Origin of the sequence: Arthrobacter sp. lap29 (genome assembly GCF_032458965.1) — a bacterium.
GTDB lineage: Bacteria > Actinomycetota > Actinomycetes > Actinomycetales > Micrococcaceae > Specibacter > Specibacter psychrochitiniphilus.
In genome coordinates this window covers 170843-216970 of sequence record NZ_JAUCEK010000009.1, presented here as the reverse complement: position 1 = coordinate 216970, position 46128 = coordinate 170843, and the positions used below count along the sequence as shown (strand labels likewise).

Annotated in this window: 46 protein-coding genes, 1 tRNA gene and 2 pseudogenes (1 of these 49 running past the window's edge); 7 read left to right on the top strand and 42 right to left on the bottom strand. The window is 58.3% G+C overall.

Going from position 1 to position 46128, the window contains the following annotated elements:
- Nucleotides 1-17 precede the first annotated feature (17 nt).
- The 23 genes and pseudogenes from map to rpsJ form a co-directional block, all read right to left on the bottom strand.
- A complete protein-coding gene (gene map, locus RY113_RS15685) occupies nucleotides 18-854 on the bottom strand; it encodes a type I methionyl aminopeptidase (RefSeq protein WP_110105573.1) in 837 nt (278 codons plus the stop codon).
- Between the two features lie 113 nt (nucleotides 855-967).
- A complete protein-coding gene (locus RY113_RS15680) occupies nucleotides 968-1552 on the bottom strand; it encodes an adenylate kinase (RefSeq protein WP_110105572.1) in 585 nt (194 codons plus the stop codon).
- The gene (secY, locus tag RY113_RS15675) at nucleotides 1549-2874 is read right to left on the bottom strand and encodes a preprotein translocase subunit SecY (protein WP_110105571.1); all 1326 of its coding nucleotides are present in this window, start codon (nucleotides 2872-2874) and stop codon (nucleotides 1549-1551) included. The genes RY113_RS15680 and secY overlap by 4 nt, the downstream gene beginning before the upstream one ends.
- A gap of 220 nt (nucleotides 2875-3094) precedes the next feature.
- The gene (gene rplO / locus RY113_RS15670; protein ID WP_110105570.1) at nucleotides 3095-3574 is read right to left on the bottom strand and encodes a 50S ribosomal protein L15; all 480 of its coding nucleotides are present in this window, start codon (nucleotides 3572-3574) and stop codon (nucleotides 3095-3097) included.
- Between the two features lie 2 nt (nucleotides 3575-3576).
- On the bottom strand, nucleotides 3577-3789 hold the full coding sequence (gene rpmD, locus RY113_RS15665) for a 50S ribosomal protein L30 (RefSeq protein ID WP_110105569.1): 213 nt from the start codon (nucleotides 3787-3789) through the stop codon (nucleotides 3577-3579).
- Entirely contained in the window at nucleotides 3789-4496 is a 708-nt protein-coding gene (gene rpsE / locus RY113_RS15660) for a 30S ribosomal protein S5 (protein ID WP_110105568.1), read from the bottom strand. The genes rpmD and rpsE overlap by 1 nt, the downstream gene beginning before the upstream one ends.
- Nucleotides 4493-4864, bottom strand: a complete 372-nt coding sequence (gene rplR, locus RY113_RS15655) for a 50S ribosomal protein L18 (protein ID WP_110105567.1) — start codon at nucleotides 4862-4864, stop codon at nucleotides 4493-4495. The genes rpsE and rplR overlap by 4 nt, the downstream gene beginning before the upstream one ends.
- Nucleotides 4865-4866: 2 nt before the next feature.
- Nucleotides 4867-5403: a 50S ribosomal protein L6 gene (gene rplF / locus RY113_RS15650; protein WP_110105566.1), complete on the bottom strand. Its 537-nt coding sequence runs from the start codon at nucleotides 5401-5403 to the stop codon at nucleotides 4867-4869.
- 23 nt (nucleotides 5404-5426) lie between these two features.
- On the bottom strand, nucleotides 5427-5825 hold the full coding sequence (gene rpsH, locus RY113_RS15645; RefSeq protein ID WP_110105565.1) for a 30S ribosomal protein S8: 399 nt from the start codon (nucleotides 5823-5825) through the stop codon (nucleotides 5427-5429).
- Between the two features lie 103 nt (nucleotides 5826-5928).
- Entirely contained in the window at nucleotides 5929-6513 is a 585-nt protein-coding gene (gene rplE, locus RY113_RS15640; protein WP_110105564.1) for a 50S ribosomal protein L5, read from the bottom strand.
- On the bottom strand, nucleotides 6510-6872 hold the full coding sequence (gene rplX / locus RY113_RS15635) for a 50S ribosomal protein L24 (RefSeq protein ID WP_110105563.1): 363 nt from the start codon (nucleotides 6870-6872) through the stop codon (nucleotides 6510-6512). The genes rplE and rplX overlap by 4 nt, the downstream gene beginning before the upstream one ends.
- Nucleotides 6873-6875: 3 nt before the next feature.
- Entirely contained in the window at nucleotides 6876-7244 is a 369-nt protein-coding gene (gene rplN / locus RY113_RS15630; protein WP_062286641.1) for a 50S ribosomal protein L14, read from the bottom strand.
- A 461-nt stretch (nucleotides 7245-7705) separates the two neighbouring features.
- Nucleotides 7706-7936, bottom strand: coding sequence for a 30S ribosomal protein S17 (gene rpsQ, locus RY113_RS15625; protein ID WP_082369419.1), 231 nt, complete (start codon nucleotides 7934-7936; stop codon nucleotides 7706-7708).
- Between the two features lie 62 nt (nucleotides 7937-7998).
- A complete protein-coding gene (gene rpmC, locus RY113_RS15620) occupies nucleotides 7999-8322 on the bottom strand; it encodes a 50S ribosomal protein L29 (RefSeq protein WP_110105562.1) in 324 nt (107 codons plus the stop codon).
- 2 nt (nucleotides 8323-8324) lie between these two features.
- The gene (rplP, locus tag RY113_RS15615) at nucleotides 8325-8741 is read right to left on the bottom strand and encodes a 50S ribosomal protein L16 (RefSeq protein WP_038464683.1); all 417 of its coding nucleotides are present in this window, start codon (nucleotides 8739-8741) and stop codon (nucleotides 8325-8327) included.
- Entirely contained in the window at nucleotides 8742-9590 is an 849-nt protein-coding gene (gene rpsC / locus RY113_RS15610) for a 30S ribosomal protein S3 (RefSeq protein ID WP_110105561.1), read from the bottom strand.
- On the bottom strand, nucleotides 9591-9956 hold the full coding sequence (gene rplV / locus RY113_RS15605; protein ID WP_110105560.1) for a 50S ribosomal protein L22: 366 nt from the start codon (nucleotides 9954-9956) through the stop codon (nucleotides 9591-9593).
- Between the two features lie 38 nt (nucleotides 9957-9994).
- On the bottom strand, nucleotides 9995-10276 hold the full coding sequence (rpsS, locus tag RY113_RS15600; RefSeq protein ID WP_110105559.1) for a 30S ribosomal protein S19: 282 nt from the start codon (nucleotides 10274-10276) through the stop codon (nucleotides 9995-9997).
- A gap of 12 nt (nucleotides 10277-10288) precedes the next feature.
- On the bottom strand, nucleotides 10289-11128 hold the full coding sequence (gene rplB, locus RY113_RS15595) for a 50S ribosomal protein L2 (RefSeq protein ID WP_110105558.1): 840 nt from the start codon (nucleotides 11126-11128) through the stop codon (nucleotides 10289-10291).
- Nucleotides 11129-11158: 30 nt separating this feature from the next.
- Entirely contained in the window at nucleotides 11159-11464 is a 306-nt protein-coding gene (gene rplW, locus RY113_RS15590) for a 50S ribosomal protein L23 (RefSeq protein ID WP_038464693.1), read from the bottom strand.
- A 239-nt stretch (nucleotides 11465-11703) separates the two neighbouring features.
- Nucleotides 11704-12297, bottom strand: a pseudogene (gene rplD / locus RY113_RS15585) (50S ribosomal protein L4); the annotation flags it as partial.
- A 4-nt stretch (nucleotides 12298-12301) separates the two neighbouring features.
- Nucleotides 12302-12952: a 50S ribosomal protein L3 gene (gene rplC / locus RY113_RS15580; RefSeq protein WP_110105556.1), complete on the bottom strand. Its 651-nt coding sequence runs from the start codon at nucleotides 12950-12952 to the stop codon at nucleotides 12302-12304.
- Between the two features lie 17 nt (nucleotides 12953-12969).
- The gene (rpsJ, locus tag RY113_RS15575; RefSeq protein WP_038464699.1) at nucleotides 12970-13278 is read right to left on the bottom strand and encodes a 30S ribosomal protein S10; all 309 of its coding nucleotides are present in this window, start codon (nucleotides 13276-13278) and stop codon (nucleotides 12970-12972) included.
- A 417-nt stretch (nucleotides 13279-13695) separates the two neighbouring features.
- Here rpsJ and RY113_RS15570 point away from each other — a divergent pair, with 417 nt between their 5' ends.
- On the top strand, nucleotides 13696-14985 hold the full coding sequence (locus tag RY113_RS15570; RefSeq protein WP_315915301.1) for an MFS transporter: 1290 nt from the start codon (nucleotides 13696-13698) through the stop codon (nucleotides 14983-14985).
- A gap of 37 nt (nucleotides 14986-15022) precedes the next feature.
- Here the strand turns inward: RY113_RS15570 and RY113_RS15565 are convergent, their stop codons facing one another.
- From RY113_RS15565 to RY113_RS15555, 3 genes are all read right to left on the bottom strand, one after another.
- Entirely contained in the window at nucleotides 15023-19357 is a 4335-nt protein-coding gene (locus tag RY113_RS15565; protein WP_315915300.1) for a hypothetical protein, read from the bottom strand.
- Between the two features lie 92 nt (nucleotides 19358-19449).
- On the bottom strand, nucleotides 19450-19923 hold the full coding sequence (locus RY113_RS15560; protein WP_315915299.1) for an SRPBCC family protein: 474 nt from the start codon (nucleotides 19921-19923) through the stop codon (nucleotides 19450-19452).
- An 80-nt stretch (nucleotides 19924-20003) separates the two neighbouring features.
- Nucleotides 20004-20204, bottom strand: coding sequence for a hypothetical protein (locus tag RY113_RS15555; protein WP_315915298.1), 201 nt, complete (start codon nucleotides 20202-20204; stop codon nucleotides 20004-20006).
- Nucleotides 20205-20344: 140 nt separating this feature from the next.
- On the opposite strand from RY113_RS15555, the gene RY113_RS15550 reads away from it, so the two are divergent.
- Nucleotides 20345-21967, top strand: a complete 1623-nt coding sequence (locus RY113_RS15550) for a WXG100 family type VII secretion target (protein WP_315915296.1) — start codon at nucleotides 20345-20347, stop codon at nucleotides 21965-21967.
- 46 nt (nucleotides 21968-22013) lie between these two features.
- Nucleotides 22014-22463: a hypothetical protein gene (locus RY113_RS15545; protein ID WP_315915295.1), complete on the top strand. Its 450-nt coding sequence runs from the start codon at nucleotides 22014-22016 to the stop codon at nucleotides 22461-22463.
- 174 nt (nucleotides 22464-22637) lie between these two features.
- Here the strand turns inward: RY113_RS15545 and tuf are convergent, their stop codons facing one another.
- From tuf to rpsL, 4 genes are all read right to left on the bottom strand, one after another.
- Complete coding sequence (tuf, locus tag RY113_RS15540) at nucleotides 22638-23828, bottom strand: elongation factor Tu (protein WP_110105550.1); 1191 nt, start codon at nucleotides 23826-23828, stop codon at nucleotides 22638-22640.
- Nucleotides 23829-23988: 160 nt separating this feature from the next.
- Nucleotides 23989-26103 carry an elongation factor G gene (gene fusA / locus RY113_RS15535; RefSeq protein WP_110105549.1) on the bottom strand — a complete coding sequence of 705 codons (2115 nt, stop codon included), beginning with the start codon at nucleotides 26101-26103 and terminating at the stop codon, nucleotides 23989-23991.
- A gap of 72 nt (nucleotides 26104-26175) precedes the next feature.
- Nucleotides 26176-26646: a 30S ribosomal protein S7 gene (gene rpsG / locus RY113_RS15530; protein ID WP_038464713.1), complete on the bottom strand. Its 471-nt coding sequence runs from the start codon at nucleotides 26644-26646 to the stop codon at nucleotides 26176-26178.
- Between the two features lies 1 nt (nucleotide 26647).
- The gene (gene rpsL / locus RY113_RS15525) at nucleotides 26648-27022 is read right to left on the bottom strand and encodes a 30S ribosomal protein S12 (protein WP_038464715.1); all 375 of its coding nucleotides are present in this window, start codon (nucleotides 27020-27022) and stop codon (nucleotides 26648-26650) included.
- Between the two features lie 401 nt (nucleotides 27023-27423).
- Between rpsL and RY113_RS15520 the strand changes: the two genes are divergently transcribed.
- A complete protein-coding gene (locus tag RY113_RS15520) occupies nucleotides 27424-28419 on the top strand; it encodes a patatin-like phospholipase family protein (protein ID WP_315915292.1) in 996 nt (331 codons plus the stop codon).
- Nucleotides 28420-28584: 165 nt separating this feature from the next.
- Here the strand turns inward: RY113_RS15520 and RY113_RS15515 are convergent, their stop codons facing one another.
- The gene (locus tag RY113_RS15515) at nucleotides 28585-32487 is read right to left on the bottom strand and encodes a DNA-directed RNA polymerase subunit beta' (protein ID WP_110105547.1); all 3903 of its coding nucleotides are present in this window, start codon (nucleotides 32485-32487) and stop codon (nucleotides 28585-28587) included.
- A 106-nt stretch (nucleotides 32488-32593) separates the two neighbouring features.
- A complete protein-coding gene (gene rpoB / locus RY113_RS15510; RefSeq protein ID WP_110105669.1) occupies nucleotides 32594-36112 on the bottom strand; it encodes a DNA-directed RNA polymerase subunit beta in 3519 nt (1172 codons plus the stop codon).
- 446 nt (nucleotides 36113-36558) lie between these two features.
- Between rpoB and RY113_RS15505 the strand changes: the two genes are divergently transcribed.
- Both RY113_RS15505 and RY113_RS18540 read left to right on the top strand, forming a co-directional pair.
- Nucleotides 36559-37755, top strand: coding sequence for an acetyl-CoA C-acetyltransferase (locus RY113_RS15505; RefSeq protein ID WP_315915291.1), 1197 nt, complete (start codon nucleotides 36559-36561; stop codon nucleotides 37753-37755).
- Nucleotides 37756-37760: 5 nt separating this feature from the next.
- Nucleotides 37761-38234: pseudogene (locus RY113_RS18540) on the top strand (aminoacyl-tRNA deacylase).
- A 63-nt stretch (nucleotides 38235-38297) separates the two neighbouring features.
- Here RY113_RS18540 and rplL read toward each other — a convergent pair.
- The 9 genes from rplL to RY113_RS15455 all read right to left on the bottom strand — a co-directional run bounded on the left by rplL (nucleotide 38298) and on the right by RY113_RS15455 (nucleotide 44317).
- Entirely contained in the window at nucleotides 38298-38672 is a 375-nt protein-coding gene (gene rplL, locus RY113_RS15495; RefSeq protein ID WP_110105545.1) for a 50S ribosomal protein L7/L12, read from the bottom strand.
- Between the two features lie 128 nt (nucleotides 38673-38800).
- The gene (gene rplJ, locus RY113_RS15490; protein WP_315915287.1) at nucleotides 38801-39388 is read right to left on the bottom strand and encodes a 50S ribosomal protein L10; all 588 of its coding nucleotides are present in this window, start codon (nucleotides 39386-39388) and stop codon (nucleotides 38801-38803) included.
- Nucleotides 39389-39725: 337 nt separating this feature from the next.
- Nucleotides 39726-40808, bottom strand: coding sequence for a GNAT family N-acetyltransferase (locus RY113_RS15485; protein WP_315915286.1), 1083 nt, complete (start codon nucleotides 40806-40808; stop codon nucleotides 39726-39728).
- A gap of 24 nt (nucleotides 40809-40832) precedes the next feature.
- A complete protein-coding gene (locus RY113_RS15480) occupies nucleotides 40833-41408 on the bottom strand; it encodes a GNAT family N-acetyltransferase (RefSeq protein ID WP_315915285.1) in 576 nt (191 codons plus the stop codon).
- 126 nt (nucleotides 41409-41534) lie between these two features.
- Nucleotides 41535-42242: a 50S ribosomal protein L1 gene (rplA, locus tag RY113_RS15475; protein WP_315915284.1), complete on the bottom strand. Its 708-nt coding sequence runs from the start codon at nucleotides 42240-42242 to the stop codon at nucleotides 41535-41537.
- Between the two features lie 158 nt (nucleotides 42243-42400).
- Nucleotides 42401-42832 carry a 50S ribosomal protein L11 gene (gene rplK, locus RY113_RS15470; RefSeq protein WP_110105541.1) on the bottom strand — a complete coding sequence of 144 codons (432 nt, stop codon included), beginning with the start codon at nucleotides 42830-42832 and terminating at the stop codon, nucleotides 42401-42403.
- A 130-nt stretch (nucleotides 42833-42962) separates the two neighbouring features.
- Complete coding sequence (nusG, locus tag RY113_RS15465; RefSeq protein ID WP_315915282.1) at nucleotides 42963-43745, bottom strand: transcription termination/antitermination protein NusG; 783 nt, start codon at nucleotides 43743-43745, stop codon at nucleotides 42963-42965.
- A gap of 88 nt (nucleotides 43746-43833) precedes the next feature.
- Entirely contained in the window at nucleotides 43834-44124 is a 291-nt protein-coding gene (gene secE, locus RY113_RS15460; protein WP_110105539.1) for a preprotein translocase subunit SecE, read from the bottom strand.
- Nucleotides 44125-44244: 120 nt separating this feature from the next.
- Nucleotides 44245-44317, bottom strand: a tRNA-Trp gene (locus RY113_RS15455).
- A gap of 255 nt (nucleotides 44318-44572) precedes the next feature.
- Here RY113_RS15455 and RY113_RS15450 point away from each other — a divergent pair.
- Nucleotides 44573-45808 carry a pyridoxal phosphate-dependent aminotransferase gene (locus RY113_RS15450; RefSeq protein ID WP_315915281.1) on the top strand — a complete coding sequence of 412 codons (1236 nt, stop codon included), beginning with the start codon at nucleotides 44573-44575 and terminating at the stop codon, nucleotides 45806-45808.
- Between the two features lie 100 nt (nucleotides 45809-45908).
- Here RY113_RS15450 and RY113_RS15445 read toward each other — a convergent pair whose 3' ends face one another.
- Nucleotides 45909-46128, bottom strand: partial view of a response regulator transcription factor gene (locus RY113_RS15445; RefSeq protein WP_110105537.1) — the end only. The gene runs 437 nt beyond the window's last position; only the last 220 of its 657 coding nucleotides appear in the window; the start codon falls outside the window, past its right edge; its stop codon occupies nucleotides 45909-45911.

Sequence of the window (46128 nt, the reverse complement as noted above, 5' to 3'; positions counted from 1 at the left end):
GTTGGGAGGAGTCGGGGTCAGTCCAGCGCTACCGGGGTGACTCCCCAGCGCGCAAGTCGCTGTGCACCGCCGTCGGCCGCGGTGAGAACCCAAATGCCCTTGGCATGAATGGCTACTGAGTGCTCCCAGTGCGCGGCACGGGCCTTGTCAGTTGTTACAACAGTCCAGTCATCTTCCAAAGTAACGGTTTCTAATCCGCCACGGACCAGCATCGGCTCGAGTGCCAGGCACATGCCCGCCTTGAGCTTGGGACCGCGGTGCTTTGAGGAGTAGTTCAGGACATCCGGGGCCATGTGCATGGCAGAACCAATACCGTGGCCCACATAGTCCTCTAGAATCCCCAGTTCCACGCCGGGCTGGGACACCACGAACTCGTCAATTGCGTCACCGATATCACCCACATACTTCCCTGTTGCCATGGCGGCAATACCGCACCACATGCTCTCCTCGGTGATGTCACTGAGCCGGCGATCGGCAGGATCTTCGGCAGTGGGGCCGCCAACAATGGTGGTCCTGGCCGAATCTGAATGCCAGCCCTCCACAATGGCGCCACCATCGATGGAGATCAGGTCACCGGCTTCCAGGACGCGGTTACCGGGGATGCCGTGTACCACCTCGTCGTTGACTGAGGTGCAGATGCTAGCCGGGAAGTCATGGTAGCCCAGGAAATTGGAGGTGGCCCCGGCCTTCTTCAATTCAGCGGCGAAGATGGCGTCCAGTTCACCCGTGGTCACACCCGGTGCCACGGCACCAATGGTGGTGTTCAGAGCTGCGTCCAGGATCAGCCCGCTGCGGTGCATGATGCGCATCTGGTCAATGGTCTTGTATTCAATTCTTTGCTGGCCAAACGCCATGAAAGAAGCCTTTCGATAAGAAAATAAATGAGGGCTCCTCCCCATAGTGCGGGAAGGAGCCCTCCGTCACAACCCCCGGCCTTGCGGCAAAGGCTGTCAATACTTAGGTGTTACTAGGCGGCTTCGCCCTTGACCTTGTTGATAGCGTCCATGATACGAGCCGTCACATCATCCATCTCGCCTAAACCGTCAACCTTGGCCAGAATGCCTCGCTCCGCATAGCGGGACACTACAACCTCTGTCTGCTCACGGTAAAGATCCAAGCGGTGACGGATAACAGCTTCAGTGTCATCGCTGCGCCCTGTTTCCACGGCGCGGCCTAACAGGCGCTTGACGAGTTCCTCGTCGTCGGCCGTCAATTGCACAACAACATCCAAGCTAGCCTCGGCAGCGCCCAGAATGTCATCCAGCTCGTCTACCTGGGGAGAGGTCCTCGGGTAGCCGTCCAAGAGGAAGCCTTCCGCAACGTCACTCTGCGCAAGCCGGTCACGAACCATCCGGTTGGTGACGCTGTCCGGGACAAAGTCACCATTGTCCATGTACTTCTTGGCCTCAATACCAAGGGGTGTTTCACCCTTGACGTTGGCGCGGAAAATATCACCAGTGGAAATCGCAACAATGCCGAGTACCCCGCAAATGCGATCAGCTTGTGTGCCTTTGCCAGAACCGGGAGGTCCAATAATCAGCATTCTTGTCATCGCAATAGCCCTTCGTAGTGGCGTTGTTGGAGTTGCGCATCAATCTGCTTCACAGTCTCCAAGCCAACACCAACCACAATGAGAATCGAGGTGCCGCCGAATGGGAAGTTCTGGTTTGCCCCCACCATGACCAAAGCGATCAGCGGGATCAGGGCCACAATACCCAGGTACATGGAGCCCGGGAGTGTGATGCGCGAAATAACGTACTGCAAGTAATCCTGTGTGGGGCGCCCCGCACGGATACCGGGAATGAATCCGCCATACTTCTTCATGTTGTCAGAGACTTCTTCAGGATCGAAGGTAATAGCCACGTAGAAGTAAGTGAACCCAATTGTCAGAAGGAAGTACATCAACATGTAGACCGGGTGGTCTCCTCTGGTGAGGTAATTGTTGATCCACTCAATCCAAGCCGGCGTATCAGTGCTGTTGGCCGGTGTGGCAAACTGCGCAATCAGGGACGGCAGGTACAGCATCGACGAGGCGAAGATAACCGGGATAACACCGGCCATGTTGACCTTGATCGGGATGTAGGTGCTAGTGCCACCCATGGTACGGCGGCCAACCATACGCTTGGCGTACTGCACGGGGATACGGCGCTGGGACTGCTCAACAAACACAACCAGTGCAACAACGAGAAGACCCACAACCATGACGGTCAAGAAGGTGCCCCAGCCCTGAGTCTTCAAGATGGCACCCAATGAGGTGGGGAACATGGCAGCAATGGCAACGAAGATCAACAGGGACATGCCGTTGCCGACACCCTTTTCGGTGACGAGCTCGCCCATCCACATGATCAAGCCTGAACCGGCCGTCAAGGTGATGATGAGCAGCAGAATCGTGATCAGGCTGTCATTGGGGATCAACGCACCGGGCGTGCCTGCAGCGCCGCAACCAGCGAAGAGCTGGCCAGAGCGGGCAAGAGTGACCAAGGTGGTGGCGTTGAGCAAACCAAGGGCAATGGTCAGATAGCGCGTGTACTGCGTGAGCTGACCCTGTCCCTGAGCACCTTCTTGGTGCAGTTCCTGGAAACGGGGGATCACTACGCGAAGAAGTTGAACGATGATGCTGGCCGTAATGTACGGCATGATTCCCAAAGCAAAAATGGAAACCTGAAGCAAGGCGCCGCCGCTGAACAAGTTCACAAGCTGGTAGATGCCCTGGCTCGTGTCAGCAGCATTCACGCACTGTTGGACGTTTCGGTAATCAATTCCGGGCGAGGGGATAAAAGCGCCCAAGCGGAAGATGGCAAGAATTCCCAGCGTGAACAACAACTTGCGTCGCAGATCAGGCGTGCGAAAGGCGCGGCCAAATGCGGTAAGCAAGCGTCCTCCTGACGTGTAGTGATGAATGTGGCCTCGTAGCTGAAGCCCAAGGAAAGAGTCTAGTGGGTGATCTGGCACGCACTGTAACTGTGACGGCAAATCTACCCATGTCGCGGACAGAACTAACCCGCACGCACTTAAACGAAAGACCCTTGGTGAGCGGAACATGAGCCCCGCCCACCAAGAGTCTAATCGCTAGATGTGCGCATTTGTGAACTTTTTACAGTTCGGTGGTGGTTCCACCTGCAGCAGTGATCTTCTCGATTGCGCTTGTGGAGAATGCGTGAGCGGAGATATCAACCTTGACGGTGATGTCACCGGTGCCCAGCACCTTCACGGGCTGGTTCTTGCGAACGGCACCCTTCTCAACGAGTGTCTCGACGGTGACAACGCCACCTTCGGGGAAGAGCTCGTTCAGCTTCTCCAGGTTTACAACCTGGAACTCGACGCGGAACGGGTTCTTGAAGCCACGCAGCTTGGGCAGACGCATGTGCAGCGGCAGCTGGCCGCCAGCAAAGCCGGCCTTGATCTGGTAGCGGGCCTTTGTACCCTTGGTACCACGGCCTGCGGTCTTACCCTTGGATCCTTCACCACGGCCAACACGGGTTTTAACCGTCTTGGCGCCGGGTGCGGGACGCAGGTGGTGGACCTTCAGTGCGTTCTGCTTTTCAACAGTCTCAGCAGTGTTCTTCTCAGCCACTTTTACTTCGCCTCCTCAACCTTGACAAGGTGCGGAACCGTGTTGATCATGCCAGCGGTCACTGCGTCAGCCGTACGAACGACAGAGTCGCCGATGTGCTTGAGGCCCAGTGAACGAAGGCAATCCTTCTGGTTCTGCTTGACGCCGATGACGCCCCTGATCTGAGTGATTTCCAGCTTCTTCTCAGAAGGCTGAATGTTCTTAGGTGTAGTCATTACAGACCCGCCTTTTGCATATTGCGCAACAGCACAGCCGGAGCAACTTCATCCAAAGGCAAGCCACGGCGAGCCGCAACTGCCTTGGGGTCTTCCAGGGACTTCAAAGCAGCAACAGTTGCGTGAACAATGTTGATGGCATTGGAGGAACCCAGTGACTTGGACAGAACATCGTGGATGCCTACGCATTCCAGGATGGCGCGAACCGGACCACCGGCAATAACACCGGTACCAGCTGCAGCCGGACGCAACATGACGACGCCGGCAGCGGCTTCACCCTGTACGCGGTGGGGAATGGTCTTGCCAACCATGGGTACGCGGAAGAAGGACTTCTTGGCTTCTTCAACACCCTTGGCAATAGCGGCAGGAACTTCCTTAGCCTTACCGTAGCCAACACCGATCATGCCGTTACCGTCACCGACGATCACGAGAGCGGTGAAGCTGAAGCGACGGCCACCCTTGACAACCTTGGCAACACGGTTGATGTTGACAACGCGCTCGATGAACTGGCTCTTTTCAGCCTCACGTCCACCATCGCGACCACGGCCACGGCCACCGTCGCGACCGCCTTCGCGGCCTCCACGAGCACCGTCGCGACCGCCACGGCCACGGGCGCTGTCTGCGCCTGCGGCTGTCTCAGTCTTCGCGGCACCGTCAGCTGCAGTAGCTTCTGACACAGTGTTCTCCTTGTTAATGTTTTCGGTCACAGTGCCAGCCCGCCTTCACGTGCGCCGTCAGCAATAGCTGCGACACGGCCGTGGTAGCGGTTACCGCCGCGGTCGAAGACAACAGCTTCGATGCCAGCAGCCTTGGCGCGCTCTGCAATAAGCTCGCCAATGCGCTTAGCCTTGGCGGTCTTGTCACCGTCAAATGCGCGCAGGTCTGCTTCCAGTGTCGAAGCCGACACCAGGGTCAGGCCCTGGGTGTCGTCGATGACCTGAACGAATACGTGGCGTGCTGAACGGTTAACTACCAGACGCGGACGTACGGTGGTGCCGCTGACGCGCTTACGTACACGCAGGTGGCGACGGCCGCGTGCTGCGGCCTTGGACTTTCCTCTTACGGATAGTGCCATGGTTACTTACCAGCCTTTCCGACCTTGCGGCGGATGATTTCGCCGGCGTAGCGTACGCCCTTACCCTTGTACGGGTCGGGCTTGCGCAGCTTGCGGATGTTGGCAGCAACTTCGCCCACCTGCTGCTTGTCAATGCCTGACACGGAGAGCTTAGTGGGGCTCTCAACTGCCAGTGTGATGCCAACGGGTGCCTCAATGACAACCGGGTGGCTAAAGCCCAGAGCGAACTCAAGGTTATTGCCCTTGGCAACTACGCGGTAACCGGTACCAACAATTTCCAGCTTCTTCTCGTAGCCTGCAGTGACACCAATGATCAGGTTGTCAATGAGGGTCCGAGAGAGGCCGTGGAGTGCACGTGAATCGCGCTCATCGTTGGGGCGGCTAACGGTGATGGTGTTCTCTTCGAGAGCAACCGTGATGGGGCTTGCAACAGTTAGCTGCAGTGCTCCCTTCGGGCCTTTAACGGAGACCAGGTTATCTTCAACCTTGACCTCTACGCCGGCAGGCACGGAGATGGGGAGACGTCCAATACGTGACATAAGTTCTTTCCCTTCTCTCTCTACTACCAGACGTAGGCGAGGACTTCCCCACCCACGCCCTTCTTGGCAGCCTGACGGTCGGTCAGCAGACCTGACGATGTCGACAAAATGGCGACACCCAGCCCACCCAAAACGTTGGGGAGGTTGGTGGACTTTGCGTAAACGCGCAGTCCGGGCTTGGAGATGCGGCGCAGGCCAGCGATTGAACGCTCGCGGCTGGGACCGTACTTCAAGTCGATGGTCAGCTTCTTGCCAACTTCGGCGTCTTCAACCTTCCACGCAGTAATGTAACCCTGCGCCTTGAGGATGTCGGCGATGTGGCCTTTAAGCTTGCTAAACGGCATGGACACGGTATCGTGGTGTGCCGAGTTTGCGTTGCGCAGACGCGTAAGCATGTCTGCGACAGGATCTGTCATTGTCATTTGGGCGCTTGCCCTTCCTCGTAACGGTTTCCTTCGCGATTCACTGGCGTTATGAAATCAGATTCCATGGCACCGGCGCCGCCGAACGGACCTTTTACGTAGATTATTTATCTTCGGATTTGAACGGGAAGCCGAGTGCTTTAAGCAGTGCACGGCCTTCGTCATCTGTCTTGGCTGTGGTGACGACTGTGATGTCCATACCGCGGGGGCGGTCAATGGAATCCTGGTCGATCTCGTGGAACATAACCTGCTCGGTCAAACCGAAGGTGTAGTTGCCGTTGCCGTCAAACTGCTTGCCACTGAGGCCGCGGAAGTCGCGGATACGGGGCAGTGCAAGAGTGACCAAACGGTCCAGGAATTCCCACATACGGTCTCCACGCAGAGTTGCGTGGCAACCAATCGGCATGCCTTCGCGCAGCTTGAACTGAGCGATTGACTTGCGCGCCTTGGAAACCTGGGGCTTCTGGCCGGTGATGGCGGTGAGGTCACGAACGGCGTGGTCAATGAGCTTGGAGTCCTTAGCGGCATCTCCAACACCCATGTTGACAACAACCTTGACCAGGCGCGGAACCTGGTTAACGTTCGAGTAGGTGAATTCCTCGATCAGGGCCGGCTTGATTTCCGCTGCGTAGCGGCTCTTCAAGCGAGGTGTGATCTTAGGTGTGTTCTCTGCTACTGCGGCGCTCATGGCAGATCCTTCCCTGAGGCCTTGGCAACGCGGATGCGTACTTCACGCTTGCGGCCATCGCGCTCAACGATTTCGGTGCGGTAGCCAACGCGAGTCGGCTTCTTCGTGGACGGGTCCACGAGTGCAACGTTGGAGATATGAATAGGTGCCTCGACGATTTCGATGCCACCAGTGTTGGTGCCACGTTCCGTCTGACCGGCTTTGGTGTGCTTCGTAACGCGGTTTACGCCCTCAACCAACACGCGGTTGGTTTCGGTGTATACCTTCAGGACCTTGCCCTGCTTGTTACGATCGCCGCCACGCTCAGCCTTGGCGCCTGTGATGACCTGAACCAGGTCACCCTTCTTGATCTTTGCCATAAGTTACAGCACCTCCGGAGCCAACGAGATGATCTTCATGAATTTCTTGTCACGAAGTTCACGGCCAACCGGGCCGAAGATACGGGTACCGCGGGGGTCCCCGTCAGCCTTGAGAATGACAGCTGCATTCTCATCGAACTTGATGTAGGAACCATCCGCACGGCGGCGTTCCTTCTTGGTACGAACGATGACAGCCTTGACGACGTCACCCTTCTTTACGTTTCCGCCGGGAATTGCATCCTTGACGGTGGCGACAATGGTGTCACCGATGCCTGCGTAGCGGCGCCCAGATCCACCGAGAACGCGGATGGTCAAGATTTCCTTGGCCCCCGTGTTGTCGGCGACCTTAAGCCGCGACTCCTGCTGAATCACTAGTATCTCCTGTTCGTCGCGCTGGTTCTTGGCCATAAACCATCTATGGATAAGCCTTGCGGAACGTATTGGTCGGGATGTCTCTGAACGTGCCTGGATTTTGCCAAAACACGCCTAAACACTTCATGCCAACTCCACTTTCCGTCCCGGTGAATTGCATGAAAATTCACGCACCGGATGGCAGTTTGTAGTGGCACGAGGCATTTACGAGGTAAATGCGCACCTATCTGTCTCAACCGAAAACGGCGGCACAGAAAAGGCGCAGCAATAAATAATCCTAGCACGACGGCGGAACCTCACGGTACGCTGGCAGCTCGCCAAAAGCGTTACCTCCCCCACATCTGCCGTACAGGTCCGCAGGCGTACGGGAGGAGCTTGTACTTTAAACAATGTTGGGCCCGTTGCCACAAGTGGCAACGGGCCCAACATTTAGTAATCAATCAACACAAGTGTTGAAAGGTTTACTTAGCCTTCTCGACGATCTCAACTAGGCGGAAACGCTTGGTTGCAGACAGCGGTCGGGTTTCGCTGATAATAACGAGGTCGCCGATGCCGGCGCTGTTCTCTTCATCATGAGCCTTGATCTTCTTGTTGCGGCGCAGAACCTTGCCGTAAAGCGCATGCTTTACACGGTCTTCGACCTCAACAACGATGGTCTTATCCATCTTGTCGGAGACAACGTAACCGCGCATCTTCTTGCGCTCGTTACGAACTGGCGTCTCAACGCCATTGTCAGTGTTGTTTACAGAATCGCTCACTTGGCGTCCTCCTCAGTCTTTTCAGCCTTCTTGGAGGCCTTCTTGGCGTCCTTGTCAGCCTTCTTGGAGGCCTTCTCCACGGGTGCAGCGGCAACCACGTCCGGGCGTATGCCCAGCTCGCGCTCACGCAGCACTGTGTAGATGCGGGCGATGTCACGCTTTACAACGCGCAAACGACCGTGGCTTTCCAGCTGACCGGTGGCCGACTGGAAGCGCAGGTTGAACAGTTCTTCCTTAGCCTTACGGAGTTCTTCGACAAGACGTGCATTGTCAAACCCGTCAAGCTGTGCAGGGGCAAGTTCCTTGGAACCAATTGACATCTCTACTCACCACCTTCGCGACGCACAATGCGTGCTTTCAACGGCAGCTTGTGGATTGCCAGGCGCAATGCCTCGCGTGCTACCTCTTCTGATACACCGGACAGTTCAAAAAGAACACGGCCGGGCTTGACGTTTGCGATCCACCACTCGGGTGAACCCTTACCGGAACCCATGCGGGTTTCAGCAGGCTTCTTCGTCAACGGACGGTCAGGGTAGATGTTGATCCACACTTTACCGCCACGCTTGATGTGACGAGTCATGGCGATACGAGCGGACTCGATCTGACGGTTGGTTACATATGCCGGGGAGAGAGCCTGAATGCCCCACTCACCGAATGAAACCGTGGTGCCGCCAGTAGCCTGACCCGAACGACCGGGGTGGTGCTGCTTACGATGCTTTACGCGACGTGGGATAAGCATTTACGCCTCTCCTCCTTCTACTACCGGAGCTGCAACCTCTGCAGCTACAGGAGCCTCAACCGCGGCAGCTGCCTCGGTGCGCTCAGGACGGTCGTTACGACGACGGTCGCCACCGGCGCGGGGACCGCGGGCTCCGCGGTCATCGCCGTCACGACGCGGGCCACGGCCACGAGCAGGAGCAGCAGCTGCCTGAGCAGCCAGTTCCTTGGACGTGACATCGCCCTTGTAGATCCAGACCTTGACACCAATACGGCCGAACACGGTCTTGGCTTCGAAGAAGCCGTAATCGATGTTGGCACGCAGGGTGTGCAGGGGCACACGACCTTCGCGGTAGAACTCGGTGCGTGACATTTCAGCGCCACCCAAGCGACCAGCACAAGCGACACGGATGCCCTTGACACTGCCGGTGCGCTGAGCGGACTGCATGGCCTTCTTCATCGCGCGGCGGAACGCCACACGGCTAGTCAGCTGCTCTGCGATGCCCTGGGCAACGAGCTGAGCATCAGCTTCCGGGTTCTTGACTTCCAAGATGTTCAGCTGAACCTGCTTGCCGGTGAGCTTTTCGAGCTCGCCGCGGATGCGGTCTGCTTCTGCTCCACGACGACCGATGACGATACCGGGGCGTGCGGTGTGGATATCCACACGTACACGGTCACGGGTTCGCTCAATCTCAACCTTGGAAATACCGGCGCGGTCCATGCCCGTGGACATGAGTGCGCGGATCTGGATGTCTTCTTTTACGAAGTCCTTGTAACGCTGGCCGGGCTTGTTACTGTCCGCGAACCAATGTGAACGGTGGTCCGTGGTGATCCCGAGACGGAAACCGTGCGGGTTTACTTTCTGTCCCACTTAGCGAGCCTCCTCTTTCTCGGGGGTAGCAACAACCACTGTGACGTGGCTGGTGCGCTTCTTGATCTGGAATGCACGGCCCTGTGCACGCGGCTGGAACCGCTTCATGGTGGGGCCATCATCAACGAAGATTTCGCGGATGTACAGATCATTTTCGTTGAACGCGATGCTGTCGCGATCTGCCAGAACGCGGGCGTTAGCCACTGCGGACTGGACTACCTTGAATACCGGTTCCGAAGCTGCCTGGGGGGCAAACTTCAAAATCGCCAATGCCTCATTCGCCTGCTTGCCACGAATCAGGTTGACGACGCGCCGGGCCTTCATAGGCGTTACGCGCAGATGACGCGCACTTGCCTTGGCTTCCATTGCTATCTCTCTCTCGTCTTAGCCGTATTGACAAGCGCCTAGCGGCGCTTGCCCTTACGGTCGTCCTTGACATGGCCGCGGAATGTCCGCGTGGCGGCGAATTCGCCGAGCTTGTGCCCGACCATCGACTCAGTAACAAACACGGGGATGTGCTTGCGACCGTCATGCACGGCGATCGTGTGACCCAACATATCGGGCACGATCATCGAGCGGCGGGACCAGGTCTTAATTACGTTCTTGGTACCCTTTTCGTTCTCCCGAGCTACCTTAACAAAGAGGTGCTGGTCAACGAAGGGACCCTTCTTCAGGCTACGTGGCATGTCTCCAGGCTCCTATCGCTTGTTCTTGCCAGTACGGCGGCGACGAACAATCAGCTTGTCGCTCTCTTTGTTGGGACGGCGGGTACGGCCTTCGCGCTTACCGTTCGGGTTGACCGGGTGACGTCCACCGGAGGTCTTACCTTCACCACCACCATGAGGGTGATCGACGGGGTTCATGACAACACCGCGGACGGTCGGGCGTACGCCCTTCCAGCGCATACGGCCAGCCTTACCCCAGTTGATGTTGGACTGCTCAGCGTTTCCAACTTCGCCGATGGTCGCGCGGCAGCGCGCATCAACGTTGCGGATTTCGCCGGAGGGCAGACGCAGCTGGGCGAACTTGCCTTCCTTGGCGACGAGCTGAACCGAGGCACCAGCTGAACGAGCCATCTTGGCTCCTCCTCCGGGACGCAGCTCCACAGCGTGGATAACAGTACCCACGGGGATGTTGCGCATCGGAAGGTTGTTGCCAGGCTTGATATCAGCAGCCGCACCGGCTTCTACGAAGTCGCCCTGGCTGAGCTTGTTCGGGGCGATGATGTAACGCTTGGTTCCATCAACGTAGTGCAGGAGCGCAATGCGTGCGGTGCGGTTGGGATCGTATTCGATCTCAGCAACGCGTGCGTTTACGCCGTCCTTATCGTGACGACGGAAGTCAATCAGGCGGTACTGGCGCTTGTGGCCACCACCCTTGTGACGAGTCGTGATGCGACCGGTGTTGTTACGGCCACCCTTTTTGGGCAGTGGACGGACCAGAGACTTCTCCGGCGTCGACCGCGTGATTTCTGTGAAGTCGGCAACGCTCGAGCCACGACGGCCCGGGGTTGTCGGCTTGTACTTACGGATTCCCATAGTTTATTTCCTCGTTAAAGTGGTCTCCGCTTATGAAAGCGGACCGCCGAAGATGTCAATCGTGCCCTCGCGGAGGGAGACAATGGCGCGCTTGGTGTTCTTGCGCTGTCCCCATCCGAACTTGGTGCGCTTACGCTTACCGGCCCGGTTGATGGTGTTGATCGAGTCGACCTTGACGGAGAAAATTTTCTCCACGGCCAGCTTGATCTCGGTCTTGTTTGAGCGGGGGTCAACCAGGAAGGTGTACTTACCTTCGTCGATCAAGCCATAGCTCTTTTCCGAAACGACAGGTGCAAGCACTACGTCGCGCGGATCCTTGATGGTAACGGCGCTCACTTGCCGTCCTCCTTAATGGTCTGGGCAGCTTCGCCGCCGGCCGGAACAAAGCCTGCGGCCTTGGCGTCCTCAGCTGTTGCAAACCAAACTTCAGCCTCAGTGGCGTCGTACCAGCGTGAACCAGGCACGTGGTACTTCATGGAGTCCTTGTTGCCCTTGATGGTGCCTTCGGCGTCATCTTCGGTGTCAACAGAAACCAGGTCTTCAACCAGCAGCATGCTTGAAGCAAAAGCTTCTGAAGCAGCGCGACCGGAGACGAAAACGTCGTAAGCAGCCTGTGTGAAGACAATGTCATCAGAGACAAGCACGTCGTAAGTGTTGAGCTGGTCAACGTACAAAACGTGCAGGTTGGTGATGTTGCGTACGCTCAATGCGGCAACGTCGTTGGCGCGCTCAATCACTACGAGCAAGTTCTTGCGCGTGGTGACGGATGCCAGCGTGGCCATTGCAACCTTGGTGGACGGCTTGGAGCCGGAAACCAATTCCGCAATAACGTGGATACGGCCGTTGCGTGCGCGGTCAGAGAGTGCGCCGCGCAAAGCTGCAGCCTTCATCTTCTTGGGCGTACGCTGGCTGTAATCGCGAGGAGTGGGACCGTGGACAACGCCACCGCCGGTCATGTGAGGGGCGCGGATTGAACCCTGACGGGCACGGCCGGTACCCTTCTGTGCGAACGGCTTGCGGCCAGCACCGGATACTTCGGCGCGGGTCTTGGTCTTGTGCGTACCCTGACGGGCAGCGGCAAGCTGAGCTACGACAACCTGGTGCAGCAAGGGCACGTTGGTCTGAACGTCGAAGATCTCTGCAGGCAGGTCAACTTTAACAGTAGCCATTTACTTATGCTCCCTTCACGGCGGTGCGTACGAATACGACCTGGCCGCGGGCGCCGGGGACAGCACCCTTGATCAGCAGCAGCGACTTCTCGGCGTCAACACCGTGAACCGTCAGGTTCATGGTGGTTACGCGCTCGGCACCCATACGGCCTGCCATGCGCATACCCTTGAAAACGCGGCCAGGGGTGGACGCGCCACCGATGGAACCGGGCTTACGGTGGTTCTTGTGAGCACCGTGTGATGCCGGGGCGCCGTGGAAGCCGTGACGCTTCATGACACCGGCGAAACCCTTACCCTTTGAAGTACCGACGACGTCGACCTTCTGGCCGGCTTCGAAGATCTCAACGGAGAGCTCCTGGCCGAGGGTGTAGGTGTCGGCGTCTGCAGTGCGCAGTTCAACGACGTGGCGGCGAGGGGTAACGCCAGCCTTTGCAAAGTGACCAGCCAGGGGCTTGGTAACCTTGCGGGGATCGATCTGGCCGTAGCCGATCTGGATCGCTACGTAGCCATCAACCTCTGCGTTGCGCAGCTGGGTGATGACGTTGGAGTCGGCCTGGACAACAGTTACGGGAACAAGCAAGTTGTTCTCATCCCAGACCTGGGTCATGCCGAGCTTCGTGCCCAGGATGCCCTTAGTGTTTCGGGTCGCGGTCATAGTTTCTCAGCACCTCCCTACAGTTTGATTTCGATGTTCACGTCGGCCGGCAGGTCGAGACGCATGAGCGAATCTACAGCCTTAGGCGTGGGATCAATGATGTCGATAAGACGCTTGTGCGTGCGCATTTCAAAGTGCTCGCGGCTGTCCTTGTACTTGTGAGGTGAACGAATTACGCAGTAAATGTTCTTCTCTGTGGGCAGCGGCACGGGGCCTACTACCGTTGCGCCTGCGCGCGTGACCGTCTCAACGATCTTCCGAGCTGAAACATCAATGACCTCGTGGTCATATGACTTCAGCCGGATGCGGATTTTTTGTCCCGCCATGGCGTCGTGACTCTCTTTCCTGTAACGAAGCAACCTGTAGAAGCGATGCTGTTGACGTAAACGCTGTTTACTTTTCCTGTTCAAATGTGGCATTCACAGCCACGCTCCCAACGAACTGAATCCGGATAAATCCGGGTTCCTCAATCCGTTGGAGCTCCGACCCCCGCGGTCGGGCGTGTCGCGAATAATTCGCGCACGTACCCACACCTTTTATGCGGAGGGCTTGTCATATGTGGGCTTTAGCTTGGACCCTGCGACGAGCATTATCTCGACCGGGACACGAAAAAGCACTTGAACAACTCAATAAGTATGCCGGATTATGGCGCTGAACGCCAATTGGGCCAACGCCGCGGCCAACAGCCGCACCTCTATCCTTTCCGTCTTTTCGGGCCTTGACGGCCATGAGATGCTTCAATCGTGAGCAAAGTCACCGATAGTTCCGGGGTGCCTACTCCCCCGGGCGGACTCTCCGTTTCAGAGATTCCCACCCGTCGCGTGGGCGGAAAGTGGATTTTTCTCTTCGCCCTGAGCTGGTTTGGGGTTTGGATTGCCCAATTGACACCGGTACAACTACTGCTGCCACTCCAGGTTGAGAAGTACCTCAACACCACGGACTGGGTGGCCAACGTCCTGGGGTTTGGTCTGATCTCCGGCGTTGCCGGCGCCTTTGCGCTCATTGCCTATCCGCTCACCGGCGCACTTTCTGACCGCACCACGTCCCGCTTCGGCCGGCGCCGCCCATGGATAGCCCTGGGAACACTGGGCTTTGCCGTATCCCTGGTGCTCCTGGGCTGGCAGACCTCGTTCCTTTCGATCGGGATCTGCTGGGTTGGGGCAAGCATCTTCTTCTGTGTCTTGACGGCCGCACTGACGGCTGCCATCTCTGATCAGGTGCCAGTGAATCAGCGGGGATACGTCTCAGGCTGGATCTCTGCACCGCAGGCCATAGGCATCATTGCCGGGCTGGTGCTGGTCATGGTCTTGGCGCTGAGTACCTTTGGCGGTTACGCCCTCATGGCGGGCCTGTTGGTGTGCCTCGGCTTGCCCTTCCTGCTGTTAATGCCCGACGCCGTCCTGCCGCCGGGGATTGTGCCGCCACTGACGCTGAGCTCACTCATGGGTGGTCTGTGGATCAGTCCACGTAAACATCCGGACTTCGGCTGGACCCTGTTGAGCCGCATCTTGGTGAACCTGGGCAACGCCTTTGGCACCAGCTTGCTGCTGTACTTCCTCATGTACGGACTCAAGGTGGCGGATGCACAGGGCTCGCTGATTCAGCTGACCCTCGTCTACATGGTCTTCGTGATTATCGCTTCGCTATGGTTGGGCAGGCTCTCAGACAAACTGGGCCGGCGGCGGGTTTTCATCTTCGGCTCGTCCGTGCTCCAGGCGGCGGCTGCACTGATCCTGGCTTTTGTCCCGACCATGGGGGCCGCCACTGTGGGTGCCGCCCTTTTGGGTCTGGGCTACGGCTGTTTTCTGTCGGTGGATCAGGCGCTGGCCACAGAAGTACTGCCGGACCAGCTCTCCCGCGGCAAAGACCTGGGCATCATGAACATCGCACTGACAGTCCCCCAGGCGTTCGCGCCCATGTTGGGCGCCCTGTTGGTCAGCGCCGTGGGCGGCTTCACCCTGCTGTTCGTGATTTCCGGAGTCACCGCATTGGCCGGAGCATGGGCCGTGGCTCAGGTCAGGGGTGTCAAATGATCGGAGCCCTTGACAGGCTCATCAGCTCAAACGCACATCACATCTGCGGGGGGCCCTGCTGTGGCGCTGGCAGGGGCCGCGCTGGAACGGGCGGCGCTGGCAGGGGCCGCGCTGAAGGGGGCTGCGCCGGCTGGGGCTGCGCTGAAGGGGGCTGCGCCGGCTGGGGCTGCGCTGGAATGGGGTGCTGGGGCTGCACCGGCTCACCAGCGTAGGCGGATGGCCACTGATCCGGGTGCTGCTCCACGTACGGTTCCGCCATCTCCTGTGGGCCCGCGTACTGCTGGCCCATGTACTGCTGGCCCACGTACTGCTGGCCCGCGCCGGGCATGCCAGCAGGCCCTCCCCCATTGGGGTTCAGGGGTGCCTCCGTTTTTGCGAGGGGCTTCTTACGGTTCAGTCGCCATATGGCGAGGGCTATCAGCGCCAGTGCCAGCAGCGCCAACAGGATGTATGTGAATCCTCGCAGATACCAGATCACAGCCGTTGCCACGCCTACCGCACCCCAAATGGTGAAGATGCGTTCATCGAGTGCCATGCCAACTGCCAACAGGGCCACGAACACCAGTAAGGAGATGACCTGCTGTAGCGTGTCACCGCTGACTATGGTCAGAAGACCGCCAAGGCTGGCCGCGACGGCCGCGACCATGAGCATGGTCTTGCCTCCCTGCAGTTCCTTGGCCCGGTAGCGAATCATGGCAAGGACGGCAAACGCCAATGCACACCACTGTACAAACCAGAACACACCTAAATCTATGTAGGTTGTGGAGGCCCAGAACCAGACCAAGGCAGAGGACAGCACAGCTGCATCCATGCCCAGTCGGCGCCGTCCAGTAGGTAGTTCAACACAGGCAAGCACGGCAACCCCGGTGAAGGCTGCTGCCCCGAGCAGAGATGTGGTCTCGTCTGTCACCGCCCAGAGGGCAAAAACTCCACCCCCACCGAGCGCCACCGCAATCAGTCCAGCCCTGTTTACCTGCGTGCTAGCGAGCAAACTCACCAAGACCATGGCCATGATGTACAGCGCTCCCAGAACAACCACAAAGCCAGCCAGCGCGGCGTATCCGGGCCGATCCACCAAATCCAATACCTGACTGCGGAACATGAACGCGGACAGGAGCACCATCAAAGATCCCGGCAGCGTCAGCCACGGCGTCTTCATGATGTGGGCGGCCACCACAAGTGCAGTCCCTGCCACCAGCCACATTGCGGCAAAAATCCCGGTGGCTGCCGCGCTATCCACCACGCAGGCAGTGGCCAGGAAGCAGCCGGTGGCAATCAACCAATACCAGCGCATCTGTTCAGTTTTCGGCTCAGTGACACACCGCCAAGCAATTGCGGCCACGCACAGAGCCAGCAGAATAAGGGCAGTGGCACCAGGCCACATCAGCGGTGCCAGCAGGACCGCGCCTCCCATGAGGGCAACAATGAGCAGATAAGCGGCGCCCCGTGCCTTCAAGCTCACTTGTGCAACCACGGCTGAGCCGGCCAGGGCAACAAGTTCCAACGCCACTACCCACCGTAGTGCGGTTCCCGGTGAATCGAAGCCGCGAGTTTGGAGCACATAGGCAACAGGCAACACCAGCAGGGCTGTCAGCAGCAACCACAAACCAGCCCGCAACAAGGCATCTTCCCCAACAGCCGTGTTGAAGCGCCCTCTGGTGTCCGCCATGGCCTGCAGTCCCAGTTGGAGCAGCAGCACCACTGTCAACACGAGAGTGACGACCACCGCATTGTCCGTCAGTTCCCTCACAACTTCGCCAACGAGCATGGTTACCGCAACCCGAGCCAGCAGGAAGTGTGATCCGCGAACCATTCTGGACCCGGCCTTGGCTGCCACAAGTGCCGAGGTAGCTGTCAGGATGCCCAGAACCATAACCGCAAGCGGGCGATCGGCCAAGGCGATCAAGGCGATAAGCCATAAGGCCACGGGTGCCGACCAGAGCACAGCGGGCATCTGTCTGCTTCGGATCGTGCCACAGGTTGCCAGCACTGCAAGCGCCGCAGTGGCCAGTACCACGGCGAGCCTGGCAGTCCACAAGCCAGGGCTCTCAGCAATGACCGCCACACCAACCAGCATCACGGCCGCAAGCAAAGTCACCAGAACATCTGCGCAGAGTCCGCTCACTGCCCGTCCGCGCACGGCAACCACTGACAGGATCAGTATCTGGGGCACCAAAGCCAGCAGCAGAAAAGTCCCAAGCCCCACAGCAGTTCCGAAGATGGTGGTTGCAGGATTGTTTTCCTGCCATAACTGGTACAGCGCTATTGCCATCAGGAGCGAAACGGCTCTGGCGCCCCACCAATAAACCCAGCGGTGCAAGGTCTTTTCTTGGCGGCGCAGCAGGAAGCCCCCCACCAGCAGATAGACCAGCGCTGCGCCCCACGCCACGCTGGCACCAGCCGCGTCAAAGACCGGTCCTGTGCCCAGCGCAACAATAAAAAGGTACGACGGCGCGATGATCTCTGCGCGCGAGAATCCTCTGGTGCGGGGCAGCTTGACGAGTGAGAATACTACCGTGGCCAGACCCATGGCGAGGGCGGAAACAAGGAACTCCCAACGCAGCAATGGCAGCGTGGTGATTCCCGGGAAGGCGGGGCTATTTTGGCCCACATAGGTGACCGATAGCAGGATCACAAGAGCTGTTCCTGCTGTTGCCCAGGCGGCCGCCGAGTAGTTGGTGACGGAATTCGCTGCACCGAACTTGGCCAACATTGCATCAGCTAGCAACTGCAGAGCGCAAATGACACCCATGACTGCCAAGATCAGATGGACCTTACCGGGTTGCGCCGGAATGAAGTGGGCAAGGGTTGCTGCGGCCAGTGCACTCACCAGCACACGCGCAATGTTGAGCATGATGTGGCCCGTGGTGGTCCCTCGTGCCGCACGGTACCGCAACAGGGAGTAGATCAACCCAATGGACAGAAGCACCATCGCGTCCGCTGCGGACAGGAACAGCCAGCACAGCAAGGTCGCTGTCGCTGCCGGTAACGGCAGCCACTCCCCCTTCGGCAGGAAGATGGGCACCACTGCCATGGTTGCCACAAGTCCGACGGCGAGCCCCAGCGCGGCGAATGGCCATTGGCCGGTAGTGGTACTCCAGGGTGCAGCCAGCCCAGCCGTCCATGCGGCCGAGCTCACCGCCAGAACTACGGCGCTGGTGAGCACATCCCCGTCCACCCAGGCGCCGCGTCCCAAGTAGGCCGTGAGGCGGTCTCGGCTATAAGCAATGGTCAAAATCTGAACCGCCAGCACCACGGTGAAAGACGCGGCTGCCCAAACAAATTCCGGTTGGATGAGCCACCCAATGAAGGGCGCTGCCAAGGTCGCGGACAGCCTCAGGCCCAAGTAGTTCCACGGGCGCAGCGCAGGGGTGGCGACTACACACATGACCGCATAGAAGATAACCCCGGCAACCAGGACAAGCGTGTGGTCAAAAGCGTTCAAGGCCAGCGAAAAGATGAGCGAACCAAGCAAACCTGCGGGGGCAAACCAAGGGCCGAGATCTGAGAGCGGTTTGGCATACAAGCCAGGCTCGGAGCCCCTGTTCTGCAATAGGTACCCGGCAAGGGACAGCAGTGCAGAAAAGACAATGAGTGCCGCGAAATACCAGGCCAAGGCTGCCCCGAGTACGGCCACGGAAGACCATGCGGTGGAGAGCAGGAAGGCGAGGGAAAGGTACACCACCAACCGGCTTTGCAGGCGCACAGCAGCCACAGCGTAGGCCACGGTTCCGATGAGGGAGGTCGCCAACCACACTGCGGGCCCATCCGGGAATCCCAAGTTGTACGTAGCCAGACCTGCGAAGGGGATGATCGCCAACGCCGTGCCGGCAAACGCCACGGCAGCAGGCTTGAGACGGGGCACTTTGGCGTGCAGTAGTAAACCAGCGCCATAGAAAAGTATTGTGGCGAGCCAAACCCCCACCAACCGCACTGGCACCGGCTGGCTGCTGCCAACAAACAAGGCAGCTGCAGCCACCATCAGCAAACTGGCAACGTACAAGGTGATGTTGATGTTCTGAACTTCGCGCTTGCGCTTGCGCTCCGCGGCTACTGCCGGGTCCTGGACAACGGGTTTGGCTACCTGCTGCAGTGGTGGCAGCGACCGTGGCACCGTGCGTGGCATGACATTAGGTGGTGGCAAGTTATTAGGTGGTGGCATGGCATTGCGCGGAGGCAGGGGGGCCGCCGTGGGGTTCACAGGGGGCATGAGCACTGGCGCCGAAGCGGGACCGGACGGCCCAGCCTGGGCAGCAAGCGCATCGCGCCAACCGGCCAGATGCCCCTCCAAGTATCCGCGACCATAGGCTTCCTGCACGACGGATAGAACCGACGGCGGCACCTTACCTTCTGGCTCCTGCTGCTGATGCATACTGCTCCCTCGTGGCTGTGAGCTCCCATCCTAAATCAAGAACAAGGCACTAACAGCACTTAATACATCAAGTGGACATAACGGCCCGTGCTCTAAATCTTCTGCAGTTCGGCAATAAGTTCAGCATTACCGCATGCCGCTGCGAAGGCAGTGATCCGCCGTTCAATTTCCCGGCCCAACAACCACACTCCCACAGGATGAGTCAACCATCGCAGCCACCCTGGCTTGCAGGAAAAGGTGTACTTCCAAACCAGCCTGGTTCCGCCGTCGCACTCGCTAAAGCGCCAGCCGCCACCAAATTGGGCGAAGAACCACGGGCCGGAGACCATCTTCATGCCGACGTTCCGCCCGGGGACGTAAGAGACATATTCGCTGACCATGAGCAGGCCCATCCGTGACCTGGTCCGGGTGCGCACCCCCTTGCCGGCCTTGGTGGCACCATCTTGAAAATGTTGTGAATGAATAAACGGATCCCATTTCCGCCGGAACTCACCTGTGGTTTGAGACAATTCGAAGGCGCTGGCGGGATCCAGCAGCACCGTACGTTCGGCAACTACTTGCGGCATGGGCTTACTCTTCCTGAAGTGCGGAGAACGTCATCGCGGAGGGGTGCTGCCGTCCCGTTTCAGCGGGCCCCCAGCACGGATTAGGCCCATTGTTCCACCAATGGCCGGTCCATGCGCCAAGGCAGGAACTTCGCGCCCAGGTTCGACGCCGGATTCTCGCCCACAAAGGCCAACTCCACCTTCCACGGGTGCATGCGGCCGTCGGAAAACCCTCCACTAGCCCGTTCACAGGTGACAATGCCGTGCTTTTTTGTGGCGATGCCTTGCTTGCTCATAGCCATTGGGCCAGCCTATAGTCCTATCAGCTGGCTACCATGGGGAATACTCCCCATCGAAAGTTCCACCGCTGGCCTCTACGCTGGGCTGAAGAACACATGGCTATTGGCCATATCCCCTCCATGCATCCATTGAACGGACAGCCATGAACGAGTTCATGCTCGGCGCAGACCCGGAAGAGCTCCGGGCATTGGCCACGCTCTTCCAAAAGCACTCGGCAGCATTGGATCAAACCTCCAATGATCTAAACCCCACCATCATGCGGGCCCGCTGGAACGGCCCTGACGCACAGCGTTTCCGTCAGGACTGGACGTCGCGGCTGCGGCCTCAGATCAAGTCGGCCAGCACCATGTTTACTGAAACCTCAGAAAAGTTGCAGGCTCAGGCCCAGGAGCAGGAGAATGCTTCCTCGGAAGGCAGCCTAGGCGGCGGGAACACTCTGGGCTACGAGGCTGAAGAAACTGGCGGCGGGACTTCTGCGAACCAGCAAGCCCTTGAGAACATTGGCACCCGCACAGATCAGGAAGTTCGCCTCTGGTGGGCGGACCTGAGCGATGCGGAAAAGACCACGCTGCTGCATTCCAGCGATGAGTTCGGAATTCCCAACGCATACCGTCTCGCCGCGTTAGAAGACAAACTCCCCCGTGAAGACCAAGATCGCATCCGTGAATACCTTGTTGAGTCGGCCAAGGGCTCCATCCCCATGTACTCACAGTCAGACAAAATTGGTGTGGATGGCCAGATCGCTTGGGTGCACGGCGGCGCCCACCTCTCGAGCAAGATCACACAAAACGCTGACGGCTCGGTAAAACTCACCCTTGCAGGGGACATCAGTGGTGGCGCCAACACACCCAGCACCAAGGCTGGCGCTGATGTGACACTGAGCGGCGAGCTTTCAAGGACCTATAAGTTCAATTCCTTGGAGGAGGCGCTTGCCGCTCGCGCACAAATGCTCAATGAACTGCCTCCGGACAGTTTTTCACGGGCATCGGATGCCATCACAAACCCTGGTGAGTACATCGAAAAGACCCTGGATGCAGCGGCGAATGGCCATGGCTCCACTGACGAGTACACAAGCCGAAAGGGCACACTTTCAGTTGGCGCAAAAGTAGATGTTTCTGCCGACGTCTCGGCAGAAGCGAAGCTTTCGCTCGCCTACGAACAGAATCTTAGCGATGGTACTGCCACAGCCAGTGCAACAGCCTCAGTGAAGGCACAGCTTGATCTGGGCGACGGGATGAAGTTTGGCGGAAATGGGGAAGCCGGGGTCACCCTGAGCATGGACAAAGACGGCGACATCAACAAGATGACAATCAATCTGAAGGGAACCATTGAAGGCTCAGCCAAGGTTCAGGACAATCCAAATATCCAAGATCCCCTAGCGGAACTGTTCGGCCCGAAACCTCCGTCTGAAGGACCCAGTGCCAAGTCCAGTGTAGGAATCCAAGGAACGGTGCGTATGGAGCTGCAGAACACAGCCCAGAACCAACATCTCATCGATAGTTACCTGAGCAACATCGCCTCGGGCAACAATCTTGCGGCAGCTGGCGATCTAGAAAACATCTACCGCGCATCAGGTGTGACACTCCAAGCAAATTCAGTTGTCTCCACAGAAAGCAATCTGGTTGACTTTAACAGCGGAGTTGCCTCGCTGAAAGTTGGTGGCAGCTCCGAAACGACCATCAACGCTGGTACGTTACACAAGGCTCCTTATGGCGGAAACTATAAGATCATCACGGGCCAGAACCTTGCTGGAACCATGAGGTAACACCATTGAACATACTTTGTCCTAACCATCTGAGAGGCCCCAAACCATGAGCCAACCATTCGATACCGGGCTGGGCCTGACACTTGTCCTGCCCGATGGGGCACAAGCCATCGAGGTCTCAAGCGCAGGACCTGCCAGCCGCCAGTTCAGTCTGGTGCGTGGGGAGGTAATTTCCGTGGTCCGTGATGACGGGGCAGCTTTAGAATTCCCAGATCTTCTGGCATGGGCGCAAGGCATGGCTCAGCACTATGTTCAGGACTTCGACGCCGTTGAAGAGGCTCAGGGCACTATCTCAAGTGACGGTAAGCAAAGTTACGCCTACGCGGTCACCTTCAAGGATGCCAACGGAGTCCCCCGCAGGGCCACGTTGATCGCCACGTTGCTCGCGGGCGGGCTTTTTGCAGGTATCACGTTGCTGGCTATCAACGCCGGCCAGGGACTGGATACTGAGCTGGTACAGGAGCTGGTGGATGGCTTGGCTCGGAGCGCAGGCTAAGACTCCACCCACGACACCGGTACCAACCTTGGTGCCGGTGTTTTTTGTGCCCACTCGCCCAAGGCGACAATGACGCACAGAAGACCTCACGCCGTCGTGCCTGCATCTTTTAACACAAAGAAGGACCCCAGCCGAAGCTGGGGCCCTTCTTCAAAGATCTAAGTTAGTCAGAGACTACTTGATGATCTTGGTGACACGACCTGAACCAACGGTGCGGCCGCCTTCGCGGATAGCGAAGCCGAGGCCCTCTTCCATGGCGATCGGCTGGATCAGCGCGACAGTCATTTCGGTGTTGTCGCCAGGCATAACCATTTCCGTGCCCTCAGGCAGGGTGATGACGCCGGTAACATCCGTGGTGCGGAAGTAGAACTGCGGGCGGTAGTTGGAGTAGAACGGGTTGTGACGCCCGCCCTCATCCTTGGCCAAGATGTAGACGTTGGCTTCGAAATCGGTGTGCGGGGTAATGGAACCCGGCTTGACGATAACCTGGCCACGCTCTACGTCTTCGCGCTTGATACCGCGGAGAAGCAGACCACAGTTCTCGCCGGCCCAAGCCTCGTCGAGCTGCTTGTGGAACATTTCGATACCGGTAACCGTGGTCTTCTGGACCGGACGGATTCCGACAATCTCAATTTCAGAGTTGATCTTGAGGGTTCCACGCTCGGCGCGGCCCGTAACAACGGTTCCACGGCCAGTGATGGTGAAGACATCTTCAACCGGCATCAAGAACGGCTTGTCCTTGTCGCGGATGGGGTCAGGAACGTGGTTGTCAACGGCTTCCATCAGGTCCTCAACGGACTTGACCCAAACCGGGTCGCCTTCCAGAGCCTTCAGGCCGGAAACGCGCACAACGGGTGCCTCGTCGCCGTCGAAGCCCTGTGAGGAGAGAAGTTCGCGAACTTCCATTTCGACCAAGTCGAGGAGTTCTTCGTCATCAACCATGTCGGACTTGTTCAGTGCAACCAGCAGGTAGGGGACACCAACCTGGCGGGCCAACAGAACGTGCTCGCGAGTCTGGGCCATCGGGCCGTCAGTCGCAGCAACCACCAGGATAGCGCCGTCCATCTGCGCAGCACCGGTGATCATGTTCTTGATGTAGTCAGCGTGACCGGGGGCGTCTACGTGTGCGTAGTGGCGCTTCTCGGTCTGGTACTCAACGTGCGAGATGTTGATCGTGATACCGCGCTGCTTCTCCTCGGGAGCCGAGTCGATAGTAGCGAAGTCACGCTGCTCGTTAAGATCGGGGTACTTGTCGTACAGTACCTTGGAAATGGCAGCCGTCAACGTGGTCTTACCATGGTCAACGTGACCGATGGTGCCGATGTTAACGTGCGGCTTGGTCCGCTCGAACTTTGCCTTTGCCACGGGGTCCTCCTAGAACGTTTTCAGATGGCTTACTCTCAGCGACGCTTTTCGTCACTGAAACCGTAGTAAGTCTACTGGGGGCTTTTTATGTTTAAGAAATTACTGATTGCTGGCGTCTGTCCCAGCTTAGGGCTGGAACAGACGCCGTGCAAAAGTGCGACTACTCGCCGCGGGCCTTCTGGATGATCTCGTCGGCAACTGCCTTCGGAACCTCAGAGTAGCTATCGAACTTCATCGAGTACACTGCGCGACCCTGGGTCTTTGAACGCAAGTCACCGATGTAACCGAACATGCCGGACAAGGGGACAAGAGCCTTGATGACCTTGACACCGCTTGCGTCCTCCATGGACTGCATCTGTCCACGACGTGAGTTGATGTCACCGATTACTTCACCCATGTATTCCTCAGGGGTGCGGACTTCAACTTCCATCAGCGGTTCGAGCAGAACCGGGTTGGCCAACCGAGCGGCTTCCTTGAACGCCATGCGACCGGCGATCTTGAAGGCCATTTCGGAAGAGTCAACATCGTGTGACGCGCCGTCAAGCAGCGTGGCCTTGATGCCAACCATCGGGTAGCCGGCCAGCACGCCGTCAGGCAGTGCGGACTGGATGCCCTGGTCAACGCTGGGGATGTACTCGCGGGGAACACGGCCACCAGTGACCTTGTTCTCGAAGGAGTACATTTCGCCATCGTGCGTATCCAGCGGCTCAATGGCAATCTGGATCTTAGCGAACTGCCCTGAACCACCGGTCTGCTTCTTGTGCGTGTAGTCATGCTTGACTACGGCGCGCTTGATGGTTTCGCGGTAAGCAACCTGCGGCTTGCCAACGTTAGCTTCAACGTTGAATTCGCGACGCATGCGGTCCACCAGGATATCCAGGTGAAGCTCCCCCATGCCGCCAATTTCGGTCTGGCCGGTGTCTTCGTTGAGGGTAACGGTGAACGTCGGGTCCTCAGCGGAGAGCTTCTGGATAGCAGTGGAGAGCTTCTCCTGGTCACCCTTGGTCTTCGGCTCGATGGCAACGAAGATCACGGGCTCGGGGAAGGTCATCGACTCAAGTACTACCGGGTTGGCCGGATCGCACAAGGTGTCACCGGTGGTGGTGTCCTTGAGGCCAATCACAGCGTAGATGTGGCCTGCATGGACCTCGTCTACCGGCATTTCCTTGTTGGCGTGCATCTGGAAGAGCTTGCCAATGCGTTCCTTCTTCTGCTTCGTTGAGTTCAGCAGCTGAGTACCGGGAGTTGCCTTGCCGGAGTACACGCGGATGAAGTTCAACTGACCGAAGAACGGGTGCGTTGCGATCTTGAAGGCGAGAGCCGAGAACGGCTCGTCTTCACTCGGCTCGCGCTTGATCTCGATTTCCTCGTTGCGGGGATCGTGACCGATCATCGCACCAACGTCCAACGGGTTCGGCAGGAAGTCGATGACAGCATCGAGCATGGGCTGAACGCCGCGGTTCTTGAAAGCTGAACCACAGAAGACCGGGTAGATCTCGGAGTTCACAGTCAGCTTGCGAATGCCAGCCTTCAGTTCCTCAATGCTGGGCTCTATGCCCTCGAGGTACTTCTCCATGAGTTCTTCGGAGGCCTCGGCAGCAGCCTCTACGAGGGCGGCACGGTACTCTTCAGCCTTTTCCTGCAGATCCGCGGGGATCTCCTGGATTTCGTAGTTGGCACCCATGGTGACGTCACCCTTGGAGTCGCCAGCCCAAACGAAGGCCTTCATGGTCAGCAGATCGACGACGCCAACGAATTCGCTTTCAGCACCGATAGGCAGCTGCATAACGAGGGGCTTGGCACCCAAGCGGTTGATGATGGTGTCTACCGTGAAGTAGAAATCAGCACCGAGCTTGTCCATCTTGTTGACGAAGCAGATACGCGGAACGTTGTACTTGTCAGCCTGGCGCCAAACAGTCTCAGACTGCGGCTCTACGCCTTCCTTGCCGTCAAAAACAGCAACTGCGCCGTCGAGCACGCGAAGTGAGCGCTCAACCTCAACAGTGAAGTCAACGTGGCCGGGTGTGTCAATGATGTTGATCTGGTTGTTGTTCCAGAAGCAGGTCACGGCGGCGCTCGTGATGGTGATGCCGCGTTCCTTTTCCTGTTCCATCCAGTCAGTCGTCGATGCACCGTCGTGCGTTTCGCCGAGCTTGTGGTTCACACCCGTGTAGAACAGGATGCGCTCAGTTGTAGTGGTCTTGCCAGCATCAATGTGGGCCATGATGCCGATGTTGCGGACCTTGTTAAGGTCTGTAAGCACGTCCTGTGCCACGGTTTCTCCCTTATCTAGAGATGAGCTCGAAGGTTGCTGGCGGGGTTACCGCCAGCAACCTGAAGGCTCTAGTTACCAGCGGTAATGGGCGAAGGCCTTGTTGGACTCAGCCATCTTGTGGGTATCTTCGCGACGCTTGACAGCAGCACCAAGGCCATTGGAGGCATCCAGAACTTCGTTGCGCAAACGCTCGGTCATGGTCTTCTCGCGGCGAGCCTTCGAGTAACCAACCAACCAGCGCAAAGCCAAAGCGGTCTGACGACCCGGCTTAACTTCAACCGGAACCTGGTAGGTGGCGCCACCAACACGGCGGGACTTGACCTCAAGGCTGGGCTTGATGTTCTCCATGGCCTTCTTCAAGGCAACTACGGGATCAGCACCGGTCTTTTCACGTACACCCTCAAGTGCGCCGTAAACGATGCGCTCTGCGGTGGACTTCTTACCGTCAACCAGAACCTTGTTGATCAGCTGAGTGACCAAAGGGGAACCGTATACGGGATCTACTACTAGCGGCCGCTTGGGGGCCGGACCCTTGCGAGGCATATTACTTCTTCTCCATCTTTGCACCGTAGCGGCTACGTGCCTGCTTGCGGTTCTTAACGCCCTGGGTATCCAGTGCGCCGCGGACGATCTTGTAACGAACACCGGGAAGGTCCTTAACACGGCCTCCACGGACGAGCACGATGGAGTGCTCCTGAAGGTTGTGGCCTACACCGGGGATGTAAGCGGTAACTTCCACGCCGCCGTTGAGGCGCACACGTGCAACCTTACGCAGAGCCGAGTTCGGCTTCTTCGGGGTGGTTGTGTAAACGCGCGTGCAAACGCCGCGACGCATGGGGCTGCCCTTAAGTGCGGGAGCCTTGGTCTTCGTGACCTTGGGTGTCCGGCCCTTTCGGACCAGCTGGTTAATCGTAGGCACTTTCGTGTTCTCCGTTGTTTTCTCGAGTGGATTCTCGTGTTGCCGGCCCCGCTGATCAAAATGAATCGACCTACGGGGAAAGCCTTTTACTGGTAGTCGCAGACTTGGCGACTTCACAGCGCCTAGGCATGCAAAAATGTGGCATTCGCTGTACAAGAACCGTACAACCCGGACCCGCATCCACTTTCCGAAGAAAATTGACGCCCTTATCCACTGCCACACTAACAATTACTCACTACGTTAGCACTACATTGCCCCAGCACTGAAATCGAGGTCAACTCATGCTTGACACATGCACTGCACAAGCGCATTGTACTAATTACCCCGCGACTCTAAAAGCTGGCCTGTGGGCTGGCGGAGCCCCTCATGCGGAGTGGGATGTTGTCGAATTGCGGTGCGTCATGGCGGATACGGATTTAGTTCTTGAGGGTGGCGGAGTCAAGGGCTCCAGCCTTGTCGGGGCGGTGACGGCCTTGGCAGCACACAGTGACCCTTACACTTTCCACCGGATTGCGGGCACCTCCGCAGGGGCCATCGTGGCCGCTTTTCTGGCGTCAGGAATGACACCGGCACAGGTGAAGAACGTCATGGAGTCGTTGGATTTTGCCAAGTTTGAGGACAAGCAGGGTTTCCTAGAGCACATCCCCGGTATTGGGCCGGCCACCGGCCTGTTCTTGCACGAGGGCTTGTTCGTTGGTGGCTTCATGCACGACTGGATCGCCGAAACACTGGCCGCTCAGGGCGTCCAAACCTGGGCGGATTTGAGGGATGACGATCCTGGCAGCGCGCTTCCGCCTGAACAGCGATACAAGCTGGTTGTCATAGTTTCAGACGTTTCACGCGGCATCATGCTGCGCCTACCTTGGGACTACCAGCCGCTTCTGGGGATGGACCCGGACACCATACCGGTGGCGGACGCCATTAGGGCTTCCGCGTCCATCCCCTTTTTCTTCCGCCCTTGGAAGATGCAGGCCGATCCAACTCTCACAGGTCACGACCACATTGTTTGTGCCGACGGTGGGCTGCTGTCCAATTTCCCCATGGCCATCTTTGATCGAAATGACGGGAAGCAGTCACGCTGGCCAACCATCGGCGTCAAACTTTCTGGCCAGAGAACTATTCGCACCACAGACTGGAGTCCTGACAACACCAACGTGGCGCTGGCCAAGTCATTGCTAGCGACCATGATGAGTGCCCACGACAACGCCTACGTGAACAATCCCCAAGCAAGTTCGCGCACCATTTTTGTCAACACCACCCCTTATCAGGCCACCGACTTCCGCCTCTCCCCCGCAGACAAAAGCACCATGTTTGGCCGGGGGATGAGCAGCGGTCAGAAATTCCTGACCACCTGGGACTGGGATAAGTGGAAGTCCGGCGACTACAGCTTGGGCTAGCGCAGGAGCGTTCCTGAAATAACACCCTAAAGTGAGGGAGCCTTGTTAAAGCACGACGGCGGTGAGTCACATTTGCAAGGTGACTCACCGCCCGGTCGTTGCCTCCCAAACTTCGCAAGCTCAGTTCGGGTCCTTCGGCAACTCCCTTAGCGCACTATCGGCATGTCAGCCGGAGAAGTTGGTACCGAGATCGTAGTCATCCAAGGGGATGGCACGGAACTCGTTGCCCAAATCTCCTACGCCGCCCACGTAGTCAAAGTCGCTGAATGCGCTCGGACCGGTGAACAGATTGGCCTTGGCCTCTTCCGTGGGCTCCACCGTGACGTTGGTGTAGCGCGGAAGGCCGGTGCCGGCAGGGATCAACTTACCGATAATCACGTTCTCCTTCAGACCCAACAACGGATCCGACTTCCCTTCCATGGCCGCCTGCGTCAGAACGCGAGTGGTCTCCTGGAAGGATGCGGCGGAGAGCCATGATTCGGTAGCCAAGGAAGCCTTGGTGATACCCATCAGCTCGTTACGACCTGATGCCGGCTTCTTGCCCTCGGACACGACGCGACGGTTTTCCGTCTCGAAGCGGCCACGCTCGGCAAGCTCACCGGGCAGCAGCTTCGAGTCACCGGACTCGATGACCGTTACGCGGCGCAGCATCTGGCGGACAATAACCTCGACGTGCTTGTCGTGGATACCCACACCCTGGCTGCGGTAAACGCCCTGAACTTCCTCAACGAGGTGCTTCTGAGCGGCACGCGGACCGAGGATACGCAGAACCTGCTTGGGGTCAACAGCACCCACAATCAGCTTCTGGCCAACTTCAACATGCTCGCCGTCAGCAACCTGCAGGCGTGCGCGTCGCAGTACCGGGTAGGCGATCTCTTCAGTGCCGTCGTCCGGTGTGAGGATCAGACGCATCGTCTTTTCGGACTCATCAATGTTGATGCGGCCGGCAGCTTCTGCGATCGGAGCCACACCCTTGGGGGTACGTGCTTCGAAGAGCTCCTGAATACGGGGCAGACCCTGGGTGATGTCCTCGCCACGGCTGGCCGAAACAGCACCACCGGTGTGGAAGGTACGCATGGTCAGCTGAGTACCGGGCTCACCAATGGACTGAGCGGCAATAATACCGACAGCCTCACCAATGTCCACGGTCTTGCCCGTGGCCAAGGAACGGCCGTAGCAAAGGGCGCAGGTACCAACAGTTGACTCACAGGTGAGCACTGAACGGACCTTGATCTCTTCAATGCCTGCTGCGAACAGCTTGGCAATGAGGACATCTCCAACATCGTCCCCGGCCTCGGCCAGGACAGCACCGGATGCGTCCACTACTTCGGCAGCCAAGGTACGGGCGTAAACGCTGTTCTCGACTTCCTCGTGCAGTACGATCTCACCCATGGAATCAACCACTGCGATGGGCAGGGTCAGGCCACGCTCAGTGCCACAATCGTCTTCGCGAACGATGACATCCTGTGAAACGTCAACCAGACGGCGCGTCAGGTAACCGGAGTTAGCGGTACGCAGAGCGGTATCAGCCAGACCCTTACGGGCACCGTGTGTGGCGATGAAGTATTCCAGAACCGACAGGCCCTCACGGTAGGAGGACTTGATGGGACGGGGAATAATTTCACCCTTAGGGTTGGCCACCAGGCCACGGATACCGGCAATCTGGCGAACCTGCATCCAGTTACCACGGGCACCGGAGGAAACCATACGGTTGATCGTGTTGGATGCGGCGAACGAGTCACGCATAACGTCTGCGATCTCGTTGGTTGCCTGGTTCCAGATGTCGATGAGCTCCTGGCGGCGCTCGTCGTCAGCGATCAGACCCTTGTCATACTGAGCCTGGACCTTGGCGGCCTTGACCTCGTAGCTCTCCAAGATAGCCGGCTTCGCAGCAGGGACCTCAATGTCGGAGATGGCAACGGTGATTCCTGATCGGGTTGCCCAGTAGAAACCGGCATCCTTCAAGTTATCCAGTGTTGCTGCCACAACAACCTTGGGGTACCGCTCGGCGAGGTCGTTGACGATCTCGGAGAGCTGGCCCTTATCTGCCACTGCTTCCACCCAGGGGTAGTCAGCAGGCAGGGTGTCGTTGAAGAGCACCTGTCCCAGTGAGGTATCGATGATGGCACTACCGCCAGCTTCGAAGCCTTCCGGGCCCTTGCGCTCGGCACCGGGGATAAAGTCTTCCAGGCGGATCTTGACCTGTGAGTTCAAGTGCAACTCACCGGCGTCGAACGCCATGACAGCTTCAGCCGCGGTGGAGAACACACGGCCTTCGCCCACTGAACCCTCACGCTTGGTGGTCAAGTGGTACAGGCCAATGATCATATCCTGCGAAGGCAGAGTCACCGGACGGCCATCTGAAGGCTTCAAAATGTTGTTCGAGGACAGCATCAAGATGCGAGCTTCGGCCTGAGCCTCGGGGCTCAGCGGCAGGTGAACTGCCATCTGGTCGCCGTCGAAGTCAGCGTTGAAGGCGCCACAAACCAGCGGGTGAAGCTGAATTGCCTTACCTTCAACAAGCTGGGGCTCGAACGCCTGGATACCCAAACGGTGCAGGGTTGGTGCACGGTTCAGCAGAACCGGGTGCTCGGTGATGATCTCTTCGAGAACATCCCACACCTGGGGACGGAAACGCTCCACCATGCGCTTGGCGCTCTTGATGTTCTGTGCATGGTTGAGGTCAACCAAGCGCTTCATCACGAACGGCTTGAAGAGCTCCAACGCCATCTGCTTGGGCAGACCACACTGGTGCAGCTTCAGCTGCGGGCCAACCACAATGACCGAACGGCCGGAGTAGTCAACACGCTTGCCGAGGAGGTTCTGACGGAAACGACCCTGCTTGCCCTTGAGCATGTCGCTCAGTGACTTCAGCGGACGGTTGCCCGGTCCGGTGACAGGACGGCCGCGGCGGCCATTGTCAAACAAGGAGTCCACAGCTTCTTGAAGCATGCGCTTTTCGTTGTTGACAATGATCTCCGGAGCGCCCAAATCAAGCAGTCGCTTGAGACGGTTGTTGCGGTTGATCACGCGACGGTACAGATCGTTCAAGTCCGAGGTGGCGAAACGGCCACCGTCGAGCTGAACCATGGGGCGCAGTTCCGGCGGAATCACCGGGACAGCGTCCAGAACCATGCCAAGCGGGCTGTTGTTGGTGGTCAGGAATGCGTTGACAACCTTCAATCGCTTCAGGGCGCGGGTTTTACGCTGGCCCTTGCCGTTGGCAATGATGTCGCGCAGGATCTCGGCTTCGCCGGCCATGTCGAACGTCTCAAGACGGCTCTTGATGGCTTCGGCACCCATGGAACCTTCGAAGAACATGCCGTAGCGCTCTCGCAGTTCGCGGTAGAGGGCTTCGTCACCTTCCAAGTCAGCAACCTTGAGAGCCTTGAACCGGTCCCAAACCTGCTCGAGGCGGTCGATGTCGGCGTCAGCGCGCTTGCGCACATTGGCCATCTGACGGTCCGCGGAGTCACGGGCCTTCTTCTTATCGGCTGCCTTGGCGCCTTCACCTTCCAGGCGGGCAAGCTCGCCTTCGAGGTCACGGGCAATGGTGGCGATATCGTTATCGCGAGTATCGACCATGCGCTTCTTTTCCAGGTCGTGCTCAATCTGGAGGTTCGGCAGTTCTTCATGGCGGGCAGCATCATCAACACTGGTGATCATGTAAGCCGCGAAGTAGATGACCTTTTCAAGGTCCTTCGGGGCTAGATCTAGCAGGTAACCCAAGCGCGAGGGAACGCCCTTGAAGTACCAGATATGGGTAACGGGAGCTGCCAGCTCAATGTGGCCCATGCGCTCACGGCGCACCTTGGCGCGGGTGACTTCAACACCACAACGCTCACAGATGATGCCCTTGAAACGCACGCGCTTGTACTTACCGCAGTAGCATTCCCAGTCACGGGAAGGCCCGAAGATCTTTTCACAGAAAAGACCGTCTTTTTCCGGCTTGAGCGTGCGGTAGTTGATGGTTTCCGGCTTCTTGACTTCGCCGTGGCTCCAGTCGCGAATATCTTGCGCGGTGGCCAGGCCAATCTGCATACTGCCGAAGGAGGATTCGCTGGACATATGGGTCCTGTTCTCTCTAATTCTCTAAAGTCTGAAAGTCTGTGGCGGGTACGGGAGGAAGCGGAAGGAACGACGGCGGCGGGTGAGTGCCGCCGTCGGCCCCTAGCTACACTTCTTCGACAGAGTTTGGCTCGGCCCGTGACAGGTCGATGCCCAGCTCTTCCGCGGCCCGGAAGACTTCTTCATCCGAGTCACGCATCTCAATCGTGGCGCCGTCGGTGGAAAGGACTTCCACGTTCAGGCACAGCGACTGCATTTCCTTGATAAGAACCTTGAAGGACTCCGGAATACCGGGCTCCGGGATGTTCTCGCCCTTGACGATGGCTTCGTAAACCTTCACGCGGCCATGGATGTCATCGCTCTTGATGGTCAGCAGTTCCTGCAGCGTGTACGCCGCACCATAAGCTTCCAGTGCCCAAACTTCCATCTCACCAAAGCGCTGTCCACCGAACTGCGCCTTACCGCCCAAGGGCTGCTGGGTGATCATGGAGTACGGGCCTGTGGAGCGTGCATGGATCTTGTCATCCACCAGGTGGTGAAGTTTCAGGATGTACATGTAGCCCACGGAAACCGGGTCCGGGAACGGCTCGCCGGAGCGGCCATCGAACAACATGGTCTTACCGGAGGAATCGATCAGGCGTTCCCCGTCACGAGTGACGTTGGTGGAATCGAGCAAACCAGTGATTTCAGTATCACGGGCACCGTCGAATACCGGGGTGGCAACCTTGGTCTGGCCGCTTTCGCGGGGCAGGTTCGGCAGGTTCTTGATCCAGTCAGGCTCGCCTTCAACCTTCCAACCGGTCTTGGCAACCCAACCGAGGTGGATCTCCAGGACCTGTCCTACGTTCATTCGCCCTGGCACACCCAAGGGGTTCAGGACAATGTCAACAGGGGTACCGTCGGCAAGGAAGGGCATATCTTCGATCGGAAGGATCTTGGAAATAACACCCTTGTTACCGTGACGGCCAGCGAGCTTGTCACCATCGGTGATCTTGCGCTTGTTGGCAACGTACACGCGAACCAGCTGGTTCACGCCGGGAGGAAGGTCATCTTCGGAATCGCGGTCAAAGACGCGCACACCGATGACGGTGCCGGACTCGCCGTGGGGAACCTTCAAGGAAGTGTCGCGAACTTCGCGGCTCTTCTCACCAAAGATGGCGCGCAGCAGGCGCTCTTCCGGGGTCAGTTCGGTCTCGCCCTTAGGCGTGACCTTTCCAACCAGGATGTCGCCAGCTTCAACTTCGGCACCGATGTGGATGATGCCGCGCTCGTCCAGACCGGCAAGGATTTCCTCGGAGACGTTCGGGATGTCCCGAGTGATCTCTTCGGCACCGAGCTTGGTGTCGCGAGCATCGATCTCGTGCTCTTCGATGTGAATTGAGGAGAGCACATCTTCGGCAACAATGCGCTGCGAAAGGATGATGGCATCCTCGTAGTTGTGACCTTCCCAGGACATGAAGGCAACCAACAGGTTCTTACCCAGGGCAAGTTCACCCATGTCCGTTGCCGGACCGTCGGCAATGATGCCGCCCACTTCCAGGCGCTGGCCTTCTGAAGCCAGAACACGCTGGTTGTAAGCGGTTCCCTGGTTGGAACGCTGGTACTTGGCGATCGGGTAGCTGATCTCCGTGCCGTCGTCGTTCAACATCACAACCACGTCTGCGGAAACTTCCGAGACCACACCGGCCTTCTTAGCGATGACAACGTCACCGGCGTCAACAGCTGTTGCGCGCTCCATGCCGGTACCCACGAACGGGGCCTCGGAACGGACCAGCGGCACAGCCTGACGCTGCATGTTCGCACCCATGAGGGCGCGGTTGGCGTCATCATGCTCGAGGAACGGAATCAGGGCCGTAGCCACTGACACCATCTGGCGCGGGGAAACGTCCATGTACTCGACCTCGTCGGCCGGAATCAAGACAGGCTCGCCGCCACCACCGCGCTGGCGAACCAGAACGGAGTCTTCCAGGAAGTGGTTGTTGGTATCCAAAGGCGCGTTGGCCTGTGCAATAACAACTTCCATCTCGTCATCAGCTGTCAGGTAGTCAACCTCGTCAGAAACGAAGCCGTCCTTGACCCGGCGGTACGGGGTCTCGATGAAGCCGAAGGGGTTAATGCGACCGTAGGAAGCCAAGGAACCGATCAGACCAATGTTGGGGCCTTCAGGGGTTTCAATGGGGCACATGCGGCCGTAGTGCGACGGGTGAACGTCACGAACTTCCATGCCGGCACGATCACGGGAGAGACCACCCGGGCCCAGCGCGGAGAGACGACGCTTGTGCGTCAGACCGGCCAGCGGGTTGTTCTGATCCATGAACTGTGAGAGCTGAGACGTTCCGAAGAACTCCTTGATAGCTGCCACGACGGGGCGGATGTTGATCAGGGTCTGCGGCGTGATCGCTTCGACGTCCTGAGTGGTCATACGCTCGCGGACAACTCGCTCCATGCGAGACAGACCCGTGCGGACCTGGTTCTCGATGAGCTCGCCAACGGCGCGGATACGACGGTTACCGAAGTGGTCAATGTCGTCGACGTCAACGCGCAAGTCAACCTCGGCGCCGTCGCGCTTGCCCTTGGTGGTCTTGTTGCCAGCGTGCAAGGCAACCAGGTACTTGATCATGGCGACAATGTCATCCACGCTCAGCACGGATGCTTCGGGGCTGCTCAACGGCAGGTCAATACCCAGCTTGCGGTTGATCTTGTAACGGCCAACTTTGGCCAGATCGTAGCGCTTGGGGTTGAAGTACAAGTTGTGCAGCAGTGCATCGGCTGCGTCTACTGTGGGCGGCTCGCCCGGGCGCAGCTTGCGGTAGATGTCCAGCAAGGCATCTTCGCGGCCGGTGGTGGCGTCCTTTTCCAAGGTGGCGCGGATCGAGTCGAACTCGCCAAACTCTTCAAGGATCTGGCCTTCGCTCCAGCCCAGCGCCTTCAGCAGTACGGTGACTGACTGCTTACGCTTGCGGTCCAGGCGAACACCAACCTGATCGCGCTTGTCGATCTCCAGCTCGAACCATGCACCACGTGAGGGGATGATCTTGGCGGTGAAGATTTCCTTGTCACTGGTCTTATCCGCGGTGCGCTCAAAGTAAGCACCCGGGGAACGGACCAGCTGGGAAACAACAACACGCTCGGTGCCATTGATGACAAACGTGCCCTTGTTGGTCATGAGCGGGAAATCGCCCATGAAGACAGTCTGCTGCTTGATTTCACCGGTCATGTTGTTCATGAACTCGGCCTTGACGTACAGGGGTGCGGCGTACGTGGCGTCGCGGTCCTTGCATTCGTCAACGGTGAACTTGGGGTCAGAGAACTCCGGCTCCGTGAAGGACAAGGACATGGTGCCCTGGAAGTCCTCAATCGGGGAGATCTCTTCGAAGATGTCGGACAGACCAGAGGTGACGGCCACGCTGTCATCGCCAGCATCCACAGCGCTCGCCATGCGATCTTGCCAGCGCTCGTTACCTACGAGCCAGTCAAAGCTCTCGGTCTGGAGGGCAAGCAGATTCGGCACGTCAAGCGGCTCGTGAATCTTTGCGAATGAGAGGCGACTCTTTGCACCATCAGTGCTGTTTGAATCGATAGCGGTTGCAGCGTTATTTACATTAGAGGTGCTCGAGGCGACCAAGAGGGATCCTTCCACAGACCTGCAGGCTTGTTCTTACGAACCCTCACCCGTTTCTCTCCCGGTCATCAAACCCGGAGGAACGCTGGCCAAGTAGCCCTAGAAAACGCATCAAAGTACAGCTATGCTGCCCTTTGGGTGCGTGTTTCCATGACTCTTGTCCGATACAAAGCCCACCGCTATATGAAGGCTGAAGGTTAAGAGGGATACGCAAAGAACTACACTACCCCTTAAAGGGTCGCGTGTCTACCCCGAGATCCAAGAAACCGCAAGTGGGGTCTTTCCCTCCCATTGTCGCGCTGCCACATTAGGCAGGTACATTACTCTGACACGCCCTTCTGGACACCCAAAGGAATTTTACTTGGCATGAGTGCTGTTAGATTCTATGGAAGGGCTGCGCGGCTCAACGAGGAGCCGTGCGCAATCAAGGGTCAAGGAGCAGTGCGGCCATGGTGTCACAAGCAAATGATGTGGTAATTCTCGCCGGAGCACGCACCCCGCAGGGACGGCTGAATGGGCAGTTGGCGCCTTTTACCGCCGTGGAGTTGGGGGCCAAGGCCATTGCCGCGGCGCTGGCGCGCTGCGGAATTGATGCAGCAGACATTGACCAAGTAATCATGGGCCAGGTGCTCCAAGCAGGTGCCGGTCAAAATCCGGCACGCCAGAGTTCAGTGGGTGCAGGAATCGGCTGGAACGTACCCGCCGTAACCATTAACAAGGTTTGCCTCTCCGGCCTCACCGCTGTGATCGATGCTGCTCGCATGATCCGCAGCGGGGATGCCACGGTGGTTGTGGCCGGCGGCCAGGAATCCATGTCAAGGGCCCCCCACATCTTGCCAGGATCGCGCCAGGGCTGGACCTATGGCGCCATCGAGGCTCTGGATGTAGCCGCCCATGACGGCCTGACAGACGCCTTCGACAACGACTCCATGGGCCTTTCCACCGAGCGCGGCAACATCCGCCTAAACATCAGCCGGACGGCTCAGGATGAGGTGGCTGCGGCTTCCCATCAGCGCGCAGCCGCCGCGGTGGCTGCCGGGGTATTCAAGGACGAGATTGTTCCCGTTGCAGTCCCGACGCGCAAGGGTGAGCCATTGCTGCTGAGCGAGGATGAAGGCATCCGCCCGCAGACTACCGTGGACACCCTTGCTGGCCTGCGTCCAGCCTTTACCGCCGACGGCGCCATCACGGCAGGAAACTCCTCGCCCCTCTCCGACGGCGCCAGCGCCCTGGTCCTGTCATCTCGGGCCTATGCAGAGGAACACGGCTTGAGCTGGCTCGCTGTGGTGGGCGCTCCCGGTCAAGTGGCCGGTCCCGATAACTCCTTGCATTCCCAGCCCTCCCACGCCATTGCCAAAGCGCTGAGCACGGCAGGCTGGAGCACCCGCGACCTGGACTTCATTGAGATCAACGAAGCCTTTGGTTCCGTGGCTGTCCAATCCCTGCGTGATTTGGACTTCCCTTTGGATCGGTGCAATATCCATGGAGGTGCCATCGCCTTGGGGCACCCCATTGGCGCTTCCGGCGCCCGTCTGGCCCTGCACGCAGCCATGGAGCTGAATCGTCGAGGAAGTGGCAAGGCGGCTGTTTCCTTGTGCGGCGGAGGCGGACAGGGCGAAGCGCTCCTGTTGTTCAAGGACCAGTAGTGAGCATAGAGCTCATAGGGCATGCCCGGGTGGCCGCTGATGCGGCCGCCCGCGGGGTGGTGGTGGAAATCTTTCAGCGGCCCGCTGCACATTCGCTCAGCGAGGCTGCGGAACTCCTGGGGATCACCCCGTGGGACATTGTAAAAAACCTTGGTTCTGAAGCGCAGCGACGGGACGTTCCTCTTCGCCTTGGTGCCAGGCGGTAGGTCAATTTCTTGGCCCAAACTGCGTTCCGTGGTGGGTGTCAACAAGCTTCAGATGCCTCCGGCCGAGTGGCCATGGGTGCCACCGGCTACGAACGCGGCACCATCACTGCCTTAGGCAGCACCACCGCCTGGCCCGTCTACGTTGACGAAAGCATCCGTGGACGCCGAGTGGCCATGGGCGCCGGAGAGCACGGCTACAGCCTCTTCGTGGACGCTGACGCGCTCATTGTGGCGCTCGAAGCAACCGTGGCGGATATTTCCACACCCGAATAAGGCCGCAGATACAAAGAACCCCCGCACCAAACGGTGCGGGGGTTCTTTGTAAACGCGGGGTGATTACTTGAGGGTAACCGTGGCGCCGGCAGCTTCGAGAGCTTCCTTGGCCTTCTCTGCAGCTTCCTTGGTGACGCCTTCCAGAACAGCCTTGGGAGCCGAGTCAACGACCTCCTTGGCTTCCTTCAGACCCAAGGAAGTGATGGAGCGAACTTCCTTGATCACTGCGATCTTCTTGTCGCCGGCTGCTTCGAGGATAACGTCGAATTCAGTCTGCTCTGCGGCTTCTTCAGCTGCGCCACCGGCGGGGCCTGCAACTGCAACAGCAGCGGCAGTTACTTCGAAGGTCTCTTCGAAGAGGGTAACGAACTCGGAGAGCTCGATGATGGTCAGTTCCTTGAAAGCTGCAATGAGCTCGTCGTTGGTGAGCTTAGCCATGAGTGGCGCTCCTTCTGTGTTTTGCCCGCGAGGGGCGAATCCATAAACCTAAACCCTGTTGGATCTAGGGAAATACTTGGGTTGAACACCTGCTGGCAGGCGGCGCGTCCGGCAAGGACGCAGGCTCGCTATGCTTCGGTGGTCTCGGCTTCAGCAGCCGGAGCTTCTTCAGCGGCCGGAGCCTCTTCAACAGCGGGTGCTTCCTCAGCGGCCGGAGCCTCTTCAACAGGAGCGCCTTCGGCGAGCTTGAGACGCAAGGCGTCGATGGTGCGCACAGCGGCGGCCATCGGAGCCTTGAGTACGGCAGCAATGCGTGCCAGCTGCAGCTCACGAGACTCGAGAGCAGCCAGTGCGGCAACTCCGGTAGCATCGAGTGCTTTACCTTCAAAGAGACCGGTCTTGATGACCAGCTGCTTGTTAGCTTTTGCAAAATCCGTCAGGCTCTTTGCTGCTGCAACAGCGTCACCCTTGATGAATGCAATGGCGGTGGGGCCGGAGAGCTGACCTTCGAAAGCGTCAACACCAGCTTCCTTAGCCGCAATGGCAGTCAGAGTGTTCTTTACAACCGAGAACTTGGTGTCTTGGCCGAGAGAAACGCGCAGCTCCTTGAGCTGAGCTACGGTGAGCCCACGGTATTCGGTTAGGACTGCTGCAGTTGAGTCATTGAAATCTTGCGTGATTTCTGCAACCGCAGCCACCTTTGTTGGCGTTGCCATAACACTCCTTCCGGGAATAATTGCCGGTCTTTGCCCATCCCGCTGCAAACCTGTGAAGGAAATAAGCAAATAAAAACGCCCCGCACAGATGTACGGGGCGTTTTTCACAGCTGAACAATAGGTTTTATCCCAGTTCAACACTGCTCATAAGCTTTGTGCACCTGCGCTGGCCGTCCATATAAGGACTTTCGGATGGCAACCGGCCCGATTCCAACGCATCAAGTTGCATGCTGCATTTGCTTCGCTGGGGGTGATTGACATCGACCGACGGTCTTTGGTTCTTCTAAGATACAGGAGCGGGTGCTGTGATTCCAAATCGGGGCGGTGCGCCGAAGGCTTAGTCGGTCTGAGTGAAATCCTTACGCCACTGCCCTGTCACGCCGGCACTGACGTAGCCCATCTCTTTATTGACGGAGAGCATGTACTCGTTCTCTGGCGCATTCCACGTGTAGATGGTGCGCAGCGCTGGGAAGTGCTCTTGCAACTGTTCCATGTTGGCTACCTTCATGTGCAGTCCCACACCTTTGTCCTGATGAGACCGTTCCACGAACGTATCGTCCTGGAACGCAACATCATCACGGTTCCCCAGCAAGGATATGGAGGTGAATCCCACCAGCGCCAAGGTCTCGATGCATTGTGCGGCACTGACCACGGTGCGCCGGCCACTTTGCATAGACAGTTCCTCAGCCTCACGAAGCTGCTTAACGTCCCAGACGCCGGAATCAGCCTCATCTGCACTGAGGCTCGCTTCCAAGCGCACAAAGTCCGCCGCCCACTCTTCGGGACAGGCGTCTAGCCATTGGTGGACCCGGTAAGCGCCGTGGTGTGTTTCAACGGCTCGGCTGGCCAACTGCGCCAGTAGCTGATCAGGCAGGGGCAGCGCGCAGGCGTTGAACTGTTCCACACGCTCGAGAGCATAGCCGGCTCTGCTGGCAAATCTGGCTTCTCGGGTCTTATACGCTAAGTCGCCACCGCCCTGTGCTGGCACAATGGACCCGCCCTTGTATCCAGTAGCCTCCAGATCTGCCGCAGGATGGTTCGTCTCAACAAGGACCACCTTGCGGTTCTCGCCCCGCACAAACAGTTCAGCTGCCTCTAAGAGCTTGCGCCCGATTCCTAGCTTTTCGGCTTGGGGCAGCACATCCAAGGTGACATGTGCCAGCTCGGTGTTGTCATCAAGTGGCATGGCGATGCCTGCGCGGCCCAAAATTTTGCCGCCAAGGCGTGCCACCAAAATCACATACCATTCGTAGGGGTCGTGGCACAGGGCGAAGAGTTCCCGCGGCGTATAGGCTAAAAGATCGTTGCCCCACGTATTGATGCGGACCTGCCGAGAGACTTCCACGGCTTCTAAGAAATCGGCAGCCCCGGCTACAAGACTTTCGGGGAGACGCAATTGTTCGACTGTGGCTTCAGTCATGGCAAAAATTCCTGTCACTTTCTTTCAGCTCGACCGGACCATGACAAAGTCATGTTCGGTCCTTGACCCCACCTGAAAACCCCTGGTGCCGACAACGGCGAACCCGTGCTTTCGATAAAACGCCTGTGCACGCACATTCTTGCTGTTAACCCCGAGCCAGGCTGGGTGCTGGGCCTGGGCGTCAATCCATTGCAGGGTTGCGCTCATGATGGCGTTGGCAACCCCGCTCCCGTGGGTATCAGGGTGTGCGTAACATTTACTGAACTCCACGGCCCCGGGCTCCGTGATGAGGGCCGCCACATCTGCTGCGGCAGGCGGGGCATCAACGACCATGGTGTAGGCAAGCAGGCGCGGCGCTGTTGCTGACTCGTGGCCATGCGGGGATTGGTCCTGAGGAGATTGGTCCTGCGCCGTAAAGAGCACCCTACAAGGATCGGCGAGGTAGGCGCGGAAATTTTCGGGACTCAGGTGTTCTTCAATGAACCCCGCAATTTCCGTTGCTGGTGTCTCGGGCGGGCACGCCAGGGGAAAAGTGAGGGCCGCCAGTGCAGCCAAGGCTTCGGCGTCGCTTGCTCTTGCCCGACGGATGCTCAATTGCATGCGTGCGCACTCCCCTGCGTTGTAGGTGGTATTGCTAACGTACCAGCTTAGAAACAAGAAGGGGCTGACGCAGCGTAATGCCGCGTCAGCCCCTTCTTAGGGAATATCAAAGGAAGCTAGTGAAGCCTAGGCTTCAACAATCACCTTGGTTGCTGCCGGATCAACGGGGATGCCGGGGCCGAACGTCGTGGAGACAGTGGCCTTCTGCAGGTAGCGGCCCTTGGAAGCGGACGGCTTCAAACGAAGCACCTCTTCCAGTGCTGCTGCGTAGTTCTCAGCCAGCTTGACGGCGTCGAAGGACACCTTGCCGATGATGAAGTGCAGGTTGGAGTGCTTGTCGACGCGGAAGTCGATCTTTCCACCCTTGATGTCATTAACAGCCTTGGCGACGTCGTTGGTGACGGTGCCGGTCTTGGGGTTAGGCATGAGGTTACGGGGACCCAGAACCTTACCCAAACGGCCAACCTTACCCATGAGGTCAGGTGTTGCAACGGCTGCGTCGAAATCGGTCCAGCCGCCCTGGATCTTTGCGATCAGGTCGTCGGTGCCAACGAAGTCGGCGCCTGCAGCAATAGCTGCTTCGGCACGCTCACCGGTTGCGAAAACCAGAACGCGGGCGGTCTTACCGGTACCGTGCGGCAGGTTGACTGTGCCACGGATCATCTGGTCAGCCTTGCGAGGGTCTACACCCAAGCGGAAGGCAACCTCAACGGTCGCGTCGAACTTGGAGGGGTTGGTCTCCTTGGCGAGCTTGATGGCGTCGAAGGGTGCGTATACGTTCTCCGCATCGATCTTGGCCTGAGCTGCCTCATATGCTTTACTGCGCTTTGCCATGCTGCGTTTCTCCTTGTGCAGTTGTGGTCGTTAGGACCGCGCGGGCCCTGCCACTACGACCGCCGTACTCACTCAAGGTGAGGTATCCGGCGTCGCTCTTAATGAATTGGGTAATGCTTAGGCGGTTTCGAGAAAAATCGAAACCAGGTGTTCGAAGCTTAGGCCTCGACAGTGATACCCATGGAACGGGCGGTACCGGCGATGATCTTTTCTGCGCCTTCGATGCTGGTTGCGTTAAGGTCAACCATCTTCTGGGTGGCGATCTCGTTGACCTGGGCCTTGGTCAGCTGGGCAACCTTGACGGTGTGCGGGGTAGCTGAACCCTTGGTAACCCCTGCAGCCTTCTTGATGAGCTCTGCAGCCGGCGGGGTCTTGGTGATGAACGTGAAAGAACGGTCTTCGTAAACCGTGATTTCAACGGGGATGACATTTCCGCGCTGGGATTCCGTGGCAGCGTTGTACGCCTTGCAGAATTCCATGATGTTGACGCCGTGCTGACCAAGCGCCGGACCGATGGGCGGTGCCGGGTTAGCGGCGCCTGCCTGGATCTGCAGCTTGATAAGGCCGGTGACCTTTTTCTTGGGAGCCAATGTAGGGTCCTTCTCTCAATATCTTGTCCAAGGACGACGGAGCGCGTCCCAGGTGGGTGGCCGAATGGCGTCCGGCCGAACGTTTCGTGAAGAACTAAGCAAGTCCAACGCGGAACGAAACTTTGGTCAACTAGATCTTGGTGACCTGGTTGAAGGCAAGCGTGACAGGGGTTTCACGCTCGAAGATGGAAACCAGCACAACAAGCTGCGAGGCTTCAGGCTTGATCTCGGAGATTGAGGCCGACAGGCCTTCGAACGGACCGTCCTTGACGATGACGGCTTCGCCAACCTCAAAGTCAATCTCGGCGTCGACCGGGTTGTGACGCAGCGGAACGCCGGTCTCTTCAGCCTGCTGCTCCTCGAAGATGGGGGCAAGCATGGAGAAGACTTCATCTAAGCGCAGCGGGACAGGGTTGTGGGCGTTGCCAACAAATCCTGTAACACCGGGGGTATGGCGGACAACACCCCAGGAAGCGTCGGTCAGGTCCATGCGGACAAGGACATAGCCGGGAATGCGGACGCGGTTGACAACCTTGCGCTGTGCGTTCTTGATCTCCACGACTTCTTCCATGGGGACCTGAATTTCGAAGATGTAATCTTCCATGTTCAGCGAGAGGCTGCGTGATTCAAGGTTGACCTTGACACGGTTTTCGTAGCCTGCGTAGGAGTGAATGACATACCAGTCACCCTCCTGGCGGCGCAGTTTGGCCTTGAATTCCTCTGCCGGGTCAACTTCGGGCTCGGCTTCTACAGCCGGCTCCTCGCTTGCAACGTCTGCATCAACAGTTTCTGCTTCCGCAGTTGCTGTTTCTACAGTTTCTGGCGCATCAAGGTCGGCATTGATGGCAGCATCAGCAACCACAGTGTCCTGGTCCTGCTCACTGTATGTTGCCTCGGGCTCCAGCTCAGACACGAATTTCCTGCTTTCCTTGTGTGTTTCTTAAATAGCTCAAACCGACCCATGCCGATAGATTTCAGCGGGGCCGGCCAAATTGAGCCTCTTACTGCTCGGTGTTTACGTTTCCGCCAAAGACCCACAGCACAGCCTGGCCGAAGCCCAGATCTAGGACGGTAACAATAGCCATTACGATGACAACGAATACCAGCACAACCGCAGTCATGTTGATCAACTCTTTGCGAGTCGGTGTCACTACCTTCTTGAGTTCACCAATGACTTGGCGAAGGAAGATAGCAATCCGGGCGAAAAAACCCGGTTTACCGGGCTTGACAGCCTTTTTGGCAGGGCCCTTAGAGCTGCTTGCCGCAGTTTCGGTCACCAGTGCCTCACTCATCGCTTTGTTGGGAACCCGCAAGTCCGTGGGTTCGGACCGCGCGAGATGCTTAGTATTCGCCTGGAGACGACACGAGATTTCACAGCAAAGCCGCGAACCAAATTATGTCATTTCCATGCGCAGGGCAGACAGGACTCGAACCTGCAACCTGCGGTTTTGGAGACCGCTGCGCTACCAATTGCGCCACTACCCTTTGATTGTTCACAACAGTGAGCCCTCACAGGCTTCTGCAGCAAAAATCCCTTCAGCGTTGAACGCCATGAATAACTTACAGTCTTGCGCCCGTCTTTTCCAAACCGGCACCAAGGCGTGAAACATCATGGAGTTGAACACCAGTTACTTATTCTACGCATTCTTAGGCGCCTACGTCGAACTGGTGACGCCTTACGCCTAAAGTAGTCACTGACGAAGTTTATATTTTGGGCCTCCCACCGAAGAAAGAATGCTGATGTCTGCCGAATTGAGCGCTGATCAAGCCTCCGCACGCCGTATCTCCGCAAGGATCGCCGCAATTGCGGAATCCGCTACCCTGGCTGTCGACGCCAAAGCCAAGGCCCTAAAGGCCGCCGGGCGCCCCGTCATCGGCTTTGGTGCTGGGGAGCCCGACTTTCCAACACCGGATTACATTGTTGAGGCGGCGGTTGCTGCCGCTCGCCAGCCTAAATTCCACCGCTATTCCCCGGCTGCAGGGCTCCCGGAACTGCGCAGTGCCATTGCCGCAAAGACGCTGCGCGATTCAGGCTACGCGGTGGATCCGGCCCAGGTGCTCGTAACAAATGGTGGCAAGCAGGCAGTTTATGAGTCCTTTGCCACCCTGCTTGACCCGGGTGATGAGGTCATTATCCCCACCCCGTTCTGGACCACCTACCCTGAAGCCATTCGCCTGGCTGGCGGTGTTCCTGTGGAGGTTTTCGCTGGCCCGGAGCAGGGCTACCTTGTCACGGTGGATCAGCTTGAGGCCGCCTTGACGCCGCGCACCAAGGTGCTGCTGTTTGTTTCGCCCTCCAACCCCACAGGTGCCGTTTACTCGGCAGAACAGACCCGAGAGATCGGTCTTTGGGCCGCGTCCAAGGGCCTCTGGGTCATCACTGATGAGATCTATGAACACCTGACCTACGACGGTGTTCCATTCACCTCGATTGCCACGGCTGTCCCGGAGTTGGGCGACAAAGTGGTGATTCTCAATGGTGTTGCCAAGACTTATGCCATGACGGGTTGGCGCGTTGGCTGGATGATCGCGCCCCTGGACGTGACGAAGGCGGCCACCAACATGCAATCGCACGCCACCTCCAACGTGGCCAATGTCTCCCAGATGGCCGCCTTGGCAGCAGTCTCTGGCCCGTTGACCGCAGTGGATGAAATGAAGGTTGCCTTCGACCGCCGCCGCAAGGCTATGGTGGCCGCGTTGAATGCGATCGACGGTGTGGAATGCCCCACCCCCACGGGCGCCTTCTACGCCTACCCAGACGTCCGCGGACTGCTGGGCCGTGAAATTGGTGGCATCCGGCCCGCCACCTCGGCTGAACTGGCCGCACTGATCCTGGACAAGGCCGAAGTTGCCGTGGTTCCCGGTGAAGCCTTTGGACCCAGCGGCTTCATGCGTTTGTCCTACGCCCTGGGCGACGACGATCTGGCAACCGGCGTTGGGCGCCTGCAGGAGTTCCTGGGCTCAGCCAAGCCCTAAGCCACTCTGCCTCTGACCGGCGGCAAAAGCGCGCCCGCCTCCCACTTATGCGCCCCGTAGACCGGGCGCGGATGTGGGAGGCGGGCGCGCTTTTGGGTTGTTAGAGCAGGCGGCGGTCTGCGGCCCAGCGGGTCAGCTCATGGCGTGAGGAGAGCTGCAGCTTACGCAGTACGGCCGAAACGTGGGACTCCACGGTCTTGATGGAGATGAACAAAGCCTTCGCCACTTCCTTATATGAGTAGCCGCGGGCAATCAAACGCATGACTTCCAACTCGCGTGCGGAAAGTTTGTCCAGCTCGTCCTCCACGGCCACCTCGGCT

Bases quoted from the DNA above. Each gene is read 5' to 3' on its own strand.
- map (WP_110105573.1), bottom strand. From the start codon at position 854: ATGGCGTTTGGCCAGCAAAGAATTGAATACAAGACCATTGACCAGATG.
- RY113_RS15680 (WP_110105572.1), bottom strand. From the start codon at position 1,552: ATGACAAGAATGCTGATTATTGGACCTCCCGGTTCTGGCAAAGGCACA.
- rpmD (WP_110105569.1), bottom strand. From the start codon at position 3,789: ATGACTACACCTAAGAACATTCAGCCTTCTGAGAAGAAGCTGGAAATC.
- rplR (WP_110105567.1), bottom strand. From the start codon at position 4,864: ATGGCACTATCCGTAAGAGGAAAGTCCAAGGCCGCAGCACGCGGCCGT.
- rplF (WP_110105566.1), bottom strand. From the start codon at position 5,403: ATGTCACGTATTGGACGTCTCCCCATCTCCGTGCCTGCCGGCGTAGAG.
- rpsH (WP_110105565.1), bottom strand. From the start codon at position 5,825: ATGACAATGACAGATCCTGTCGCAGACATGCTTACGCGTCTGCGCAAC.
- rplE (WP_110105564.1), bottom strand. From the start codon at position 6,513: ATGAGCGCCGCAGTAGCAGAGAACACACCTAAGATCACACCTCGCTTG.
- rplX (WP_110105563.1), bottom strand. From the start codon at position 6,872: ATGGCAAAGATCAAGAAGGGTGACCTGGTTCAGGTCATCACAGGCGCC.
- rpsQ (WP_082369419.1), bottom strand. From the start codon at position 7,936: ATGCGCGGTTACGTTGTCTCCGACAAGATGGATAAGACCATCGTTGTT.
- rpmC (WP_110105562.1), bottom strand. From the start codon at position 8,322: ATGTCAATTGGTTCCAAGGAACTTGCCCCTGCACAGCTTGACGGGTTT.
- rplP (WP_038464683.1), bottom strand. From the start codon at position 8,741: ATGCTTATCCCACGTCGCGTAAAGCATCGTAAGCAGCACCACCCCGGT.
- rplV (WP_110105560.1), bottom strand. From the start codon at position 9,956: ATGGAAGCCAAGGCAAGTGCGCGTCATCTGCGCGTAACGCCTATGAAG.
- rpsS (WP_110105559.1), bottom strand. From the start codon at position 10,276: ATGCCACGTAGCCTGAAGAAGGGTCCCTTCGTTGACCAGCACCTCTTT.
- rplB (WP_110105558.1), bottom strand. From the start codon at position 11,128: ATGGGAATCCGTAAGTACAAGCCGACAACCCCGGGCCGTCGTGGCTCG.
- rplC (WP_110105556.1), bottom strand. From the start codon at position 12,952: ATGACCGCGACCCGAAACACTAAGGGCATCCTGGGCACGAAGCTCGGC.
- rpsJ (WP_038464699.1), bottom strand. From the start codon at position 13,278: ATGGCGGGACAAAAAATCCGCATCCGGCTGAAGTCATATGACCACGAG.
- RY113_RS15565 (WP_315915300.1), bottom strand. From the start codon at position 19,357: ATGCATCAGCAGCAGGAGCCAGAAGGTAAGGTGCCGCCGTCGGTTCTA.
- RY113_RS15560 (WP_315915299.1), bottom strand. From the start codon at position 19,923: ATGCCGCAAGTAGTTGCCGAACGTACGGTGCTGCTGGATCCCGCCAGC.
- RY113_RS15555 (WP_315915298.1), bottom strand. From the start codon at position 20,204: ATGGCTATGAGCAAGCAAGGCATCGCCACAAAAAAGCACGGCATTGTC.
- RY113_RS15550 (WP_315915296.1), top strand. From the start codon at position 20,345: ATGAACGAGTTCATGCTCGGCGCAGACCCGGAAGAGCTCCGGGCATTG.
- RY113_RS15545 (WP_315915295.1), top strand. From the start codon at position 22,014: ATGAGCCAACCATTCGATACCGGGCTGGGCCTGACACTTGTCCTGCCC.
- rpsG (WP_038464713.1), bottom strand. From the start codon at position 26,646: ATGCCTCGCAAGGGTCCGGCCCCCAAGCGGCCGCTAGTAGTAGATCCC.
- RY113_RS15520 (WP_315915292.1), top strand. From the start codon at position 27,424: ATGGCGGATACGGATTTAGTTCTTGAGGGTGGCGGAGTCAAGGGCTCC.
- RY113_RS15515 (WP_110105547.1), bottom strand. From the start codon at position 32,487: ATGTCCAGCGAATCCTCCTTCGGCAGTATGCAGATTGGCCTGGCCACC.
- RY113_RS15505 (WP_315915291.1), top strand. From the start codon at position 36,559: ATGGTGTCACAAGCAAATGATGTGGTAATTCTCGCCGGAGCACGCACC.
- rplL (WP_110105545.1), bottom strand. From the start codon at position 38,672: ATGGCTAAGCTCACCAACGACGAGCTCATTGCAGCTTTCAAGGAACTG.
- rplJ (WP_315915287.1), bottom strand. From the start codon at position 39,388: ATGGCAACGCCAACAAAGGTGGCTGCGGTTGCAGAAATCACGCAAGAT.
- RY113_RS15485 (WP_315915286.1), bottom strand. From the start codon at position 40,808: ATGACTGAAGCCACAGTCGAACAATTGCGTCTCCCCGAAAGTCTTGTA.
- RY113_RS15480 (WP_315915285.1), bottom strand. From the start codon at position 41,408: ATGCAATTGAGCATCCGTCGGGCAAGAGCAAGCGACGCCGAAGCCTTG.
- rplA (WP_315915284.1), bottom strand. From the start codon at position 42,242: ATGGCAAAGCGCAGTAAAGCATATGAGGCAGCTCAGGCCAAGATCGAT.
- secE (WP_110105539.1), bottom strand. From the start codon at position 44,124: ATGAGTGAGGCACTGGTGACCGAAACTGCGGCAAGCAGCTCTAAGGGC.
- RY113_RS15450 (WP_315915281.1), top strand. From the start codon at position 44,573: ATGTCTGCCGAATTGAGCGCTGATCAAGCCTCCGCACGCCGTATCTCC.